Origin of the sequence: Gordonia aichiensis (assembly GCF_039946255.1) — a bacterium.
In the GTDB taxonomy this organism is placed as follows: Bacteria; Actinomycetota; Actinomycetes; order Mycobacteriales; family Mycobacteriaceae; genus Gordonia; species Gordonia aichiensis_A.
Genome location: NZ_JBCDWL010000001.1, coordinates 343,498 through 400,329, shown reverse-complemented (window position 1 = coordinate 400,329; position 56,832 = coordinate 343,498). Strand labels below are relative to the sequence as shown.

General features: G+C 70.4%; 54 protein-coding genes (1 of these 54 only partly in view). 40 read left to right on the top strand and 14 right to left on the bottom strand.

Annotated elements, in window-relative coordinates; translation table 11 throughout:
• The first annotated feature begins 18 nt into the window (after positions 1-18).
• The 9 genes from AAFO60_RS01875 to AAFO60_RS01835 all read left to right on the top strand — a co-directional run bounded on the left by AAFO60_RS01875 (position 19) and on the right by AAFO60_RS01835 (position 8,350).
• Entirely contained in the window at positions 19-846 is an 828-nt protein-coding gene (locus AAFO60_RS01875) for a hydrolase (protein ID WP_347954440.1), read from the top strand.
• A 62-nt stretch (positions 847-908) separates the two neighbouring features.
• Positions 909-2,171 carry a zinc-dependent alcohol dehydrogenase gene (locus tag AAFO60_RS01870; RefSeq protein ID WP_347954439.1) on the top strand — a complete coding sequence of 421 codons (1,263 nt, stop codon included), beginning with the start codon at positions 909-911 and terminating at the stop codon, positions 2,169-2,171.
• A 69-nt stretch (positions 2,172-2,240) separates the two neighbouring features.
• A complete protein-coding gene (lepB, locus tag AAFO60_RS01865) occupies positions 2,241-3,143 on the top strand; it encodes a signal peptidase I (protein ID WP_347954438.1) in 903 nt (300 codons plus the stop codon).
• Positions 3,140-3,799, top strand: coding sequence for a ribonuclease HII (locus tag AAFO60_RS01860; RefSeq protein WP_347954437.1), 660 nt, complete (start codon positions 3,140-3,142; stop codon positions 3,797-3,799). Before lepB ends, AAFO60_RS01860 begins: the two co-directional genes overlap by 4 nt.
• Positions 3,799-4,110 carry a DUF2469 domain-containing protein gene (locus tag AAFO60_RS01855; RefSeq protein ID WP_347954436.1) on the top strand — a complete coding sequence of 104 codons (312 nt, stop codon included), beginning with the start codon at positions 3,799-3,801 and terminating at the stop codon, positions 4,108-4,110. Before AAFO60_RS01860 ends, AAFO60_RS01855 begins: the two co-directional genes overlap by 1 nt.
• A gap of 117 nt (positions 4,111-4,227) precedes the next feature.
• Entirely contained in the window at positions 4,228-4,629 is a 402-nt protein-coding gene (locus AAFO60_RS01850) for a YraN family protein (protein ID WP_347954435.1), read from the top strand.
• Between the two features lie 7 nt (positions 4,630-4,636).
• Positions 4,637-6,151, top strand: a complete 1,515-nt coding sequence (locus AAFO60_RS01845; RefSeq protein ID WP_347954434.1) for a YifB family Mg chelatase-like AAA ATPase — start codon at positions 4,637-4,639, stop codon at positions 6,149-6,151.
• Positions 6,152-6,218: 67 nt separating this feature from the next.
• Entirely contained in the window at positions 6,219-7,343 is a 1,125-nt protein-coding gene (gene dprA, locus AAFO60_RS01840) for a DNA-processing protein DprA (protein WP_347954433.1), read from the top strand.
• 140 nt (positions 7,344-7,483) lie between these two features.
• On the top strand, positions 7,484-8,350 hold the full coding sequence (locus AAFO60_RS01835; protein ID WP_347954432.1) for a siderophore-interacting protein: 867 nt from the start codon (positions 7,484-7,486) through the stop codon (positions 8,348-8,350).
• Positions 8,351-8,372: 22 nt separating this feature from the next.
• Here the strand turns inward: AAFO60_RS01835 and AAFO60_RS01830 are convergent, their stop codons facing one another.
• Positions 8,373-9,893 carry an MFS transporter gene (locus AAFO60_RS01830; protein ID WP_424326314.1) on the bottom strand — a complete coding sequence of 507 codons (1,521 nt, stop codon included), beginning with the start codon at positions 9,891-9,893 and terminating at the stop codon, positions 8,373-8,375.
• A 140-nt stretch (positions 9,894-10,033) separates the two neighbouring features.
• On the opposite strand from AAFO60_RS01830, the gene AAFO60_RS01825 reads away from it, so the two are divergent.
• Positions 10,034-10,927 (top strand): tyrosine recombinase XerC, encoded by an 894-nt coding sequence (locus AAFO60_RS01825; RefSeq protein WP_347954431.1) that lies wholly within the window; start codon positions 10,034-10,036, stop codon positions 10,925-10,927.
• On the opposite strand, the gene AAFO60_RS01820 is transcribed toward AAFO60_RS01825, so the two are convergent.
• On the bottom strand, positions 10,900-11,466 hold the full coding sequence (locus tag AAFO60_RS01820; RefSeq protein WP_347954430.1) for a M23 family metallopeptidase: 567 nt from the start codon (positions 11,464-11,466) through the stop codon (positions 10,900-10,902). The two genes, AAFO60_RS01825 and AAFO60_RS01820, sit on opposite strands and share 28 nt — an antisense overlap.
• Positions 11,467-11,540: 74 nt before the next feature.
• The gene (locus AAFO60_RS01815) at positions 11,541-12,257 is read right to left on the bottom strand and encodes a DUF169 domain-containing protein (protein WP_347954429.1); all 717 of its coding nucleotides are present in this window, start codon (positions 12,255-12,257) and stop codon (positions 11,541-11,543) included.
• 300 nt (positions 12,258-12,557) lie between these two features.
• Between AAFO60_RS01815 and rpsB the strand changes: the two genes are divergently transcribed.
• The 5 genes from rpsB to AAFO60_RS01790 all read left to right on the top strand — a co-directional run bounded on the left by rpsB (position 12,558) and on the right by AAFO60_RS01790 (position 16,726).
• Positions 12,558-13,403: a 30S ribosomal protein S2 gene (gene rpsB, locus AAFO60_RS01810; protein WP_347954428.1), complete on the top strand. Its 846-nt coding sequence runs from the start codon at positions 12,558-12,560 to the stop codon at positions 13,401-13,403.
• 95 nt (positions 13,404-13,498) lie between these two features.
• A complete protein-coding gene (gene tsf / locus AAFO60_RS01805; RefSeq protein ID WP_347954427.1) occupies positions 13,499-14,323 on the top strand; it encodes a translation elongation factor Ts in 825 nt (274 codons plus the stop codon).
• Positions 14,324-14,474: 151 nt separating this feature from the next.
• Positions 14,475-15,227, top strand: a complete 753-nt coding sequence (gene pyrH / locus AAFO60_RS01800) for a UMP kinase (RefSeq protein ID WP_347954426.1) — start codon at positions 14,475-14,477, stop codon at positions 15,225-15,227.
• 66 nt (positions 15,228-15,293) lie between these two features.
• The gene (gene frr, locus AAFO60_RS01795; protein ID WP_347954425.1) at positions 15,294-15,851 is read left to right on the top strand and encodes a ribosome recycling factor; all 558 of its coding nucleotides are present in this window, start codon (positions 15,294-15,296) and stop codon (positions 15,849-15,851) included.
• A complete protein-coding gene (locus tag AAFO60_RS01790; protein ID WP_347954424.1) occupies positions 15,848-16,726 on the top strand; it encodes a phosphatidate cytidylyltransferase in 879 nt (292 codons plus the stop codon). The genes frr and AAFO60_RS01790 overlap by 4 nt, the downstream gene beginning before the upstream one ends.
• Positions 16,727-16,789: 63 nt before the next feature.
• Here AAFO60_RS01790 and AAFO60_RS01785 read toward each other — a convergent pair whose 3' ends face one another.
• Positions 16,790-17,185 carry a LapA family protein gene (locus AAFO60_RS01785; protein ID WP_347954423.1) on the bottom strand — a complete coding sequence of 132 codons (396 nt, stop codon included), beginning with the start codon at positions 17,183-17,185 and terminating at the stop codon, positions 16,790-16,792.
• A gap of 31 nt (positions 17,186-17,216) precedes the next feature.
• Between AAFO60_RS01785 and rlmN the strand changes: the two genes are divergently transcribed.
• Complete coding sequence (rlmN, locus tag AAFO60_RS01780; RefSeq protein ID WP_347954422.1) at positions 17,217-18,323, top strand: 23S rRNA (adenine(2503)-C(2))-methyltransferase RlmN; 1,107 nt, start codon at positions 17,217-17,219, stop codon at positions 18,321-18,323.
• Between the two features lie 110 nt (positions 18,324-18,433).
• On the opposite strand, the gene AAFO60_RS01775 is transcribed toward rlmN, so the two are convergent.
• On the bottom strand, positions 18,434-18,697 hold the full coding sequence (locus AAFO60_RS01775) for a DUF2631 domain-containing protein (RefSeq protein ID WP_347954421.1): 264 nt from the start codon (positions 18,695-18,697) through the stop codon (positions 18,434-18,436).
• 65 nt (positions 18,698-18,762) lie between these two features.
• On the opposite strand from AAFO60_RS01775, the gene dxr reads away from it, so the two are divergent.
• The 6 genes from dxr (at position 18,763) to AAFO60_RS01745 (ending at position 25,899) form a co-directional block, all read left to right on the top strand.
• Positions 18,763-19,935 carry a 1-deoxy-D-xylulose-5-phosphate reductoisomerase gene (gene dxr, locus AAFO60_RS01770; protein ID WP_347954420.1) on the top strand — a complete coding sequence of 391 codons (1,173 nt, stop codon included), beginning with the start codon at positions 18,763-18,765 and terminating at the stop codon, positions 19,933-19,935.
• Positions 19,936-20,010: 75 nt separating this feature from the next.
• Positions 20,011-21,219, top strand: a complete 1,209-nt coding sequence (locus AAFO60_RS01765) for a M50 family metallopeptidase (RefSeq protein WP_347954419.1) — start codon at positions 20,011-20,013, stop codon at positions 21,217-21,219.
• A gap of 100 nt (positions 21,220-21,319) precedes the next feature.
• Entirely contained in the window at positions 21,320-22,489 is a 1,170-nt protein-coding gene (gene ispG, locus AAFO60_RS01760; RefSeq protein WP_347954418.1) for a flavodoxin-dependent (E)-4-hydroxy-3-methylbut-2-enyl-diphosphate synthase, read from the top strand.
• Between the two features lie 77 nt (positions 22,490-22,566).
• A complete protein-coding gene (locus AAFO60_RS01755; protein WP_347954417.1) occupies positions 22,567-23,403 on the top strand; it encodes a GNAT family N-acetyltransferase in 837 nt (278 codons plus the stop codon).
• 31 nt (positions 23,404-23,434) lie between these two features.
• On the top strand, positions 23,435-25,252 hold the full coding sequence (locus AAFO60_RS01750) for a penicillin-binding transpeptidase domain-containing protein (protein WP_347954416.1): 1,818 nt from the start codon (positions 23,435-23,437) through the stop codon (positions 25,250-25,252).
• Positions 25,253-25,395: 143 nt separating this feature from the next.
• The gene (locus tag AAFO60_RS01745) at positions 25,396-25,899 is read left to right on the top strand and encodes a hypothetical protein (RefSeq protein WP_347954415.1); all 504 of its coding nucleotides are present in this window, start codon (positions 25,396-25,398) and stop codon (positions 25,897-25,899) included.
• 36 nt (positions 25,900-25,935) lie between these two features.
• Here the strand turns inward: AAFO60_RS01745 and AAFO60_RS01740 are convergent, their stop codons facing one another.
• The 3 genes from AAFO60_RS01740 to AAFO60_RS01730 are packed head-to-tail and all read right to left on the bottom strand — an operon-like array spanning position 25,936 to position 28,800.
• A complete protein-coding gene (locus AAFO60_RS01740; RefSeq protein WP_347954414.1) occupies positions 25,936-26,697 on the bottom strand; it encodes a heme ABC transporter ATP-binding protein in 762 nt (253 codons plus the stop codon).
• Between the two features lie 29 nt (positions 26,698-26,726).
• The gene (locus tag AAFO60_RS01735) at positions 26,727-27,824 is read right to left on the bottom strand and encodes a FecCD family ABC transporter permease (protein ID WP_424327366.1); all 1,098 of its coding nucleotides are present in this window, start codon (positions 27,822-27,824) and stop codon (positions 26,727-26,729) included.
• Positions 27,802-28,800, bottom strand: coding sequence for a heme/hemin ABC transporter substrate-binding protein (locus tag AAFO60_RS01730; protein WP_347954413.1), 999 nt, complete (start codon positions 28,798-28,800; stop codon positions 27,802-27,804). Before AAFO60_RS01730 ends, AAFO60_RS01735 begins: the two co-directional genes overlap by 23 nt.
• Before the next feature lie 108 nt (positions 28,801-28,908).
• Here AAFO60_RS01730 and map point away from each other — a divergent pair, with 108 nt between their 5' ends.
• From map to AAFO60_RS01715, 3 genes are read left to right on the top strand one after another with little or no spacing between them, the layout of a single operon-like run.
• Entirely contained in the window at positions 28,909-29,775 is an 867-nt protein-coding gene (gene map, locus AAFO60_RS01725; protein WP_347954412.1) for a type I methionyl aminopeptidase, read from the top strand.
• Entirely contained in the window at positions 29,772-31,343 is a 1,572-nt protein-coding gene (locus AAFO60_RS01720; protein ID WP_347954652.1) for a cobyric acid synthase, read from the top strand. The genes map and AAFO60_RS01720 overlap by 4 nt, the downstream gene beginning before the upstream one ends.
• Positions 31,312-32,139, top strand: a complete 828-nt coding sequence (locus AAFO60_RS01715; RefSeq protein WP_432211682.1) for an alpha/beta fold hydrolase — start codon at positions 31,312-31,314, stop codon at positions 32,137-32,139. The genes AAFO60_RS01720 and AAFO60_RS01715 overlap by 32 nt, the downstream gene beginning before the upstream one ends.
• A 22-nt stretch (positions 32,140-32,161) precedes the next feature.
• Here the strand turns inward: AAFO60_RS01715 and AAFO60_RS01710 are convergent, their stop codons facing one another.
• Complete coding sequence (locus tag AAFO60_RS01710) at positions 32,162-33,562, bottom strand: mycothione reductase (RefSeq protein WP_347954411.1); 1,401 nt, start codon at positions 33,560-33,562, stop codon at positions 32,162-32,164.
• Positions 33,559-34,644, bottom strand: a complete 1,086-nt coding sequence (locus AAFO60_RS01705; protein ID WP_347954650.1) for an alpha/beta hydrolase — start codon at positions 34,642-34,644, stop codon at positions 33,559-33,561. Before AAFO60_RS01705 ends, AAFO60_RS01710 begins: the two co-directional genes overlap by 4 nt.
• Positions 34,645-34,811: 167 nt before the next feature.
• Between AAFO60_RS01705 and mqo the strand changes: the two genes are divergently transcribed.
• From mqo to AAFO60_RS01680, 5 genes are read left to right on the top strand one after another with little or no spacing between them, the layout of a single operon-like run.
• Positions 34,812-36,284, top strand: coding sequence for a malate dehydrogenase (quinone) (gene mqo / locus AAFO60_RS01700; protein WP_424308992.1), 1,473 nt, complete (start codon positions 34,812-34,814; stop codon positions 36,282-36,284).
• A 19-nt stretch (positions 36,285-36,303) separates the two neighbouring features.
• Positions 36,304-38,220, top strand: coding sequence for an AAA family ATPase (locus tag AAFO60_RS01695; RefSeq protein WP_347954409.1), 1,917 nt, complete (start codon positions 36,304-36,306; stop codon positions 38,218-38,220).
• A 27-nt stretch (positions 38,221-38,247) separates the two neighbouring features.
• Positions 38,248-38,865, top strand: coding sequence for a cob(I)yrinic acid a,c-diamide adenosyltransferase (gene cobO / locus AAFO60_RS01690; RefSeq protein WP_347954408.1), 618 nt, complete (start codon positions 38,248-38,250; stop codon positions 38,863-38,865).
• Complete coding sequence (locus AAFO60_RS01685) at positions 38,859-40,265, top strand: cobyrinate a,c-diamide synthase (protein ID WP_347954407.1); 1,407 nt, start codon at positions 38,859-38,861, stop codon at positions 40,263-40,265. Before cobO ends, AAFO60_RS01685 begins: the two co-directional genes overlap by 7 nt.
• Positions 40,262-41,887, top strand: coding sequence for a GAF domain-containing sensor histidine kinase (locus AAFO60_RS01680; RefSeq protein WP_347954406.1), 1,626 nt, complete (start codon positions 40,262-40,264; stop codon positions 41,885-41,887). The genes AAFO60_RS01685 and AAFO60_RS01680 overlap by 4 nt, the downstream gene beginning before the upstream one ends.
• 1,306 nt (positions 41,888-43,193) lie before the next feature.
• On the opposite strand, the gene AAFO60_RS01675 is transcribed toward AAFO60_RS01680, so the two are convergent.
• Positions 43,194-43,847 (bottom strand): response regulator transcription factor, encoded by a 654-nt coding sequence (locus AAFO60_RS01675; protein ID WP_347954405.1) that lies wholly within the window; start codon positions 43,845-43,847, stop codon positions 43,194-43,196.
• 117 nt (positions 43,848-43,964) lie between these two features.
• Between AAFO60_RS01675 and AAFO60_RS01670 the strand changes: the two genes are divergently transcribed.
• Genes AAFO60_RS01670 through AAFO60_RS01660 form a run of 3 tightly spaced genes read left to right on the top strand, consistent with a single transcriptional unit; the run spans position 43,965 to position 46,652 of the window.
• Positions 43,965-44,945 carry an acyl-ACP desaturase gene (locus tag AAFO60_RS01670; protein WP_347954404.1) on the top strand — a complete coding sequence of 327 codons (981 nt, stop codon included), beginning with the start codon at positions 43,965-43,967 and terminating at the stop codon, positions 44,943-44,945.
• Positions 44,946-44,976: 31 nt separating this feature from the next.
• A complete protein-coding gene (cobA, locus tag AAFO60_RS01665; protein ID WP_347954403.1) occupies positions 44,977-46,200 on the top strand; it encodes a uroporphyrinogen-III C-methyltransferase in 1,224 nt (407 codons plus the stop codon).
• Positions 46,197-46,652, top strand: coding sequence for a hypothetical protein (locus AAFO60_RS01660; RefSeq protein ID WP_347954402.1), 456 nt, complete (start codon positions 46,197-46,199; stop codon positions 46,650-46,652). The genes cobA and AAFO60_RS01660 overlap by 4 nt, the downstream gene beginning before the upstream one ends.
• A gap of 438 nt (positions 46,653-47,090) precedes the next feature.
• Here AAFO60_RS01660 and yaaA read toward each other — a convergent pair whose 3' ends face one another.
• Positions 47,091-47,831, bottom strand: a complete 741-nt coding sequence (gene yaaA / locus AAFO60_RS01655) for a peroxide stress protein YaaA (protein ID WP_347954401.1) — start codon at positions 47,829-47,831, stop codon at positions 47,091-47,093.
• A gap of 76 nt (positions 47,832-47,907) precedes the next feature.
• Between yaaA and AAFO60_RS01650 the strand changes: the two genes are divergently transcribed.
• Positions 47,908-49,638, top strand: a complete 1,731-nt coding sequence (locus AAFO60_RS01650) for a proline--tRNA ligase (RefSeq protein ID WP_347954649.1) — start codon at positions 47,908-47,910, stop codon at positions 49,636-49,638.
• Positions 49,639-49,718: 80 nt separating this feature from the next.
• Here AAFO60_RS01650 and AAFO60_RS01645 read toward each other — a convergent pair whose 3' ends face one another.
• Together AAFO60_RS01645 and AAFO60_RS01640 are read right to left on the bottom strand one after the other, a co-directional pair.
• Positions 49,719-50,144, bottom strand: coding sequence for a ferritin-like domain-containing protein (locus tag AAFO60_RS01645; RefSeq protein ID WP_347954400.1), 426 nt, complete (start codon positions 50,142-50,144; stop codon positions 49,719-49,721).
• Positions 50,141-50,659 (bottom strand): hypothetical protein, encoded by a 519-nt coding sequence (locus tag AAFO60_RS01640; RefSeq protein WP_347954399.1) that lies wholly within the window; start codon positions 50,657-50,659, stop codon positions 50,141-50,143. The genes AAFO60_RS01645 and AAFO60_RS01640 overlap by 4 nt, the downstream gene beginning before the upstream one ends.
• Positions 50,660-50,790: 131 nt before the next feature.
• Here AAFO60_RS01640 and rimP point away from each other — a divergent pair, with 131 nt between their 5' ends.
• The 6 genes from rimP to AAFO60_RS01610 all read left to right on the top strand — a co-directional run.
• Positions 50,791-51,342: a ribosome maturation factor RimP gene (rimP, locus tag AAFO60_RS01635; protein WP_347954398.1), complete on the top strand. Its 552-nt coding sequence runs from the start codon at positions 50,791-50,793 to the stop codon at positions 51,340-51,342.
• Between the two features lie 75 nt (positions 51,343-51,417).
• Positions 51,418-52,515 (top strand): transcription termination factor NusA, encoded by a 1,098-nt coding sequence (gene nusA / locus AAFO60_RS01630; protein ID WP_347954397.1) that lies wholly within the window; start codon positions 51,418-51,420, stop codon positions 52,513-52,515.
• Between the two features lie 3 nt (positions 52,516-52,518).
• Positions 52,519-52,836 (top strand): YlxR family protein, encoded by a 318-nt coding sequence (locus AAFO60_RS01625; protein WP_347954396.1) that lies wholly within the window; start codon positions 52,519-52,521, stop codon positions 52,834-52,836.
• A 102-nt stretch (positions 52,837-52,938) separates the two neighbouring features.
• A complete protein-coding gene (gene infB, locus AAFO60_RS01620; protein ID WP_347954395.1) occupies positions 52,939-55,785 on the top strand; it encodes a translation initiation factor IF-2 in 2,847 nt (948 codons plus the stop codon).
• A gap of 3 nt (positions 55,786-55,788) precedes the next feature.
• The gene (rbfA, locus tag AAFO60_RS01615; RefSeq protein ID WP_347954394.1) at positions 55,789-56,247 is read left to right on the top strand and encodes a 30S ribosome-binding factor RbfA; all 459 of its coding nucleotides are present in this window, start codon (positions 55,789-55,791) and stop codon (positions 56,245-56,247) included.
• Positions 56,244-56,832, top strand: the 5' portion of a protein-coding gene (locus tag AAFO60_RS01610) for a DHH family phosphoesterase (protein WP_347954393.1). 374 nt of this gene lie beyond the right edge of the window; only the first 589 of its 963 coding nucleotides appear in the window; it begins with the start codon at positions 56,244-56,246; its stop codon lies off the right edge, out of view. Before rbfA ends, AAFO60_RS01610 begins: the two co-directional genes overlap by 4 nt.

Here is a 56,832-nt window from a genome sequence, read left to right as displayed (position 1 = left end):
TCGGAAGGAGGGGATGACATGAGGACCGACGTCGAATTCTGGATCTGCGCCACGTGCGGAGTCGAGCATGCGGAGCGCGTCGACGTGTGCGCGATCTGTGCCGACGAGAGACAGTGGGTGCCTGCTGCCGGGCAGCGCTGGACCGGGCTCGCCGAGCTCGCCGCATCGGGGACGACCGTCGAGGTGGTCGAACTCGAGCCCGACCTCTACGGCGTACGACCTCGACCACTCGTCGGCATCGGCCAGCAGAGCATGCTCGTGCGCACGTCGTCGGGCAACCTGCTGTGGGATCCCGCCGGCTACCTCGACGATGCGGCCGTCGAACGCCTCGCAGCACTCGGCGGAGTGGCCTGCATCGCAGCGTCGCATCCGCACCTGTTCGGCGTGCAGGTGGAATGGAGCCGCGCGTTCGACGGGGCCCCGGTGCTGGTCGCCGAGGCCGACCTTGGCTGGATCGCCCGACCAGATCCCTGCATCAGGTCGTGGTCCGACGACATCGAGGTCCTGCCGGGTGTCACGCTGACCCAACCCGGCGGGCACTTCCCGGGCAGTGCCGTCGCGCACTGGGCGGCAGGCGCCGACGGGCGCGGCGTTCTGTTGGCCGGCGACACCGTCTACGCCAACCCGGACCGGCACTCGGTGAGCTTCATGCGCAGCTATCCGAACCACCTCCCGCTCTCCGGCGCCGTGGCCGAACGGATCGCCGCGCACGTGGCCCGGTTCCCGTTCGAGCGTTTGCGCAGCCATCGCGGCGGCGTGATCTCGCACGACGCCCGGCGCGTGGTCCTGGATTCGGCCGCCCGACACGCCGCGTGGGTCCGCGGCGACTTCGACCATCTCACCTGACACGGGGGTGACGAACATGTCCACCGCACTGACGGGGCGTCGAGCGAAGGAGGAATCGAATCATGACCATGTTGGAGACGGCTCACGACTGCGGTTACCCGATCGGTCGGCGACACCGCCCGCGGAGCACCGTCGGCCACCTGCTCGGAGCCCTCTGTTCCAGTACGGCGATCCCGGCGGCGAGCATCCTGCTGGACCGATCGTCTCGGGAGCGACTCGACCGGTTCAAGGCGGCCGCCGCGCAGCGTCGTCGTCGAGGTCCTCGGATGAGGGCGTTGTCGGTCGGGCCGGGCGGCCGCATCGAATGGTGCGACGCCCCGGTGCCGCTCGCGCCGGGGCCGCGCGGAGCGACGGTGCATCCGATCGCCGCGGCCACCTGCGATCTCGATCGCGCGATGGCCCTGGGACGAACACCCTTCCTGCTGCCCTTCCACTTCGGGCACGAGTGCGTCGCCGAAGTCGTCGAGGTGGGCGATGACGTCACCACCGTGCGACCCGGTGACCGTGTGGTCGTGCCGTTCCAGATCAGCTGCGGCACCTGCGCGCGGTGCGTGGCGGGGCTCACCTCCAACTGCCTGAGCGTGCCGCCGATCTCCATGTACGGCTTCGGCCTGATGGGCGGCCACTGGGGCGGTGCGTACTCGGAACTGCTTGGCGTGCCCTTCGCGGACGGGATGCTGGTGCCGTTGCCCGAAGGCATCGACCCCGTCGCCGCCGCCTCGGTCGCCGACAACGTCACCGACGCCTACCGGACGGTGGCTCCGTACATCGACGACCTCCTCGGCTTCGACCGAGCAGCGGACGTGGTGATTCTCGCCGAGGTCGGTCGTCGAATCCCGCTGAGCTCGAGCGTTCCCCTGTACGCGGGCCAGATCGCGAAGGCCCTCGGCGTCGAGAACGTGCATCTGGTCGACAGGCGACCGCACGTACGGCGTCACGCCGAAGCCCTGGGCATCGAGGCCCACAGCCCGGATGCGATGAAGCGCGTTCCCCGCGCCGGGCTGGTCATCGACGACACGGGTTCTCCCGCCGGACTCGGGCTCGCGATCAAACAGACCGCCCCGGACGGCACCTGTGTCTCCGGAGTGTCGCTCGTGCGGAGCACCGCGCTGCCGACCGCGTTGATGTACGGCCGCAACATCACCTTCCGCCTGGGGAGGTCGAATGCGCGCGCCAACATCCCCGCCGTTCTCGAACTGATGCGGACCGGCGCGCTGAAACCGGAGCTCGTCACCACGCATCGAGGTGAGATGCGGCACGCGGATCGAGCGGTCGACGAACACGTGCGCGGCGAGGCGACCAAGACCATCGTCGTCGAGGACTGACGCGCTCCTCCCCGGCCCGACACCGCGGTGGGAGCACGTGCCGTCGACGGCGGGGGACGCGGCGAACGGATGTACAGACCGGCCGTCACCGAGGAGATCGCTACCCTGTTCTACGTGGACCACAACTCCGGCAGCAGCGACGACGAGCCGCGCGTCGACGACGAACCGACCGGCGATCAGCCGACCAGCACCGATGACGCGAAGTCGAAACGGTCGTTCAGCTTCGACAAGCACGACGCCGACGAGGAGCCGAAGGGGCGCAGTCGCTGGCTGCGCGAGCTGGCGATCATCGTCGCCATCGTGCTGGCGCTGATGTTCGTGTTCACGCAGTTCCTGTTCCGGCAGTACGTGGTCCCGTCCGAGTCGATGGAACCCACCCTGCACGGCTGCTACGGCTGCACCAACGACCGGATCGTCATCGACAAGCTCGCGTACCGCTTCGGCGATCCGCAGCCCGGCGACGTGGTCGTCTTCAAGGCCCCCACCTCGTCGTGGGACAGCGGATGGTCGTCGCCGCGGTCGTCGAATCCGGTCCTGCACAAGGTGCAGGACGTCCTGTCGATCTTCGCCCTCGCGCCGCCGGACGAGAACGATCTCGTCAAGCGGGTGATCGCGGTCGGCGGTCAGACCGTGCAGTGCCGAGAGGCCGACGGCAAGGGCGTGACCGTCGACGGCCGTTCGCTGAACGAGCCGTACGTCGACAAGGGACTCCAGACGCAGATGTACCAGGACTCGGCGGGCGTGCTGGGCAAGGGCACCTGCTACGGCAGCGACTTCGGCCCGGTGAAGGTCCCGGACGGGAACGTCTGGGTGATGGGGGACAACCGTAGCAATTCGGCCGACTCCCGCGCGCACATCGACGACGAGCTGCGCGGCACCGTGCCGGTCTCCGACATCCGCGGCAAGGTCCGCTTCATCATCTACCCGTTCTCCCGAATCGGCGGCGTCGGCTCGGTGAATCCGCAGCAGTGACCGGCTCGACCCGGTGGCCGCCGCGGTCGCCGGTCCGCAAGGCCGCCGGACTTCGGACCCTCGAATTCACTCTCGCCCGGCAGGGACTCGGTCCGGTGGCCGGCGTCGACGAGGCCGGCCGCGGCGCGTGCGCGGGCCCGCTGGTGGTCGCCGCGTGCGTGCTCGGGAACTCGCAGCTCAAGTCGCTGGCCGACCTCGACGATTCGAAGAAGCTCACCGAGAGCACACGGGAGAAGCTGTACACGGCAGTCACCCGCCATGCGGTGAGCTGGCATGTGGTGGCGATCGAGGCCGCCGAGGTCGATCGGCTCGGCGTGCACGTGGCCAACATCGAGGGCATGCGCCGGGCGGTGGCCGGGCTGTCGGTGCGGCCCGGCTACGTCCTGTCCGATGGCTTCCAGGTCCCCGGGCTGGCCGCGCCGTCGTTGCCGGTGATCGGCGGCGACGCGAACGCCGCCTGCATCGCGGCCGCCTCGGTGCTGGCGAAGGTGACTCGGGACCGGATCATGGTGGCGCTCGACGAGCGCGTGCCGGGATACGAGTTCGCGGTGCACAAGGGCTACAGCACGGCACTGCACATGTCGTGCCTGGATGCCCGCGGACCATCGGCGGAGCACCGTATGTCGTACCGGAACGTCCGCGATAGGCTGGCCTGATGAGCGCTGAAGATCTCGAGAAGTACGAAGCCGAGATGGAGTTGTCCCTGTACCGGGAGTACAAGGACATCGTCGGCCAGTTCACCTACGTGGTGGAGACCGAGCGCCGCTTCTACCTTGCGAACGGCGTGAACCTGGTGCCGCGGAACTCCGACGGGGAGGTGTACTTCGAAATCCACATGACCGATGCGTGGGTCTGGGACATGTACCGTCCGGCACGGTTCGTCAAACAGGTGCGCGTGGTGACCTTCAAGGACGTCAACATCGAGGAATTGGAACGCTCGGAGCTGCGGCTGCCCGACGAGCCGTGAGCGGCACCGGTGCATCGGTGCAGGAGCAGATGTTGATCGTTTGAGAGTTCTCCACACTCGCCGTCGGAGGGGCTCGCGGCGCTGGCGGTGCGCTCTCGCGCCGCCCATCCTTGCTGCATGGGGGAACACAAGGCAGGCACGCGTCCGGACCGGCGGCGGCTGGTCGGTCAGCTCGGGGAGGACCTCGCAGCACAGTATCTGGAGAAGCTCGGCTGGCGGGTGCTGGCGCGCAACTGGCGCACCCGGTACGGCGAACTCGATCTGATCGGTGCCGACGGGGCCACCCTGGTCATCGTCGAGGTGAAGACTCGGGCCAGCCGCACCTACGTCGATCCGCTGGGCGCGGTCACCCCGCAGAAGCTGCGACGCATGCGGCTGCTGGCACGACAGTGGCTGGCGCAGCAGGACGCGTTCTGGGAGCAGGTCCGGTTCGACGTCGTGTCCGTGCAGCTGGACATCGCCGATCCGGAGGACCTCCAGCGTGCCACCTGGTGGCACCACGTCGGCGTCAGCGAGTAGGTGCGTCGTGGGCGGACTGGGACGAGTGCACTCGGTGGGGCTCAACGCCTTCGCCGCCGACCTGATCGAGATCCAGGCCCACATCTCCTCGGGCCTGCCCGGAGTGACGATCAGCGGCAGCGTGGACGGCTCCCTGCGCGAGGCCAAGGAGCGGGTGCGTGCGGCGATCGGGAACAGCGAACTGGAGTTCCCGTCCACCAAGGTGACGATCGCGCTCGCGCCGGCGAGCCTGCCCAAGCAGGGCCCCGGGTACGACTTGGCGATGGCGGTCGCCGTGCTCATCGCCGCGCGGAAGGCCTCGACCGACCGGCTCGACGGCACCGTCATGCTCGGTGAGCTCGCGCTCGACGGCCGGCTGCGCCCGGTGCGCGGGGTGCTGCCCCGACTGCTCGCGGCGCGTGATGCGGGCTTCGCCCGCGCGGTGGTCCCCATCGGAAACGTCGCCGAGGCGACGCTGGTGTCCGGCCTGGAGGTGGGCGGGGCGCAGTCGCTGTCGGACGTGGTGCGCTGGATGGCCGGCGATCTGGTGCTCGACACGGTCGACGACCAGGCCCGTGAACCGGCGCCGGTGGTGATCCCCGACATGGCCGACGTCGCCGGGCAGGCCGCCGCGCGGCACGCGCTGGAGATCGCGGCGGCCGGGGCACACCACCTGCTGATGACGGGACCGCCGGGAATCGGGAAGACGATGCTCGCCAGCCGGCTGCCCGGGATCCTGCCCCCGCTGGGGCCGGAGGAGTCGCTCGAGGTGACCGCGATCCACTCGATCGCGGGCACGCTGCCCGAGCACCGCCCGCTGATCGTCGCACCGCCCTTCGTCGCCCCTCACCACAGTGCCGGGATCACCGCGCTGCTCGGCGGCGGCACCGGGATGGCCCGTCCCGGGTCGGTCTCGCGCGCCCACCGCGGTGTGCTGTTCCTGGACGAGTGCGCGGAGATGGGCGCCAAAGTCCTCGACTCGCTGCGCCAACCGCTCGAGGAGGGCCAGGTGCGGATCTCACGGCGCGACGGCACCGCCGTGTATCCGGCCAGATTCCAGCTCGTGCTGGCCGCGAACCCGTGTCCGTGCGCGCCGGCGCACGACGTGGACTGCGTCTGCACCTCGGTGCAGCGACGCCGCTACCTGGGGAAGCTGTCGGGGCCGTTGATGGATCGGATCGACATCCGCGTCCGGATGGAGCCGCCCGCGAACAGCGCCCTGCTCACCGAGGCGGGCGAGTCGAGCGCCGCGGTGGCGGCGCGAGTGGCGCAGGCGCGGGCGGCGGCGCGGCAACGGTGGGGCGAGGAGGGCTGGCTGACCAACGCAGAGGTGCCGGGAAGTGCACTGCGCCAACGCTATCGACCGTCGGCGGCGGCGTTGGCGCCGATCGAGCAGGCCCTGCGGCACGGTCGGATCACCGCTCGCGGAGCCGATCGGGCGCTGCGTCTGGCGTGGACGCTGGCCGATCTGCGGGGCGCCGACCTGCCCGGTCCCGACGACGTGCTCTCGGCCCTGATGTACCGGGATCGAGGCGGGCTGTGACCGGCACGCTCGGTGAGATGACCAACCCCGGACCCGGTCCGGGGACAGCAGGAGGCGGGGAGAGGTAATGACCGATCGGGAACTGCGGGCGTGGGCCTATCTGGCGGCGGTGGCCGAACCGCCGTGCGCGTCGCTGGTCGCGCTGGTGGACGATCTCGGCGCCGTCGAGGCTGCGGCGGCGGTGCGCGACCGGAAGGTGCCCGCGGCCCACCGGTCGGTGCTGGCCGCCACGCAGGCGCGGGCGAGCACCGACACGGCGGCCCGCGACCTGGAGACCTGCCACCGGCTGGGCGCTCGGCTGCTGACGCGGGAGGATCCCGACTGGCCCGCCTGGCAACTGCTCGCGCTCGATCAGGCGGAGACCGCGGCGCGCGGCGGAGCGCCCTTGGCGCTGTGGGTGCGCGGCCCGCTGGCCTGCGCCGACCTCACCGAGCGGGCGGTGGCCCTGGTCGGGTCGCGGGCATCGTCGTCGTACGGCGACCACGTGACCGGTCTGCTGGCGGCGGACGTGGGCGCGGCCGGATGGGCGGTGGTCTCCGGTGGCGCCTACGGGATCGACGGCGCCGCCCACCGCGCTGCGCTCGCGGCGGGCGCGCCGACCGCCGCCGTGCTCGCCTGCGGAATCGACCGCGACTATCCGACCGGGCACGCCAGGCTGCTGCGGGAGATCGCCGAGCACGGTGCGGTGATCACCGAGTATCCACCGGGCAGCGGCGCGGCCAAGCACCGCTTCCTGACCCGTAACCGCCTGGTCGCCGCGCTGTCGTCGGCGGTGATCGTGGTGGAGGCGGGTCGGCGCTCCGGTGCGGCGAACACGGCCGCCTGGGCGAAGCGGATCGGGCGGCCGCTGGGGGCGGTCCCCGGGCCGGTCACCAGCGCCACCTCCGTCGGCGCCAATGCGATGATCGCCGACGGCGACGCGGTCCTGGTCGCCGACGGTGCCGCAGCCCTCGCGCTCGCCGCCCCCGATGGACACGACGTGAAGCCGCCGGGGGAGACTCGGCGCACCGACGGCCTGCCCGGCGAGCACCTGCGGGTGCTCGAGGCGCTGCCCGCGCACGGCGGACTGTCGGTCGACGAGATCTCCTTCACCAGCGGCGTCGGGGTCAGCGCGGTGCTGCGGGCGCTGTCGGCGCTCGACCTGGCGGGGCTGGTCGACGGAGCCGACGGGACGTGGCGGCTGGTGCGCTGAACGACGCTCGCGGCGATCGGCCGGCCCGCCCCCATCCTGTTAGGCTGGCCTAAACACCATCGGCGGGATCTGCAGCGGTCGCCCGACATCGGGGCCGATCAGCCGAGCCGATGCCTCGAGCAGTGGACGAAGGAGTTCGCGTGGCGAAGCGACTGAACACGATGACGGTGCTGCGTACCGAGCAGTTGACCCCCCACATGGTGCGGGTGTGGCTCGGCGGCGACGGATTCGACGACTTCCTGCCGGTCGGGCCCGGCGCCCCCGACGCCGCCGACACCGACATGTACGTAAAGTTCGTCTTCACCCCCGACGGCGGGGCGTTCCCGCAGCCGGTCGACGTCGAAGCGCTGCGGGCGAGTCTGCCGCCGGAACGCCGACCCGTGCTCCGGACCTACACGGTGCGCCGGTACGACCCGCTCGCGCGCGAGCTGGCCGTCGACTTCGTCGTGCACGGCGACGAGGGACTGGCCGGACCGTGGGCGCGACGCGTCCGGCCGGGCGAGGTCATCAGTTTTCAGGGGCCGGGCAGCGGCTACCGACCCGATCCCGACGCGCCCTGGCACCTGCTCGTCTCCGACGAGGCCGGACTGCCGGCGCTCGCCGCGGCCTTGGAGGCACTGCCCGCCGACGCCGTCGCGAAAGTGTTCATCGAGGTCGCCGGGCCCGCGGACGAGTTGGCTCTGACCGCGCCGGTCGGCGCCGAGATCACCTGGATCCATCGCGGATCGAGCTCGGGCGAGGCTCCGGAGGACCGGGCGGGCGACAACGCGCCGATCGTCGCGGCCGTCCGCGCCGCCCAATGGCTCGACGGTGAACCGCAGGTCTTCATCCACGGGGAGGCGCAGGCGGTGATGAAGAACCTGCGCGGCTACGTGCGCAAGGAGCGCGGCGTCAGCGCGCAGCGCGCCTCGTCGATCTCCGGGTACTGGCGACGCGGGCGCACCGAGGAGGGCTTCCGCCAGTGGAAGGCCGATGAGCGCAAGGCCGAGGCCGAGTCCGTCGGCTGACCGGCCCAGGCCGGCCACCGGGTCAGACGACGGGTTCGTCGACGAGTCGCCCGCGCGGAACCGCGAAGGCGGCGATCGCCGACACCGCACACACGACCAGCGAGATCACCGAGGCCGACACGTAGGCGCCGACGGTGGGAACCGGGATCGGCCCGGTGGCGCCGTCGACGACGGCGAACGACGACGCCAGGATCATCCCGACCACCGCGGTCGCCAACGATGTGCCGACCGCACGCATCGTCGCATTGACGCCGTTGGCCTCGCCGGTCTGCGTCACCGGCACCCACTCCATGATCAGAGCGGGCATCGCGGAGTAGGCGATGCCCAGACCGGCGCCGACGAGGCAGTTCACGACCAGCAGCCAGCCCCAGGTGGGCGGCCACGGGCCGAGCAGCATGGCCAGGAAGGTCAGGTATCCGACGCCGATCCCGAGGCTGCCGACGCCCAGCGCCACCCGCGCGCCGCGCCGCCGCGACAGCCAGGCGCTCACATACGAGAAGGCGAACATCACCAGGCCACCGGGCATCAGCACCAGGCTGGCCTGCACCATCGGCAAGCCGATCCCCGAGGGCGCCGCCTGCGGCGCCATCAGCACCTGGATCGGCATCATCTGCATCGCGTAGAACACGAAGCCCGCGGCGATCGACGCGATGTTGGTCAGCAGAATCGGCTTGGTGCCGTTGACGCGGAGGTCGATCAGGGCCCCGGGACGTCCCCGCTCGTATCGGAACCACAGGGCGAGTGAGACGAGGAAACCCGCCAGCAGACCCAGCACGGCCGGGCTCGTCCAACCCCATTCGTAGCCCTTCGAGACGGCCAGCAGCAGACAGCTCAGGAAGACGCTCAGGCCGAGGGCGCCGACGGCGTCGAACCGGCCGCCCGTCGCGATCGCGCTGACCTGGACGGCGATCCGGACGGCGACCGCGGCGACGACCGCGACCGCGGCGCTGACCCAGAACAGGGCGTGCCAGCTGACGTGCTGGGCGATCACCGCGGCGAAGGGCAGACCGAGCGCTCCGCCGACGCCGAGCGAGGCGCTCATCGCGCCGATCGAGGACCCCAGTCGCTGCGGTGGCACGATGTCGCGGATCAGGCTGATCCCGACGGCGACGGTGCCCATCCCGATGCCCTGCAGACCGCGCCCGATCAGGAACGGGACGAGGCTGGTCGACAGCGCGCACACCGTCGAGCCGGCGGCGACCGCGCTGAGACAGACCAGCAGGACACGTCGCTTCCCGACCATGTCGCCCAGGCGTCCCGAGATCGGCGTGCCGACGGCGCCGACGAGCAAGGTGATGGTCAGCGCCCACGCGGCGTTCGACGGCGACGTGCCGAGCAGCAGCGGCAGCTCGGGGATCAGCGGCACGATGATCGTCTGCATCAGCGAGACCACGATGCCCGCCGCGCACAGGACGGCGACGGCCAGGCCGGAACCCGGCCGGAGACCGTCCGCGCCGACCGCGGGTGCGGGTCCGGCGGACTCGGACTGTGATGACGCGGGGGACTGGGACGACGCGGGCGGCTGGGCGGACTCGGGGCGCACTCGATGGTCTGTCAGGGCAACTGCTTTCTATCCGAAAAAGGCAAGTGTGATCGGGTCACATTGTCTCGTGCCCGGCCCGTACGGGCCAGTCCGGGTCGGTGTCACGGTATCGGCGCCGGTCACCGGGGTACGGTGCGAGGATGACCGATGTGCTCGCCGATTTCGCCGACCACCTGCGCTTCGAGAAGGGCCACAGCGGCCACACCGTGCGCGCCTACGTGGGTGATCTGCGGAGTCTGGTGTCGTTCGCCGGAGCGCGCGGGGTGCCGGTGGACGCCATCGATCTCACCCTGCTGCGTGCCTGGCTGGCCGAGCACGCGCGCCGCGGAGCCGCTCGGACCACCCTCGCCCGCCAGGTGTCGTCGGCGAAGACGTTCTGCGCGTGGGCGGTGCGAGAACAGATCATGGCGACCGATCCGGCTCAGCGATTGCAGGCGCCGAAGGCGCACCGCGTCCTGCCCGAGGTGCTGGCACCCGAACGAGCCGCCGCCGCGATCGACCGCGTCGGTGAAGCCGAGGAGGACGCGGACGAGCCGGTCGCCCTGCGCGACAGGTTGATCCTGGAACTGCTGTACGCCTGTGGCATCCGCGTCGGGGAGCTCTGCGGACTGGATCTGGCCGACGTGGACGCCGATCGGCGGATCGTGCGGGTGGTCGGCAAGGGCGACAAGGAGCGGTCGGTGCCCTACGGGCGGCCCGCCGCCACCGCGATCGAGAGGTGGCTGACGCGCGGTCGGCCCGCGCTGGCGACCGCGTCGTCGGGACAGGCGCTGCTGCTCGGCGTCAAGGGCGGACGGCTCGACCAGCGGATGGCGCGCACCGTCGTCCATCGCGCGACCGCGGCCGCCGGGCAGTCCGTGGGACCGCACGCCCTGCGGCACAGCGCCGCGACGCACCTGCTGGAAGGCGGCGCCGACCTGCGCGTGGTGCAGGAGCTGCTCGGCCATTCGTCGCTGGCCACCACCCAGCTCTACACGCACGTCAGCGTCGAACGACTGCGTGCGGTTCACTCCCAGGCCCACCCGCGGGCGTGATCGAGCGGAACCGGTTTGAGACGCACCCGCAGCAGCCCGAGCAGGCCGAGCGGATTGCGGTAGCGCGCGGTGCGGCCGGCCCCCGTGCGGGCGCCCCAGTGCAGGCAGGCGCGCGCGGTGCATCCGGGATGACCGCCGCGCAGGTATCCGATCACCTGTCCGGTCCGTACGTGCTGGCCGCGGCGCACCGCGGGGGTGAGCGGCTCATAGGTGGTCGTCACCCCGTCGGGGTGGGTCACCGAGACCACGGGACGGTCGACCACGATCCCGGCGAACACCACGGTGCCCGCCCGGGCGGCCAGCACCGCCGCGTCCGGCGCGGCGGCCAGGTCGACGCCCCGATGGCCCGACAACCAGGGCTGCGGCGGCGGATCGTATCCGCGGGCGATCGCCGGCTGCAGCGGCCACTCGTAGGCGGGCCGGGCCTCAGTGGGCGCCGCAGCGATCGTCAGTGTCAGTGCCAGTGCCAGTGCCAGTGCCATCGCCAGTGCCGGCGACGCCGCGCCCGCCGATTCCCGTACTCCGCCAGTTCTCCGCATACTCCTTAGACGCACGCCGACGCGTTCCGGCTCCCTCGGCGTGTCGGTAGAGAGCGCAACGCCCGGCGGGTCGGTCAGGAACCGGCGTTCGCGCAGACCGCCTCGCGATGCGCTTCGTAGAATGCGCGCATCGACTCGTTGGCGCGCGCAGTCCGTGCCAACGCACCGATGAACGCAGCCAGTTCACCGCCGGGAATCGCGGCGAGGCCGAGGCCGTCCTCGATGCCGGTGAAGGTGCGCATCCCCACGCAGCCGAACGAGAGGCTCGGTCCGTTTCGCGCGATGGCTCGGGGCAGGGCCGCGCACCCGGGTCGACCGGTCACGTCGGCGGCTGCCGTCGTCCACCGCGCGTCGCCCGAAGCCTCGTTGAAGATCATTGCGTGCGCGAGGTCGACCCATGCCAGGACCAGGTCGGGAGTCGAGGTCGCCTCCGCGAGCGGACCGTAGACGATGCCCGCGGCCGTTCTCGGCATGCGCGGAATCGCCGCCGCTTCGGACGATTCGATGTACTGCGCGTCGCACATCGACTGCACGAGGCCGCCGAGCCGGTCGCTGGCGGGCGCAGGCAGATCGAAGCCCATCACGAACGATCCGATGGGGCAGTTGTGGTGATCGGCCGCCGTGGCGAAGAAGCTCTCGGTCTCCGCTCGTCGCCAGAACGTGCAGGCCGATGGCGCCGCCCCGGTGACTCGAGGCGACTCGGTCGGGGCCCGATCGACGAAGGTCAGCGCGACCGGAGGATGTCGTAGGGCCAACAACTCGGACAATCGGTGGGACAGCTGCTCAACCATGGTGACCTCTCGCGACGGGGCAGACCCGTCTGATGATGACGAATTTTAAGGACCCAGTCTGAGGTAAATGAAAATCATTGTCAATAAAGAGATGGTTCGCCCTCGGATGATGTTGCCGGCCCCTCCCTGGCGGAGTAGTCTGGCGACGCGCCCGGGTATGTCCTGGGCGACTTCGCGCACCCGCGAGAAGGCAGCGCAGCACGCAGTCCCGGAATGGTCCGGGTGTGCGGCGCGGTGGTGGGTGCCAGGGCCGGAAACCGACTCGGGGACCGGCGACAAACTGCGAGAGAGGACACATTCATGGCTGTCGTGACCATGAAGCAGCTGCTGGACAGCGGCGCACACTTCGGGCATCAGACCCGCCGTTGGAACCCGAAGATGAAGCGTTTCATCTTCACCGACCGCAACGGCATCTACATCATCGACCTGCAGCAGACGCTGTCGTACATCGACCGCGCCTACGAGTTCGTCAAGGAGACCGTCGCCCACGGCGGCACGGTCCTGTTCGTCGGCACCAAGAAGCAGGCGCAGGAGTCGATCGCCGCAGAGGCGACGCGCGTCGGCATGCCCTACGTCAACCAGCGTTGGCTCGGCGGCATGCTCACCAACTTCAACACCGTGCACAAGCGCCTTCAGCGGATGAAGGAGCTGGAGGCCATGGAGCAGACCGGTGGCTTCGAGGGTCGCACCAAGAAGGAAATCCTCATGCTCACGCGTGAGAAGAACAAGCTGGAGCGCACCCTGGGCGGCATCCGCGACATGGCCAAGGTTCCCTCGGCCGTGTGGATCGTCGACACCAACAAGGAGCACATCGCCGTCGGTGAGGCTCGCAAGCTGAACATCCCGGTCATTGCGATCCTGGACACCAACTGCGATCCCGACGTCGTCGACTACCCGATCCCGGCGAACGACGACGCCATCCGCAGTGCTGCGCTGCTGACCCGCGTCATCGCCTCGGCGGTCGCCGAGGGTGTGCAGGCACGCGCGGGCCAGGCTGCCGGCGACGCCAAGCCGGAGGCCGGCGAGGGCGAGCCGCTCGCCGAGTGGGAGCAGGAGCTGCTGGCCGAGGCCACCGCTCCGGCCGCAGAGGCTGCTTCGGAGGCACCGGCCGCCGACGCCGCTGCGCAGGCGCCGACCGCAGAATAGGCTAGAACGGGCCAAGACCCTTCTCCGGCGGGGTGATCACCCCGCCGGAGACTCTTGTCTCTGGATCATAAATCGAAGAAGGAGGGTCGCCACACATGGCGAACTACACCGCTGCGGACGTGAAGCGTCTGCGCGAAATGACCGGTTCGGGCATGCTCGACTGCAAGAACGCCCTCGCGAACAACGACGGCGACTTCGACAAGGCTGTCGAGGAACTGCGCATCAAGGGCGCCAAGGACGTCGGCAAGCGCGCCGAGCGGTCGACCGCCGAGGGCCTCGTCGCCGCTCGTGACGGCGTCATGATCGAGCTGAACAGCGAGACCGACTTCGTCGCCAAGAACGACGAGTTCCAGAAGCTCGCCGACGACATCCTGGGTGCGGCCATCGAGCTGCGTTCGAACGACGTCGACGCGCTGCTGGCCGCCAAGCTGGGCGAGGGCACCGTCGCCGACGCCGTCGAGGCGCTGTCGGCCAAGATCGGCGAGAAGCTGGTCCTGCGCCGCGTCGCCGCCTACGATGGCCCGGTCGCGGTCTACCTGCACAAGCGTGCCTCGGACCTGCCGCCGGCCGTCGGCGTCCTGGTCTCGTACACCGGCGACAGCGATGCGGCCGCCGAGGCCGCCCGCGGCGCCGCGATGCAGGTCGCCGCGCTCAAGGCCAAGTACGCCAGCCGCGAAGAGGTGCCCGCCGAGATCGTCGCGCAGGAGCGCCACGTCGCGGAGGAGACCGCCAAGGCCGAGGGCAAGCCGGAGCAGGCGCTGCCGAAGATCGTCGAAGGCCGCGTCACCGGCTTCTACAAGGACGTCGTCCTGGTCGACCAGCCGTCGGTCACCGACTCGAAGAAGACCGTCAAGGCGATCCTGGACGAGGCCGGCGCCGCCGTCGTCGCGTTCACTCGCTTCGAGGTCGGCCAGTCCTAGTCGACTGACCGCCGCCCGGTGATCCGGGCAAGCACTTTCCGGCCCCGGAATCAGCCCGCAAGGGACGACTCCGGGGCCGGAGTGCGTGCAAGGGGTGCCCGGCACCCTAAGATGGAGAGAGTTTGTGTCGATACCCGAGTTGAAGGAAGAGATGAGCGAATCGCAGTCGACCGTGCCGTCAGGTAGGGCGGGTTTCTCCCGAGTTCTGTTGAAGCTCGGCGGCGAGATGTTCGGTGGCGGCTCGGTGGGATTGGATCCCGATGTGGTCGGCGCTGTCGCAGACCAGATCGCGGAGGTCGTCTCGTCGGGCGTCCAGATGGGAATCGTGATCGGCGGCGGAAACTTCTTCCGCGGCGCCGAACTGCAGCAGCGGGGTCTGGACCGCGCGCGGTCCGACTACATGGGCATGCTCGGAACTGTCATGAACTGCCTTGCCCTGCAAGACTTCCTGGAGAAGCGCGGGATCACCACCCGAGTCCAGACGGCGATCACGATGGGACAGGTCGCCGAACCGTACCTGCCCCTGCGCGCCGTGCGTCACCTGGAGAAGGGGCGCGTGGTGATCTTCGGTGCGGGCATGGGCATGCCGTACTTCTCCACCGACACGACCGCCGCGCAGCGCGCCTTGGAGATCAAGGCCGAGGTGGTCCTGATGGCCAAGGCCGTCGACGGTGTCTACTCCGACGACCCGCGGATCAACTCCGACGCCGAGATGTTCCAGCACATCAGCCACCGCGAGGTGATCGAGCGCGAACTCAAGGTGGCGGACGCGACCGCGTTCAGCCTCTGCATGGACAACAACATGCCGATGCTCGTGTTCAACCTGCTCGAGCGCGGCAACATTGCCCGTGCGGTCGCCGGGGAGCCGATCGGCACCCTGGTCCGCACCGACCACGGCGACTGACGGCCGCACCGGCATCCGTGCCCCGAGCACATTCCGCACCGCGAAACTAGAGGAACGAGAACCAGCATGATCGATGAAGCTCTGCTCGACGCCGAGGAGAAGATGGAGAAGGCCGTCGCCCACCTGCGTGACGACATGGCCTCCATCCGCACCGGTCGCGCCAACCCGGCGATGTTCAACAAGGTCATCGTCGACTACTACGGTGCGCCGACCCCGATCACCCAGGTCGCGGGGATCAACACCCCGGAGCCGCGGCTGGTCGTCATCAAGCCGTACGAGCAGTCGTTGATGAACGACATCGAGACCGCCATCCGCAACTCCGACCTCGGCGTCAACCCGACCAACGACGGCAACGTCATCCGAGTCGCGATCCCGCAGCTGACCGAGGAGCGTCGCAAGCAGCTCGGCAAGCAGGCGCGCGGCAAGGGCGAAGACGCCAAGGTCGCGATCCGCAACGTGCGGCGCAAGGCCGTCGACGAGCTCAAGCGCATCCAGAAGGACGGCGATGCGGGCGAGGACGAGGTGGTGCGCGCCGAGAAGGATCTCGACAAGACCACCCACTCGTACACCGAGATGGTGGACGAGCTGGTGAAGAACAAAGAAGCAGAACTGCTCGAGGTATGACGAGCAATCCGGGATCGCCCGGAACATCCCCCGCCCCGGGTGCGCCCGCATCCACGTCCCGTGCCGGCCGCAATCTGCCCGCGGCGATCGGTGTGGGCTGCGCCCTGGGCGCGGCGCTCATCGCAGTGCTGCTGCTGGCGCCGGACGGCTGGTACGGGGTGGTCTCGGTCGCGTTCGCCATCGCCACCTGGGAGGTCACCAAGCGGCTGCGCGACGGCGGCTACGCGGTTCCGGTGATCCCGCTGCTCGTGGGCGGTCAGGCGATGATCTGGCTGTCGTGGCCCTTCGGGCTCACGGGCACCTACGTGGCGATGGCGGCCACCGTCCTGGTGGTGATGGTCTGGAAGCTGTTCGCCCAGGGTCTCTCCAGCGCGCCGCGGAACTATCTGCAGGACGTGGCGGTGTCGACGCTGGTGCTGGCGTGGCTGCCGCTGCTCGCGACCTTCGGCGCCTATCTGGTGCGCCAGGATCAGGGGGCCTTCCGGGTCTTCACGCTCGTGATCGTCGTGGTGTGCTCGGACGTCGGCGGCTACGCGGCGGGCGTGCTGTTCGGCAAACACCCGATGGCGCCTGCGATCAGCCCGAAGAAGTCGTGGGAGGGCCTGGCCGGCTCGCTGCTGGTCGGCACCGTCGGCGCGGTGGCGTGCACCTACTGGCTGCTCGACACGCCGCACTGGTGGATCGGGTTCGTCCTCGGGCCGCTGCTCGTGGTGGTCGCGACGACCGGCGACCTGGTCGAGTCGCAGATCAAGCGCGACCTCGGCATCAAGGACATGGGCACGCTGCTGCCCGGGCACGGCGGCATCATGGACCGGCTCGACTCCCTGCTCCCGTCGGCGTTCATCACCTGGGCCGTGCTCACCTGGCTGCTGTGATCCCGGCTGCGGTGACCCCGGCTGCGGTGATCCCGGCTGCGGCGACCGCAGGGGGCGAATCGGTCACTTCCCGGTCTTGCCCGCCTTCTTCAGCACTCGGTTGAGCTGAAGGATCCGCGCCCCGCCGAGGGCTGCGGTGATGAGCGCACCGACGATGGCGGCGACCAGGACGGCGACGCCGATCGGCAGGTCGAGCTTGCCGAACAGCAGGTTGATCTCGACGTTGTCGAGGTTGGCGACGATGAAGACGAGCAGGACGATCAGTGCGACGACGCCGATGACCCACGCCACGTAGGTGGCGCGAGTGCGGGTGCGCGAGACGTCGGCGACCGCCTGATGGATCTTGTGTCGCTCGTCGGCGAGGCGGTCGGACAGATCGTCGGTCCCGCCGCCGGCGGGCGTCGCGGTGGGTTCCGGGGTGCTGCGGTTCTGGTCGTCACTGGGTTCTTGAGTCGTCATCTGCTCATGATTGCATGACACAATGGTCGGCGTGACTTCTCTGCCGCTCGTGTTCGACGCTCCCAAACGAGGCCTGCCGCCCACTCATTTCGCCGACCTCGACGCGCAGGCACGGATCGACGCGGTCGCCGAGCTCGGATTGCCCAAGTTTCGGGCGAACCAGCTGGCCAAGCACTATTTCGGACGGTTGACGGCCGACGTCGACGAGATGACCGATCTGCCTGCGGGCAAGCGGGACGCCGTCGCCGAGAAGCTCTTCCCGACGCTGATGACGCCGGTTCGGCACATCTCCTGCGACGATGACAGCACCCGCAAGACACTGTGGCGCCTGCATGATGGAACGCTGCTCGAATCGGTGCTGATGCGCTATCCCGAGCGCAATACGCTGTGCATCTCCTCACAGGCGGGCTGCGGAATGGCGTGCCCCTTCTGCGCCACCGGACAGGGCGGACTGGATCGCAATCTGTCGACCGCGGAGATCGTCGACCAGGTGCGCGCGGCGGCGCGCGCGCTGCGCGACGGCGAGGTCGGCGCGCCCGGCAGACTCTCGAACATCGTCTTCATGGGGATGGGGGAGCCGCTGGCGAACTACAAGCGCGTCGTCGACGCGGTCCGCAAGATCACCTCGCCGGCACCCGACGGATTCGGCATCTCGGCGCGGTCGGTGACGGTCTCGACGGTCGGCCTGGCTCCGGCGATCCGCAGGCTCGCCGACGAGGGACTGTCGGTGACGCTCGCGGTGTCGTTGCACACCCCCGACGACGAACTCCGCGACACGCTGGTCCCGGTCAACAACAGGTGGTCGGTGGACGAGGTGCTGTCGGCGGCTCGCTACTACGCGGACAGCACCGGGCGGCGGGTGTCGATCGAGTACGCGCTGATCCGCGACGTCAACGATCAGCCGTGGCGTGCGGACCTGCTCGGTCGTCGACTGCGGCAGGCGCTCGGCTCGCTGGTGCACGTCAACCTGATCCCGCTGAACCCCACGCCGGGGTCGGAGTGGGACGCCAGCCCGAAGCCGGTGGAGGCTGAGTTCGTCCGCCGGGTGCGCGAGCACGGCGTCTCGTGCACGGTCCGCGACACCCGCGGTCAGGAGATCGCCGCCGCGTGCGGGCAGCTGGCGGCAGAGGAGAAGTAGGCCCAGAAGAGAAACAAGCACAGACGAGAAGACCCGGACGACGTGGCGTCCGGGTCTTCTGCGTTGGCGGGTCGGCCGAGCGCGTCAGCGCTTCCAGGCTTCCCGGCGCGTCAGCGCTTCCAAGCTCCCTTGCGCGGGATCATCGCGTACACGGTGTAGCCGATGAGGGCGACGGCGATGACGATCAGGTAGATGTCCTCGACGTGACCGACGTGGTTGCCCTTGAGCATGCCGAGCAGGATGAGTGCGGTGATCAGCGATGCCGCGGCGATCGACTTGCGGGCCACGCCGTGCCAGCCGAACCGTGCCGACGGTGCGTCAGCGGGTTCGTGAACCCATCCGGTATCGATGGTTTCGACCTCAGTGCTTGCCACGTTCACTCCTTATGACGACCGGTAGTAGTCCGGCCTACAGCATAACCTGACGCCCATGCGCGACAATGGTGGGTGTGACGACGCGTGTGTTGATTCTGGGATCGACCGGATCCATCGGTACCCAAGCCCTTGAAGTGATCGCCGAACACCCGGATCGGTTTCGGGTGGTGGGCCTCGGTGCGGGCGGTGGGAACCTGGATCTGTTGGCGCAGCAGGTCTCGGCGACCGGGTTGTCGGCGGCGCAGGTCGCGGTCGCCGATCCCGGTGCGGCGGCGGCGCTCGGCGACCGTCTCGGTGCGCCGGTGCTGGGCGGCGCCGAGGCGATGGTGCGGTTGATCGAGTCGGTGGAGGCCGACGTCGTGCTGAACGGCGTCGTCGGCTCGATCGGCCTGGGCCCCAGCCTGGCGACCCTCGAGTCGGGTGCGCGGCTGGCGCTCGCCAACAAGGAGTCTCTCGTCGCAGGTGGTGCGTTGGTCCTGGATGCGGCCGCTCCCGGACAGATCGTGCCGGTCGATTCGGAGCATTCGGCGATCGCTCAGTGCCTGCGCGGCGGCACGGCCGAGGAGGTGGACCGGCTGGTCCTCACCGCCTCGGGCGGGCCCTTCCGCGGGTGGACCGCCGAGCAGGTCGCGGGGGTGACGCCGGAACAGGCGGGCAGGCACCCGACGTGGTCGATGGGACCGATGATCACCCTGAACTCGGCGACCCTGGTGAACAAGGCGCTCGAGGTGATCGAAGCGCATCTGCTGTTCGGCGTCGACTACGACCGCATCGACGTGACGGTGCACCCGCAGTCGATCGTCCACTCGATGGTGACCTTCGTCGACGGTGCAACCATCGCCAAGGCGTCGCCGCCGTCGATGAAGCTGCCGATCGCGCTCGCCCTGGGCTGGCCGGACCGGGTGCCGGGCTCGTCGGCGCCGTGCGACTGGAGCACCGCGGCGACCTGGACCTTCGAGCCCGTCGATGACGCCGTCTTCCCGGCCATCGAGCTGGCGCGGTCGGCCGGTAAGGGCGGCGGCAGTCTGACCGCGGTGTACAACGCGGCCAACGAGGTCGCCGCGCAGGGCTTCTTCGACGGGGCGGTGAGCTTTCCGCGGATCGTCGGGATCATCGGGGACGTGCTCGCGCAGGCCGATCAGTGGTCGTCGCGTCCGGGTACTGTGGACGAGGTGCTGGCGGCCGACCGGTGGGCGCGTTCGCGCGCCGCCGAGTTCGTCGCCGCGGCCCGGCGCTAGTCGTTCCAGCGCCGGTCGTCCAGCGCCAATCGTTCGACGGGGCCCGGCGCCCCACTGCCGGAAGAGAGACGGTCTGTGAGTCTGGTACTCGGCGTCGCACTGTTCGCCCTCGCCCTGCTGATCTCCATCGCCTGGCATGAGCTCGGCCACATGTGGGCGGCGCAGGCCACCGGGATGAAGGTGCGGCGGTACTTCGTCGGTTTCGGACCCACCCTGTGGTCCACGCGACGGGGGGAGACCGAGTACGGGATCAAGGCCTTGCCGCTGGGCGGCTTCTGCGACATCGCCGGGATGACGCCGCACGAGGAGCTCACCGACGACGAACGCGCCCGCGCCATGTACGCGCAGCCGACGTGGAAGCGGCTGGTGGTGCTGTTCGCCGGACCGTTGCAGAACTTCATCCTCGGCTTCGCGCTCGTGGTGGTGCTCGGCCTGGGCTGGGGCCTGCCGATCATCGGCGATCACCCGGTGTACGCCAAGACGGTGGAGTGCGTCTCGCCCGCCACCGACGCGAAGGGCGTGCCGGTCGAGTGCACCGGTCCGGCGCCCGCCGCGGCCGCCGGCGTCCGGGTGGGGGATCAGATCCTCGCGGTCGACGGGGACAAGGTCACCGGTCCGACCGATCTGGTGCAGAAGGTGCAGCACGCGACCGGCAGCGTCGTCCTGGCCGTGCAGCGGGGCGACGAGCGCCTCGATCTGACCGTCCCGGTGACCCGGGTGCAGCGGATGGTCGAGGGCACCGGCGGCACCGCCACGTCGGCGCAGGTGGGCGCGATCGGCGTCGGCCTGGACACGAAGTACGTCAACGAGTACAACGCCGCCACCGTCTGGGGCGGCGCGGTGAGCTTCACCGGCGACATGTTCGCCGAGACCTTCAAGGCGCTGCTGTCGCTGCCGTCGAAGGTGGTCGGCCTCTGGCACGCGGTGACCGGCGGCCAGCGCGCCGCCGACAGCCCGGTGAGCGTCGTCGGGGCGTCGGTGCTCGGCGGCCAGGCGGTCGAGCGCGGCTACTGGGACATGTTCCTGGGGCTGCTGCTCAGCGTCAACTTCTTCCTCGGCGCCTTCAACCTGGTGCCGCTGCTCCCGCTCGACGGCGGTCACATGGCGATCGCCGTGTTCGAGAAGATCCGCAACGCCGTGCGCCGCGCGAGGGGCAGGGTCGCCGCCGGGCCGATCGACTACTACAAGCTGCTGCCGGTCACCTATGCGGTGGTGGCGGTGATGGGCGGGTTCATGCTGTTGACGGTGACCGCCGACATCGTCAACCCGATCAAGGTGTTCTGAGAATCGCCGCCCGCCGCCCGGCGGTGAGTGTGCCGACCGGCAGATGCGCTGTCCGAACGCGCGCCGGTACTGTTGACGATGACTGCGAGGAGTGATGTCAATGACCGAAACGACCGGACCGCTGGCTGTGGGACTCGGGATGCCCGCCGGGCCGCCCCCCGTGCTCGCGCCGCGCCGGAAGACCCGCCAGATCCATGTGGGATCGGTCGGGGTGGGCAGCGACTTTCCGATCTCGGTGCAGTCCATGTGCACCACCAAGACTCATGACGTGAACGCGACGCTGCAGCAGATCGCGGCGCTCACCGCGTCGGGCTGCGACATCGTCCGGGTGGCGTGCCCGCGGCAGGAGGACGCCGATGCGCTGCCGATCATTGCGCGCAAGTCGCAGATCCCGGTGATCGCCGACATCCACTTCCAGCCGAAGTACATCTTCGCCGCCATCGACGCCGGCTGCGCCGCGGTCCGGGTGAACCCGGGCAACATCAAGGAGTTCGACGGCCGCGTCAAGGAGGTCGCCAAGGCGGCCGGTGACGCCGGCATCCCGATCCGCATCGGCGTCAACGCGGGCTCCCTCGACAAGCGCCTGATGCAGAAGTACGGCAAGGCCACCCCGGAGGCGCTCGTCGAATCGGCCCTCTGGGAGGCGAGCCTGTTCGAAGAGCACGGCTTCGGCGACATCAAGATCTCGGTCAAGCACAACGACCCGGTCATCATGGTCGAGGCGTACCGGCAGCTGGCCGCCCAGTGCGACTATCCGCTGCACCTGGGCGTCACCGAGGCCGGTCCGGCGTTTCAGGGCACCATCAAGTCGGCGGTGGCCTTCGGTGCACTGCTGAGCGAGGGCATCGGCGACACCATCCGGGTGTCCCTTTCCGCGCCGCCGGCCGAGGAGATCAAGGTCGGCGATGCGATCCTGCAGTCGCTCAACCTGCGCCCCCGCAAACTGGAGATCGTCTCGTGCCCGTCGTGCGGACGCGCGCAGGTCGACGTGTACAAGCTGGCCGACGAGGTCAGCGCGGGCCTGGAAGGCCTCGAGGTCCCGTTGCGGGTGGCGGTGATGGGCTGCGTCGTCAACGGGCCCGGCGAGGCCCGCGACGCCGATCTGGGCGTCGCGTCGGGCAACGGCAAGGGCCAGATCTTCGTCAAGGGCGAGGTCATCAAGACCGTGCCCGAGGCACAGATCGTCGAAACCTTGATCACCGAAGCGCTGCGTATCGCCGAAGAGGCGGGGGACACTGGTTCCGGTGCCCCCGTCGTGTCGGTGGGCTGAGACCGGCCGGCACAGACGCAGCCGGCACAGACGCAGCCGGCACAGACGCAGCGGGCAGACGGCGTAGGAGGTGAGCGGTGCTCGGGACCTTGGGCGATCGGCCCCTCGGGGCGAAGGACGCCGAGGCGGTGGCGCGGGCCCTCGACCTCGATCCGGTCGCCTCGTGCATGGTGTCGGCGCGGGTCGAGGCCTACGGTCTGTCGCCGCGGTTCCTCGGCGGCGAACTGTGGACAGCGGGCGAGCCGGTGACCTCCCTGGCCTTCTCGGGAGCCAACCTGATGCCGCTGATCGGCAGTGCGGGCGACCTCGACCTGTTCGCCGACCGGGCGCTGAGCACCCCGCGGATCTGCTCGTCGATCGTCGGACCCGCCGACCTGGCCCTGCCGCTGTGGGAGCGGCTCGCGACGGTGTGGGGACCGCCCCGCGAGATCCGTGACGACCAACCGCTCCTGGCACTGCACGGGTACCCGGTGATCGCGCCGGATCCGAACGTGCGGCTGGTGACGATGGCGGATCTGGACCGGTACTTCCCGGCGGCCGTCGAGATGTTCATCGGCGAGGTGGGCATCGACCCGTGCGCAGGCGACGAGGGCCGCTCGTACCGCAGGCGGCTGGCGGCGCTGATCTCGGCGCGGCGCGTGTTCGCGCGATTCGACGGCGACCGGGTGACCTTCAAGGCGGAGATCGGGTCGATGTCGCGGAAGGTCGGGCAGATCCAGGGCGTCTGGGTCGACCCCGAATCACGCGGTCGGGGCCTCGGCGCGGTCGGCACCGCGGCGGTCGCGGCGGCCATCGCCCGGCAGGGACGGATCTCGAGCCTGTACGTCAACAGCTTCAACGCGGCGGCCCGCCGGTCGTACTCGCAGGTGGGATTCGCCCAGGTCGGGACCTTCGCGACCGTCCTGGTGGACTGATCGCCGGTGGGCCTGCCCTAAGATGGGCCCGATGCCGTTCGGACCGTTCACCCGTCGGGCCCTGTGCCTGCTCAGCGTCGTCGTGCTCGCCCTCGGGATCAGCTCGTGCGCGACCAAGGACGACGGGCCGCGGGCGGCGGCGCAGGCCTTCCTCGACCGGTTCGCCGCCCGCGACTTCACCGGTGCGGCGGAATCGACGACCGACCCCGACCGTGCGCGCAAGCAGCTCGCCGACACCTGGGCGGGACTGTCGGCCACGTCGCTGGAGGCGGCGCCGGGCCGGGTGAGCATCGACCGCGACGTGGCCGAGGTCCCGGTCAGCTACACCTGGACGTTGCCGCGGGGCCGCACGTGGTCGTATCCGGCGACGATCGCGATGGGTCGCAGCGACACCGGCTGGTCGGTCCGCTGGAAGTCGTCGGTCATCCACCCCAAACTCGGTGCCGACCAACAGCTCTCGCTGTCCGAGTCGGCGCCGCCGCGCGCCGCGGTCAACGAGTCGGACGGCTCGGAGGTGATGGTCGACAGCACCGTGGTCGCCGTGTCCTTCGACGCCGCGGCCGCCGCCGCGCGGGGCGACGTCGCCGACTCGGTGCACCGGATGGTGGCCGTGCTCGGCCCCCTGATCCCCGGCCTCGACGCCCAGGCGATCGCGGAACGGTCGACGGCGCAGGAGGGGCCGCTGCCGATCGGGCGCCTTCAGAACGAGGACTTCGACCGCCTGCGCGACCAGCTCGCCATCCCCGGCGTCGTGACCGCCGACCAGGCGGTCCTGGTGCCGCGCGATCCGACCTTCGCGCCGTCGGTGCTGGCCCAGGTGCGACTGCAGGTCGCCGAGGGACTCACCGGCGTCAACGGCTGGCGGGTGTCGGTGGTCAACCCGAACGGCCTGGTCGCCGACGTCGTCGCCGACGAGGCGGGCACCCCGTCGCCAGCCGTGCTGCTGACGCTCTCGCGCACGGTCCAGGACGCCGCCCAACGGGCGGTGAACGCGGTGGCGGCCAAGCAGGCGATGCTGGTCGCGGTGCAGGCGTCGACCGGCAAGATCCTGGCGGTCGCCCAGAACCCAGACGCCGACCGCGACGGTCTGATCGCCGTCTCCGGCCTGTACCCGCCGGGTTCGACGTTCAAGATGGTGACCTCGGCGGCCGCATTCCACGAGGACATGTCGAACCCGGACGCGATCGTGCCGTGCCCCGGCGAGATCCAGATCGGGGAGCGGACCATCCCCAACTACGACGGGTTCGCGCTCGGCCCGGTGCCGCTGCGGACGGCGTTCGCCCAGTCGTGCAACACCACCTTCGCCGACCTCGCGAGCCGGATGGGACCGACCGACCTCACCCACGCGGCCGCGGCGATGGGCCTGGGACCGGACTACGACGTTCCCGGGCTGACCGTCGAATCGGGATCGGTGCCGGTGGAGCCGGAGCTGGTGGCCCGCAGCGAAGACGGCTTCGGCCAGGGCAAGGTCTTGGCCAGCCCGCTGGGGATGGCGTTGGTCGCGGCGGCCGCGCAGTCCGGTCACGCGCAGACGCCGTCGTTGATCGTGGGCCGCGAGACGAAGGTCACCGGGCCGGCGGCGTCGCTGTCCGACGACGTCTACCAGCGGCTGCGACCGATGATGCGGGCCGTGGTCACCGAGGGCACCGGCACCGCGATCGCCGACGCGGGCGAGGTGTACGGCAAGACCGGCGAGGCGGAGGTCGCCGGCGGCTCGCACGCCTGGTTCGCCGGCTACCGCGGCGACATCGCCTTCGCCACCCTCATCGTGCTGGGCGGGGACTCGACGAACTCGGTGCGGGTGACCCGCGACTTCTTCGACGCCATCCCGGAGGGGTACCGGCCGTAGGCCGGCCGTCGACCGAACGATTCAGGTCCCGGCATCCTGAGGGCCGGGTTGTGCACACCCTTCGTTCCATTAGCCCGATTTCGAGCAAATGTGACATCCGATATGACATCCTTGCGGCAATATCGCGAGAAAGGTGATCTGTGATGAATGCTTCGAATGCCGAGAGTGGACGACCGGGCCGGCAAGCCTCCTACGTGGAGGCTCCGGCGACCCAGACGGTGACGATGTTCCTGTGGGGGATCGTCGGGGCCGCCGTCCTCGCCTTCATCGCGGCATTCCTCCCCTGGGCGACGGCGGCGGGCCGGTCGGTGTCGGGGCTCAGCGACGGGCGCGACGGGGTGATCACCCTGGTCCTCGCGATCATCACGGCGGCTCTGGCGGCGGCGGCGATCTCCATGCCCGCAAGCTTGCGGGACCTGCCGCTGATCGCCGGGCTCACGGCGATCGTGACCGGGGTGGTGCTGATCGTGGTCTCGCTCGTGGACATCCTCGACGTCCAGGATCGGAACCGGGATCTCGGTGTCTTCGGTGAGATCACCGGCATCGATGTCAGCGTCGGCTACGGACTGTGGCTGACCCTGCTCACCGGCTTGCTGCTCATCGTGCTGGGGCTCATGGACTACATCGGGCGTCGTCGCACCGAGTAGGCCGACGGTGGGCCGAGGGTGGGCCGCCGCCCCCGATCACCGGACCGGCGTGATGATCCGCTCGCCGGTCTCGGGATGGTCCCAGATCAGGACTGGATGGTCGTAGGTCCGGCTCAGCAGGTCGGCCGTCATGACCTCGTCGACGGTGCCGGTCGCGAGCAGCCGACCGTCCTTCATCACCGCGACGCGGTCGGCGTAGGCGGCGGTCAACGACAGATCGTGGACCACCAGCACGACGGTCGCGCCCGCGGCGGCCCGGCGTCGCAGGATGGACAGGACCTGTTCGGTGTGGCCGATGTCGAGGGCGGCGGTCGGCTCGTCGAGCAGGATCACCGGGGTGTCCTGGGCGAGCGCGCGAGCCATGCTGACCCGTGCCTGCTGGCCCCCCGACAACTGGGAGAACGGTCGGTCGACGAGGTCGGTGAGATCGCATTCGACGACGGCCGCGTCGATGATCTCCTCCGAGCGGAGCGCCTGCGGAGTCCGGGTCCACGGGAAGCGGCCCATCTCGACGACCTCGCGGACCGGGAACGGCGTGTCGGTGCGGTTCTGCTGGGTCACCAGCGCCCGGGTGCGCGCCAGGGCGCGCGAATCGACACGGTGCACGTCGACGTCGCCGATGCGCACCCGTCCGGTCGCGGGGGCGCGGATGCCCGACAGCACCGACAGCAGCGTCGACTTGCCGCATCCGTTCGGTCCGACCAGCGCGAGGATCTCACCCGGTCGGGCATCGAGATCGATGTCGTGCAGGATCTCGCGACGGCCGATCCGGACGCCGACGCCCGTCGCCGTCAGCATGCCTGCGTCCGCCCGATCGCCGACCGCGCTCACCATCGGCCCGCCGCATTCCGCTGCCGCAGCAGGAAGAAGAACACCGGGCCTCCGATCAGCGAGGTGAGCATGCCGAGCGGGAGCTCCCCGCCGGTGAGCGTGCGCGCGCCCAGGTCGGCGGCGGCGATCACCAGGGCCCCGCCGACGGCGCTGGCCGGCAGCAGGAAGGCGTGCTTGGGGCCGACCAGCAGGCGCATCACGTGCGGCACGATGAGGCCCACGAACATCACGATGCCGGTGAAGGCGACGCCGGCGGCGGTGAGCAGCGCCACCAGGACGATGACCTGCCGTCGGACCACCTCGACGTCGACGCCGAGCGAGGCGGCCTGGACTTCGCCGAGCGCCAGCAGATCGAGCTTCTTGACCAGGGCGATGCCGCCGGCCAGTCCGGCCAGCGCCAGCGGCGCGACGATCTTGACCTGCGTCCACGACACGTTGCCCGCCAGCGAGCCCAGCTGCCAGAAGACGATCTGCTCGCGCGCGGCCGTCGAGGCGATGTAGGTCAGGTAGGCGATGATCCCGAGCGCGAAGGCGTTCACGGCGATGCCGGTGAGCACCAGCATGATGGTCGACGAGGCGCCGTCGCGGATGCTCAGCACGTAGACGGCCACGGTGGTCAGGAGGCCGAACACGGCCGCGGCGCCGGCGACCGCCCATCCGTTGGAGCCGGTGCCGCCGATGACGATCACCAGGCACGCGCCGACGGCGGCGCCCGAGGAGACGCCGATGATGCCGGGTTCGGCGAGGGGATTGGCGAGCACGCCCTGCAGCAGGCAGCCCGCGGTGCCCAGGGCCAGTCCCACCAGCAGCCCGAGGACGATCCGCGGGAACCGCGAGACCCACAGGGCGTTCTCGCCCTGCGGGTGCGAGGGCAGCGGACCGATGTCGAGATGCCAGTGGTGGGCGATGGACCCGAGCACTTCGGCGGGCGGGATGTGGACCTGGCCGGTTCCGGCCGAGATCACCACGACGACGCCGAGGAGCACCAGCGTGCCGACCATCACCCACAGGGCTCGGCCGCGGAACACCGACAGCCCGGCGGCCAGGCGCGCGGCGAGGCCGGGCGCGGCGTCAGAGGTAGATCGATTTCGCAAGAGCACTCAGCACCAGGCCTGTATCGGGTCCGAACATGAGGATCTGGGTCTCGTCCATCTCGACGATCCGGCGGTGTCTGCCCGCGGTGGTCTCGGCGACCGCGGGCAGCGCCAGCACCTTGTCCATGCCGCCGACCGAGTCGGCGCCCTGCGTCATCACCAGCAGGACGTCGGGGTCGGCCCGGATCATGGACTCGGCGCTCACCTGAGTGAACGGGGCGGTGAGCCCGGCCGCGGTCCCCGCATCCCGGCCGCCGAGCGCGGTGATCAGGTCGTCGGCGCCCGATCCGGGGCCGGCGAGCAGGATGAGGTGTTCGCCGCGGATGTAGAGGAAGCCGATGGTCGGGTCGCCGGACGGCCGCGGGACCAGGCGCCGCGCCGCGTCGATCTGCGACTCGGTGCGCGCGACGAGCTTCTCGCCGGCCGCGGCGACGCCCAGCGCCCGCGCGACGTCGCGGATCAGCGCCGGCGTGCCCGCGATGGAGCGATGACCGGTGAACACTGCGACGGGAATGCCCGCGGCGCGCAGTTGATCGACCGCGCCCGCCGGGTTCGCGTCATCGGTCACCAGGACGATCGACGGATTCTGCGCCAGCACCCGCTCGGGGTTGATCGCATGCCCGGTCTCGGTCACGTAGGGGAGCGAGGTCGCCGAGGGGAACGTCGTGGAGCGGTCGCGTCCGACGACGTGCGGGCCCAGCCCCAGGGCGAAGACGGTCGCGCCGAGGGTGCCGTTGCGGTCGATGGCGATGATCCGCTGCGCCTGCGGTCCGGGCTGCAGGTCGGTGACGACGGGCACGACGTCCGGGTCGGGCAGGGACGCGGTGGTCGGACCCGACCGCAGTTGCGCGCTGGTCGGCGCGGCGGCGGCGCCGGTGTCGATCGGCTCGGTGGTGCAGCCGGACAAGACCAGACCGACCGTCAGCACGATCGCGGCGACGGCAGCCGACACCGCGGATCGGGAGGGAGTCGTCACCTGAATCCGCCTTGTCTTCGTCGTGGGTCGTCGGAGAGTTCGATTAGGCACACCTTACTGCCAGATCGGATGCCGGTGCACGCGGGCACGGTCCGTAGAATCGGCGCCATGACAGTTCGTGCCCCGCTGGTCCCCGGCGTCGTCTCGCCGACGCTGCCCGTCCCCGACTCCATCGCGCGCCCCGAATACGCGTGGAAAGACACGGTGAACGAGGGGCACGAGCCCTGGGTGCAGACACCCGAGACGATCGAGAAGATGCGGGTCGCGGGCAAGATCGCCGCCAACGCGCTCGCCGAAGCGGGCAAAGCCGTCCGACCCGGTGTCACCACCGACGAACTCGACCGGATCGCCCACGAGTACATGATCGATCACGGGGCGTACCCGTCGACGCTGGGCTACAAGGGGTTCCCGAAGTCGTGTTGCACATCACTGAACGAGGTGATCTGCCACGGCATTCCGGACTCGACCGTGATCGAGGACGGCGACATCGTCAACATCGACGTGACCGCCTACATCGACGGGGTGCACGGCGACACCAACGCCACCTTCCTGGCGGGCGAGGTGTCGCCGGAGGCGCGCGATCTGGTGGAGCGCACCCGCATCGCCACCGAGCGCGCCATCAAGGCGGTCAAGCCGGGTCGCGAACTGAACGTGGTCGGCCGAGTCATCGAGGCGTACGCCAACCGGTTCGGCTACACGGTGGTCCGCGACTTCACCGGCCACGGCATCGGCGAGACCTTCCACAACGGCCTGGTGGTCCTGCACTACGACCAGCCCACGGTCGACACGGTCCTCGAGCCCGGCATGGTCTTCACCATCGAGCCGATGATCAACCTGGGCGGGCTGCCGTGGGAGATGTGGGACGACGGCTGGACGGTGGTGACCGTCGACCGGCGCTGGACCGCGCAGTTCGAGCACACCCTGGTCGTCACCGACACCGGTGCCGAGATCTTGACGCTCCCCGACGCGGACTGACCGGAGTGGGCGGGGCACTGCTGATCGGCGGCACCAGCAGCGACGCCGGAAAGAGCCTGATCGTCGCGGGCCTGTGCCGGGCACTGGCGCGCGACGGGGTGCGGGTGGCGCCCTTCAAGGCGCAGAACATGTCGAACAACTCCGCGGTCACCCTCGACGGGGGTGAGATCGGACGTGCGCAGGCGCTGCAGGCCCAGGCGTGCGGTCTGCTCCCGGACACCCGGTTCAATCCGGTCCTGCTCAAGCCCGGCAGCGATCGCCGCTCGCACGTGGTGGTCCGCGGGCGCACCGTCGGCGAGGTCGGAGCCGCCGACTACCAGCGGTGGCGCCGCGGGCTCGCCGACGTGGTGGCCGACGAGCTCGCCGCGCTGCGCCGCGACTTCGACGTGGTGATCTGCGAGGGCGCCGGATCGGTCGCCGAGATCAACTTGCGCGCGAGCGACATCGCGAACATGGGGCTGGCCCGCGCGGCCGAGATGCCGGTGCTGCTGGTCACCGACATCGACCGCGGCGGCTCGCTGGCCCACCTGTTCGGGACGACGGCGATTCTGGAGCCCGCCGATCAAGCCCTGATCGGCGGCTACGTGATCAACAAGTTCCGCGGCGATCCGGCGATCCTCCAGCCCGGCCTGGACATGCTCGCCGATCGCACCGGCCGACCGACCCTGGGCGTCGTGCCGTACGCGGAGGGGCTGTGGATCGACGCCGAGGACTCGCTCGCCGCGCCCGTCGGTCGGCGGGTCGGGGGACCGCGAAGCGCGCCGACGCCCGGCCGCCCGCGACTGACCGTGGCCGCGATCCGGCTGCCGCGGATCTCCAACAGCACCGATGTGGAGGCGCTGGCGTGCGAGCCCGACCTCGACGTCACCTGGGTCGACGACCCCGCCTCCGTGCGCGGCGCCGACCTGGTGGTCCTGCCCGGCACCCGGGCCACCGTCAGCGACCTGCGGTGGCTGCGCGCCGCCGGCCTGGCCGAGGCGCTGACCGAACGTGCCGCCGCCGGTCGGCCGGTGCTCGGTGTGTGCGGCGGCTTCCAGATGCTGTGCCGCCGGATCGTCGACGACGTCGAATCGTCCGCCGGCGCGATCGACGGGCTCGGTCTGCTCGACGTCGACATCGAGTTCGCGGCCGCCAAGACGCTGCGTGAGTTCGACGGCGCACTGGTGACGGGGGATCGTCGAATCCCGGTGCGCGGCTATGAGATTCATCACGGGACGGTGGTGCGCAGTGGCGTGCGGCCCTGGCTGCACGAGCACCGGACGGGTCCGGAGGGGGCGCGCGAGGGGGCGGTCTTCGGCACCCACTGCCACGGCGCGCTCGAGAGCGACGAGTTCCGCCGCGAGTTCCTGCGGGAGGTCGCGGCACTGGTCGGACGCCGCGGCTTCGCCCCCGATCCGTCGACGAGCCACGCCGCGGCGCGGACCGCGCAGTTGGATCTGATGGCCGATCTGGTCACCGAGCACCTCGACATGCCCGGGATCGCCCGGTTGATCGCGGACGGCCCCGGCACGCTCCCGTCCGTCCTATCCTGGCTGAGTGACGACCTCGCGCCTGACGGTAGAACATGACGGACTGACCTTCGACGTCGAGGAGAGCGGCCCGGCTCGCGGACCCTGGGTCGTGCTTCTCCACGGTTTCCCGGTGAACTCGCAGTGCTACGACGACGTGATTCCGCGCGTGCACGAAGCGGGCCTGCGAACCCTGCGCATCGATCAGCGCGGATACAGCCCCGGCGCCCGCCCCGACGGAGTGGACGCCTACCGGCTCGACAAGCTGGTCGGCGACGTCATCGGCATCCTGACGCACCTGAACATCTCGTACTCGATGATCGTCGGGCACGACTGGGGCGGAATCGTGGCCTGGCATCTGGCGGCCAAGCATCCCGACCGGTTCACCGGTCTCGTCGCGGTGAGCACCGGGCACCCGTCCGCGATGCGCGATGCGCTGGCCGTCAGCGACGACCAGCGCATCCGGTCGGCGTACATCAAGGACTTCCTCGCCGACGACGCCGAGGACAAGCTCGGCGCGCGCGACGGAATCCTGTTGCGCCGCGCCGGAGTCAGCGCCGAGGAACTGGCGCCGATCCTGGAACCGGGAGCCCTCACCGGACCGCTCAACTGGTATCGCGCCAACTTCGGCGGCGACATCGCCGCGAATCTGGCGTGCCCGCCGGTGGAGATCCCGACCACGATGCTGTGGAGCGACGCCGACACCGCGCTCGGCCGCGAGCAGGCCGAGTTCAGCGGCCGCTACGTGTACTCCGAGTACCGGTTCTCCGAACTCGCCGGCGTCGACCACTGGATCCCGGAGAACGCCGCCGCCGCGTTGGCGACCGAGATCTCGCTGCGCTCGTCGCGCTTCTGACCGGCCGGACGCGGCTGCGAGCTCACTTCAGGTCGAGCCCCAGCAGAGCGTTCTCGAGCACCTCGGGCATCGCCGGGTGGATCCAGTACTGGCCGCGGGCCATCGCCCGGGCGGTGAGGCCGAAGCTCATCGCCTGGATCACCGGCTGGATCACCGTGGAGGCCTGCGGGCCGATCAGGTGGGCGCCGAGGATCTCGCCGGTGTCGCGGTCGGCGATCAGCTTGCAGAAGCCGGTGGTGTCCTCCATGGCCCAGCCGTACGCGACGTCGCCGTAGTTCTGCACCTTGACCGTGATGTCCCGGCCCGTCGCGCGGGCCTGCGCCTCGGTCAGTCCGACCGCCGCGATCTGCGGGCGGGTGAACACCGCTGCGGGCACGTACCGGTGGTCGAAGGACTCCAGGTCGGCCGCGTGCCAGCCGCGCAGCAGGTTCTCGGTGACGATCCGCTGCTCGTGGTTGGCCACGTGCTTGAGCTGGTACGGCGAGCTGACGTCGCCGAGCGCCCACACCTCGGTGGCGCGGGTCCGGCCGTGCTCGTCGACCGGGATCCGGCCGTCGGCGAGGAGGTCGACGCCGATGGTCTCCAGGCCCAGGCGGTCGCCGTTGGGCAGCCGGCCGACCGCGATCAACAGCACGTCGGCGTCGACGTGGGTGTCGTCGGCGAACGAGAGCCGCACCCCGTCGTCTGGTCCCTGCGCGACCTCGACCAGGGTGCCGTTCAACTTGACGTCCCACTGCTGGGCGGCGACCTCGGTGAAGCGGTCGCTGACCTCGTCGTCGGCCTTGCTCATCAGCCGGCCGCTGCGCGCGATCATCGTCACCCGGGTGCCGAGGGCGGAGAAGACGTGCGCGAACTCGGCGGCGATGTATCCGCTGCCCAGGATCGCCATCCGCTCGGGCAGCGAGGGCAGGCGCATCACGTCGCTGTTGGTGTAGTACCGGACTCCGGAGTCGGCCACGACCTGCGGGATGTCGGGCCGCGAGCCCGCGGCGATCACCACCCGAGTGGCCAGCACGCGATCGCCGGCGTCGGTGACCAGCACGTAGCGGCCGTCGGCCTCGTCGCGCCCGGCGAACCGGACGTGGTCGCTGTAGACGGTCACGTTGTCGCAGCGGTCGACGCGGTACTCCTTGCCGCCCGCGGAGATGGGATCGATGCGCCCGAAGACCCGGTCGACGACGGCGGGCCAGTCGACGTCGTCGACGTGCGCGTGCACCCCGTACCGGGCCGCGGTGCGCGCGGTCTCGGCGACCTCCGCGGCGTAGACGAACATCTTGGTCGGGATGCAGCCGACGTTGAGGCAGGTGCCGCCGTAGACGTCCTCCTCGAAGATCGCGATGCTGGTCGCGTCGAAGCGTTCGTCGGGGATCGAGTTGCCGCTGCCGGAACCGATGATCGCCAGATCGACCTGCTGGGTACTCACTGCTGTTGCGCTCCTTCGCCCACTGCCGGGGCCTCGTCGAACACCGTGGTCATCCACGTGCGGACCTCGTCGTATGCGATGCGACGAGGTGTTGCCAGGGACAGGAAGACGTCGTGTCGGGCGTCCGGCACGGCCACCGCCCAGACCCGCGAACCGAGCACGCCCGACCACTGCGCGATCTGGCGGACGTCCAGGACGCAGTCGGCCGTGTCGACCTCGGGGCGGTAGGCGCCGACGAACCGCGACTTGTCCGACCGCAGGACCAGCGCGGGCACCCCGACCTCCAGCCCGCGGTGCAGCCGGAGCTGCCCGGCCCGCACCGCCGCCATCCATCCGAACGTGACGGGGAAGCCGGTCAGCGGCTTGCGGTGCAGGTCGTAGGCCCATTCGCCGTGCGCATGCGCCGACAGGCTCTCGCCGTAGGCGCTCGAGAGCTCCCGCGGAATGACGCGTTTGGGAGCGAACCTGCCGATTCCGGCGACGAGCAGGCGGGCGGCGTCGGTGCGCAGCAGGGCCTCGCCCTGCAGGTCGAGCCACGGGCTGTTCAAGACGAGTCCGGTCAGCAGGCGATGCCGCGCCGGGTCGGTGCGGCGGAGCCGGTCGATCCACAGCGGGGTGATCAGTCCGCCGGTCGAGTGCGCCACCACCAGCACCCGCGTCGGTGCTCCGGCGTCGCGGCTCGCCGCCGCGACGACGTCGAGGGCGGCGTTCAGCTCGCGGTCGTACTGCACCAGATCGGTGGTGAAGTGCGGCTGCTGGCCCTCGCGCAGGGAGCGGCCGCACTTGCGCAGGTCGAGTGCGTAGAAGTCGTACCCGGCGTCGGTGAAGAAGTCGGCCAGCTCGGTTTGAAAGAAGTAGTCGGTGAAACCGTGGACGTACAGCACGGCTCCGTGGCGGTCGGGCTCGGATCCGGCGCCGGGGGCTCGCACGAGCGTCGCGTCGATCGCGCCCTCGCCGTCGGGATCGGTGCCCAGATCGATGGTGAGAGCCTGGAATCCGTCGAGGAACTCGTCGGGGCGCCACTGGGGGCTTTCGGCGGTGGTCACGTGCACCAGCTTAGGGGCTGACGGCGAGTGCGCCATCGGGCGAGGCCGGGTGGCACCGCGTGCCGCCGGTGCCGTCGAGTCGGTGTCGCCCACCCCACACTTGCCCGCACCGATGCGGCTTCTGACAACGTGATGGGGGACAATGATCCGCGAGACAGGTCGTGAATGCCCTATCGGTGGAGGAGTTGCGCAGCGTGGCCAAGGTGATTAAGACAGATGTGGCGCTGGTCGGCGCGGGGATCATGAGTGCCACGCTGGGCGCGCTGCTGCGCCAGCTGGAACCCAACTGGTCGATCAGCCTGTTCGAACGGCTGGAGGCGGCCGCGGCCGAGAGCAGCGACCCGTGGAACAACGCGGGCACCGGGCACTCGGCGCTGTGCGAGCTCAACTACACCCCGGCGGGACCGAACGGTGACATCGACATCACCAAGGCGCTCAACATCAACGAGCAGTTCCAGATGTCGCGCCAGTTCTGGGCGCACGGCGTCGACAAGGGCCTGCTGGGCGCGCCCGACGAGTTCATCAACCCGATCCCGCACGTGGGCTTCTGCCACGGGGCCGACGGCGTCGAGTTCCTGCGCAAGCGTCACGCGGCGCTGTCGAGCCAGACCCTGTTCGAGGGCATGGAGTTCATCGACGACGACGCCGAGTTCGGCGAGCGTCTGCCGCTGATGGGCGCCGGCCGCGACTACTCGGATCCGGTGGCGCTGAACTGGTACACCGAGGGAACCGACGTCGACTTCGGCGCGCTGACCCAGCAGCTCCTCAACTACGTCGGCCGCGACGCCGACCTGTACTTCGGCCATGACGTCCGCAACCTCACCAAGCAGTCCGACGGCAGCTGGGTGCTCAAGATCCGCAACAACCGCAGCGGTGAGAAGATCCGCGTCGAGGCGAAGTTTGTCTTCGTCGGCGCAGGCGGCGGCGCGCTGCACCTGCTGCAAAAGTCGGGCATCCCGGAGGCCAAGGGCTTCGGCGGTTTCCCGGTCAGCGGCGAGTTCTTCCGCTGCACCAACCCCGATGTGATCGCCAAGCACGCGGCGAAGGTCTACGGCCAGGCCGCCGTCGGCGCGCCGCCGATGTCGGTGCCGCACCTGGACACCCGCGTCATCAACCACGACCGCGGACTGCTCTTCGGCCCCTACGCCGGCTGGTCGCCCAAGTTCCTCAAGTCCGGCGGCATGATGGACCTGCCCAAGTCGGTCAAGCCCGGCAATCTTCTGCCGATGATGTCGATCGCGCCGCAGGAGTTCGGCCTGCTCAAGTACCTGATCTCCGAGCTCGCCGCGAGCCCGGCCGATCGTCTCCGCACCCTGCAGGACTTCGTGCCGCGCGCCCTCGGCGAGGACTGGGAGCTCATCACCGCCGGACAGCGCGTGCAGGTCATCCGCAAGACCGGCGTCGGCGGCAGCCTCGAGTTCGGCACCGCCGTCGTCGCCGCGGGCGACGGGACCCTGGCGGGTCTGCTGGGCGCTTCGCCCGGCGCCTCGACCGCCGTGCCCGCGATGATCTCGGTGCTCGAGCAGTGCTTCAGCGGCCGCTTCGACGGCTGGAAGCCCGCGCTCACCGACATGATCCCGTCGTTCGGGCAGAAGCTCAACGACAACCCGACCCTGTTCCGTGAGCTGTGGGACTGGACCAACCGGAGCCTGCAGCTCACCGGAACCGACGACTGACGGGAACAGCTGAGACGACGTGGCTGAAGCTAGTGCTGCTGGGGCGGGAACGACCCGGGAGGGCCTGCGATATCCGTTCAGCGCGGTCGTCGGACAGGATCGGCTCAAGCTCGCGCTGATCCTGTCGGCGATCTCGCCCGGAATCGGCGGAGTGCTGATCCGCGGCGAGAAGGGCACCGCGAAGTCGACCATCGTGCGCGGCCTGGCGCCGCTGCTCGGCGGCGACTCCCGGGTCGTCGACCTGCCGATCGGAGCCACCGAGGACCGGGTCATCGGGTCCTTGGACCTGACCCGCGTGCTGCGCGACGGGCAGGCCCACTTCACGCCCGGTCTGCTGGCCCGCGCCGACGGCGGGGTGCTCTACATCGACGAGGTCAACCTGCTGTCGGACCATCTCGTCGACGTCCTGCTCGATGCCGCGGCCAGCGGTCGGGTGACGGTCGAACGCGACGGCGTCTCCCACACGCAGGCGGCAGCCTTCGTCCTGGTCGGGACGATGAACCCCGAGGAGGGCGAGCTGCGTCCGCAGCTGCTGGACCGGTTCGGCCTCGTCGTCGACGTGGCCGGCGCCCGCGATGTCGACGAGCGCGTGCAGATCGTCACCTCTCGGCTCGCCTTCGACGCCGACCCGGTCGGCTTCTGCGCCGACTACGCGGCGGCCGAGGACGACCTCGCGACGCGCATCGCGGCGGCACGTGAAGCGGTCGGATCGGTGGTCGTACCGGTCCGTGAACTGCGCCGGATCGCAGGCATCTGTGCACAACTGGACGTCGACGGACTGCGCGGCGACATCGTCGTCGCGCGCACCGCGGCCGCCCACGCGGCATGGCGCGGCGCCGCGGAGATCGACGCCGACGACGTGCGGGTGGCGGTCGAACTGGCGCTGCCGCACCGTCGTCGCCGCAACCCGTTCGACGAGTCGAGCATGACCGAGGAGCAACTCGACGAGGCGCTCGAGGCGGGCGAGGAGGCTGCGGGCCCGGAACCCGACCCGGAGCGCCCAGATCAGGACGGTCCCGACCAGGACGGTCCCGACGACGAGGGTCCCAGCGACGGCGGCCCCGACGACGACGGTCCCGACGACGACGGTCCCGACTCCGATCCGCCCGGCGGCGGGGGAGCGCCGACCGGCCCGAACTTCGGCTCCGGAGCCGGCGGCGTCAGTCGGATCCGGACCTTTCGTGCCGCGGGCATCGGCGACGGCGAGGTCGGTCGACGGTCGCGGGCCCGCAGCCACCGCGGGATGACGGCGCGCGCCGTCGACTTCGGTCCGCGGACCGGCGTGCACCTGTTCGGCACCGTGCTCGCCGCCGCCGGCCGCAGCCGCGGCGACGGCCTGCCGCCGCTGATCGCCGACGACCTGCGCGGCGCCGAACGGATCGGCACCGAGGCGAACCTGGTGGTCTTCGTCGTCGACCTGTCGGGATCGATGACGGCCCGGACCCGGCTGACCGCGGTCCGCACCGCGTGCGTCGACCTGCTGCGCGACTCCTACACCCGGCGCGACCGGGTCGCCGTCGTCGTCGCCTGCGGGAAGAACGCGTACGTCGCGGTGCCGCCGACCCGATCGGTCGACATCGCCGTGGCCCGCCTCGCCCAGGTCCGCACCGGCGGGCGCACCCCGCTCGCCGAGGGCATGCACCGCGCGCTGGAGGTCATCGACCGCGCCGCACGCACCGATCCGACGCGTCGGCCGCTGCTGGTCCTGCTGACCGACGGTCGCGCGACGGCGGGTGAGCACGCCCGGCGGCGCGCCGACGTCGCGGCCGACGAGGTCGCCCGGCGCGGCGTGTCGTCGGTTGTGGTGGACTGTGAGCAGGGCCTGGTCCGGCTCGGACTGGCGACGGAGTTGGCGCACCGCCTCGGCGCGGAGTACGCCACCATGGAGTCGCTGACCGCGACCGGACTGGCCGAGCATGTTCGCGGCGTCGCCTGACGCCGCAGCCCGAGTAGAGGAGATCGCGTGCCGAAGGGCGTACCAGAGACCGTTCCCGATGACGGACTGACCACCCGTCAACGCCGCCAGCTGCCGGTGCTCGCCGTGCACACCGGACCGGGCAAGGGCAAGTCGACCGCCGCCTTCGGAATGGCGATGCGCGCGTGGAACGCGGGGATGAACATTGCGGTCTTCCAGTTCGTCAAGAGCGCCAAGTGGAAGGTCGGCGAGGAGAACACGATGCTCGCCCTCGGCGACCTGCACGCGCAGACCGGTGCGGGCGGTCCCGTGCAGTGGCACAAGATGGGCCAGGGCTGGTCGTGGATCCGGAAGAACGACGACACCGAGGCCGACCACGCCGAATCGGCCCGCGCCGGATGGGCGGAGATCGCGCGGCGGATGGCGGCGCAGAAGCACGACTTCTACGTCCTCGACGAGTTCACCTACCCGCTGCACTGGGGGTGGATCGACACCGACGAGGTGGTCCAGACCCTGCGCGAGCGGCCTGGCAGGCAGCACGTGATCATCACCGGCCGCTACGCGCCGGAGGCGCTGATGGACGCCGCCGACCTGGTCACCGAGATGACCAAGATCAAGCATCCGATGGATGCCGGTCGCAAGGGCCAGAAGGGCATCGAGTGGTAGCAGCCGGGACCGTGCCGACCGTCGTCATCGCCGCCCCCTCCTCGGGCAGCGGCAAGACGACGGTCACCACGGGCCTGATCGGGGCACTGGTGGCCGCGGGCCACCGCGTGGCGCCGTTCAAGGTCGGACCCGACTACATCGACCCCGGCTACCACGGGGTCGCCGCCGGACGACTCGGTCGCAACCTGGACCCGAACCTGGTCGGCACCGATCGGATCGTGCCGCTGCTGCGCGCCGGATCCGCCGACGCCGACGTCGCCGTCGTCGAAGGGGTGATGGGCCTGTTCGACGGCCGGATCACCGGCGACGACTCCGATGCGCTCGGCACCGGCTCCACCGCGCACGTCGCCGCGATCATCGGTGCACCGGTGATCCTCGTCGTCGACGCGGCCGGGCACAGCCAGTCGTTGGCGGCGCTGCTGCACGGCTTCCTGACCTACGAGTCCCGCGTCCGCGTCGCCGGGGTGATCCTGAACCGGGTCGGTTCGCCGCGTCACGAGCAGGTGCTGCGGCAGGCCTGCGGGCGGATCGGATTGCCGGTGCTCGGCGTAGTCGCGCGCGATCGTGCGCTGGAGGTGCCCTCACGTCACCTCGGCCTCATCCCGGCGGCGGAACGGCAGTCCGAGGCGGTCGACTCGGTGGCCGCGATCGTCGCGAAACTCAGCGCCTCCCTGGACGTGCCGGCGATCATGCGGATCGCGCAGGCCGCGCGCACGCCGGCGGCGGCGCCGTGGTCGCCCGTCGACGAGGTGGCCGGCCCCGAGCCGGAACCGGCCGGGCGTCCGGTGATCGCGATCGCGCAGGGTGCGGCGTTCACCTTCGGCTACGCCGAACACGCGGAACTGCTGCGAGCGGCGGGAGCCGACGTGGTCGGCTTCGATCCGCTGCACGAGCGACTGCCCGAGGGCGTCACCGGCGTGGTGATCGGCGGCGGCTTCCCCGAAGCACACGCGGACGAGCTCGCCGCGAACCGGCTGTTGCGCGCCGACCTGCGCGCCCAGGTCGACGCGGGGCGACCGGTGCACGCCGAATGCGCGGGACTGCTGTACCTGCTGCAGACGCTCGACGAGGTCGAGATGGTCGGGGCGATCCCCGGAACCGGGCACTTCGGGCCGCGCCTGACGCTCGGCTATCGGGATGCGGTGGCCCTGACCGACTCGCCGCTGTACCGGGCCGGCGATCGCGTCACCGGGCACGAGTTCCACCGCAGCACCGTGCGGTTGGATCCCGAGCTGCCGTCCGCGTGGGGGTGGCGCGGCGGCGACGGCGCGGCCGTGACCGACGGCGTCGCCCACCGCGGGATCCACGCCTCCTACCTGCACGTGCATCCGGCCGGACAGCCGCGCGCGGTCGCCCGGTTCGTCGCAGCGGCCCGACGCCCGCAGGAGGTCCTGCAGTGACTCGCCGGCGCGACCTCGCCGAGGTGCACGCCGCGCTCGACGCCCTCGCCCACGCCAGCGTCGAAGACCCGACCGCGCTGCGGGATCTGCTCGAGGCCGTCCTGCTGGTGGGGCGCGGCCTCGAACTCGACCAGGCGCTGCAGCGGATCGTGGAGGTCGCCGCCGACGTCCTCGATGCGCGCTACTGCGCACTGGGCGTCCGCGGACCCGAACTGAGCCTGCAGGCCTTCGTGCACACCGGCATCGCCCCGGAGATCCGTGCGACGATGGGGCCGCTGCCGGTCGGACGCGGCGTGCTCGGCGAACTGCTGCATCACCCCGAGGTGCTGCGCATCCGCAAACTGTCCGACCATCCGGCGTCGGTGGGCTTCCCGCCGAACCATCCGCCGATGGACACCTTCCTGGGCGCACCGATCATCGTGCGCGACGAACTGTTCGGCAGCATCTATCTGACCGAGAAGCAGGGGGCGCCGACCTTTACGCCGCTGGACGAGAAGATCGTCGCGGTGCTGGCGGTCGCGGCCGGGATCGCCGTCGACAACGCCCGCGCCTTCGAACGCGCGCAGGCCCGCCTCCGCTGGATCCAGGTCATCGCCGACCGCGGCTCCGAACCGCTGGCCGGCGCCGAGTTGAGGGGGACCCTCGACGGGTTGTGCCGCGACGTGTCGGCGCTGACCGGGGCGATCGACGTGTTCATCGTCGCGGGCAACCAGGTGGCCGGGCACACCGGGGCCGGCGTCTGCGTCGAAGACCTGATCGACGCCGTCGACCCCGACGGCGACAGCGCCAACGGCAACGTGCTGGTGCGGGAGATCGGCGCGAGATCGCTGCCGTGGCTGCGGCGCGGGGCGCGGTGGGTGACGCTGCAACCGCTGCAGGCCGGGCAGGGGGCCGGGGCGATCGTCGTGACCCACGTGGAGCGGCGTTTCTGGACCGGCGAGGAGGTCGCGGGTCTGCAGGGTTGCGCGCGGGTGGCGTCGCTGGCGCTGGCCTACGCCGACCAGCAGCAGTTGGCCCGCGACCTCCAACTGCTCGAGGACCGACACCGAATCGCCCGCGATCTGCACGACCTGGTGATCCAGCGGCTGTTCGCGATCGGGATGTCGTTGCAGACCATGCAGGCCTCGACCGGCGGTCTCGGCGGTGACCGGATGGAGCAGGTGATCACCGACCTCGACGCCACGATCGGGCAGATCCGCACTTCGATCTTCGATCTGCAGGGCATGCCGGGTCACGGCGGCGCAGTGACGCTGCGGCGCCGCGTGCTCGACGTGGTCGCCGAACTCGCCGCGCACGCGCCGATCGTTCCGAGCGTGGCGTTCTTCGGTCCGGTCGACACGCTCGTCCCGGATGCGCTGGCCCCGCACATCGAGGCGGTGCTCCGGGAGGGCATCTCGAATGCGCTGCGGCACTCGGGGGCCGAGCGGATCGGCATCCGCATCGTCGCCGACGACGTCGTGACGGTCGAGGTGACGGACAACGGCTGCGGCATCCCGGCCAGTGCCGAGCAGTCCGGGCTGGCGAATCTGACGCGCCGCGCCGACGACTGCGACGGCAACTTCACCATCACCAGCTCGGCTGTCGCCGGCACCACCCTGACCTGGACCGCGCCCCTCGGCTGACGCGCCGTCAGGGTGGTCGTGCGGTGTCTCGATGCCCAACCTGGGGGGCGGTGCCGTCAGAGTGGTCGAGTAGCGACCGAGCGCAGCGAGGCCGCGTATCGAGACCGTCATGGGGTGTGTCGGGTGTCTTGTTGCGCAGGCTGGGGTCGCGGTGCCGTCAGGGTGGTCGAGTAGCCACTGAGCGCAGCGAAGGGGCGTATCGAGGCCTCGTACGGTGTCTCGATGCGCTCCGTCGCTGCGCTCCTGCGCTTACTCGACAAGCCTGGGGCGAGGCCGCGTATCGAGACCGTCGTGCGGTGTCTCGATGCGCTTCGTCGCTGCGCTCCTGCGCTTACTCGACAAGCCTGGGGCGAGGCCGCGTATCGAGACCGTCGTGCGGTGTCTCGATGCGCTTCGTCGCTGCGCTCCTGCGCTTACTCGACAAGCCTGGGGCGAGGCGGTGTGTCGAGGCCGTCGTGCGGTGTCTCGATGCGCTTCGTCGCTGCGCTCCTGCGCTTGCTCGACAAGCCTGGGGCGAGGCGGTGTGTCGAGGCCGTCGTGCGGTGTCTCGATGCGCTTCGTCGCTTCGCTCCTGCGCTTGCTCGACAAGCCTGGGGCGAGGCGGTGTGTCGAGGCCGTCGTGCGGTGTCTCGATGCGCTTCGTCGCTTCGCTCCTGCGCTTGCTCGACAAGCCTGGGGCGAGGCGGTGTGTCGAGGCCGTCGTGCGGTGTCTCGATGCGCTTCGTCGCTTCGCTCCTGCGCTTGCTCGACAAGCCTGGGGCGAGGCGGTGTGTCGAGGCCGTCGTGCGGTGTCTCGATGCGCTCCGTGGCTTCGCTCCTGCGCTTGCTCGACAAGCCTGGGGCGAGGCGGTGTGTCGAGGCCGTCGTGCGGTGTCTCGATGCGCTTCGTCGCTTCGCTCCTGCGCTTGCTCGACAAGCCTGGGGCGAGGCGGTGTGTCGAGGCCGTCGTGCGGTGTCTCGATGCGCTCCGTGGCTTCGCTCCTGCGCTTACTCGACAAGCCTGCGGCGAGGCCGTGTTTCGAGACCGTCGTGCGGTGTCTCGATGCGCTCTGTCGCTTCGCTCCTGCGCTTACTCGACAAGCCTGGGGCGAGCGGCGTATCTGTGGTCGGTGCCAGGGTGGTCGAGTAGCCACTGAGCGCAGCGAAGCGGCGTATCGAGGCCCGGTGCGAGGCTGCGTATCGAGACCGTCGTGCCGTGTCTCGATACGTTCCGTCGCTTCGCTCCTGCGCTTACTCGACAAGCCTGGGGCGAGGGCGCGTATCGAGACCTGGTGCGAGACGGCGTGTCGAGCCTCGAACGCTTCGGTCAGTGGTCGCGGGAGCGCAGTTCGGTGGCGAGCACGGCGACCTGGGTGCGACGCTGCATGTCGAGCTTCGCCAGGATCCGCGAGACGTAGTTCTTGATCGTCTTCTCGGCCAGGAACATGCGATCGGCGATCTGGCGGTTGGTCATGCCCTGGCCGATGAGCGCGAACACCTCGCGTTCCTGCCCGGTGAGGCGGGCGAGGGGATCGGAGGGCTCGCCGTCGCGCAGTCGGGCCAGCAGCGCGGCGGTGCTGCGATCGTCGAGAAGGGAGCCGCCGGCACCCACCGTGCGCACCGCGGCGATCAGATTGTGGCCGAGGATCTGCTTGAGGACGAAGCCGGAGGCGCCGGCGAGGACGGCGGCCAGGAGGGCGTCGTCGTCGGCGTAGCTGGTGAGCATCAGGCAGTGCACGGACGGCTGTCGGGCCCGCACCGAGCGGCACAGCTCGACGCCGTTGCCGTCGGGCAGCCGCACGTCGAGGACGGCCACATCGGGGGAGGTGGCGCCGATGCCGACCTCGGCTTCGGCGACGGTGGCGGCCTCGCCGACCACTTCGAGATCGTCTGAGGTGCTCAACAGATCACGCAGGCCTCGGCGGACCAGTTCGTGATCGTCGACGAGGAAGACGCGGTACTTGCGGGGCGAGTCGGCCATGCCTGTAGACGCTACCGCGTAGGGCTCCTGCACCGGCACAGGCGGCGACCCGCGGCCCACCGATGAGGGGACCTTCGCCCCGTGAAAACGCTGGTCGCGACGACCATCGTTGGTGATATGACCAGTTTGATCGGTAAACCCATGAGCGGCAGCGACCTGCTGCGTGAACTCCTGCCCGTCTGCGAGACGGAAGTGGAACGTCACATGAAGATGACCCGCGACTGGAATCCGCACGACTACGTGCCGTGGGACGACGGCCGCAACTTCGCCGCGCTCGGCGGCATCGACTGGGACCCGGAGCAGTCGCAGCTGTCGGAGACGGCGAAGGCCGCGATGATCACGAACCTGCTGACCGAGGACAACCTGCCCTCCTATCACCGGGTGATCGCCGACAACTTCAGCCTCGACGACGCCTGGGGCTACTGGGTGGGCCGGTGGACGGCCGAGGAGATGCGCCACTCGATCGTCATGCGCGACTACCTCGTCGTCACCCGCGGCGTGGATCCGGTCGAGTTGGAGCAGACCCGGATGGCGCACATGATCGGCGGCTTCAACCCGCTGCCCGACGACGACGGGCAGCGCGACCACAGCTTCGACATGCTGTACGCCGTCGCGTACGTGTCCTTCCAGGAGCTCGCCACCCGGGTCAGCCACCGCAACACCGGCAAGGCGTGCGGCGACCCGATCGCCGATCGGATGCTCCAGCGGGTGGCCGCCGACGAGAACCTGCACATGATCTTCTACCGGAACGTCGTGGCGGGCGCCCTCGATCTGGTGCCCGACGAGGCGATGGCGGCCATCTACACGATCGTCGCGAACTTCCAGATGCCGGGCGCGACGATGCCGAACTTCCGGCGCAACGCCGTCCTGATCGCCAAGGGCGGCATCTACGACCTGCCGCAGCACCTGACCGATGTGGTGCTGCCGGTGCTGCGGAAGTGGCGGATCTTCGAGCGCGACGACTTCGGTCCGCTCGGACAGATGTACCGCGACAAGCTCGCCGAGTACCTGGCGGAGTTGGACGTGAAGGTCGCGCGGTTCGAGGCCTCCCGCGAGCGGGCGCTGGATCGGCAGCGGCGGGCAGGAGTGGCGAGCTGACCGCGGAGAGCGGCCGGTAGGCTGGTTGCTCATGCAAGCGCATTACCTGGCCGGACTGAACCTGCACGGCCGCAAGGTCGTCGTCGTGGGCGGCGGCAGCGTCGCTCAGCGGCGCCTCCCGAATCTGATCGCCGCCGGCGCCGACGTCCACGTGATCGCCGTCGATCCGACGCCCGCCGTCGAATCGGAGGTGGCCGTCACCGTGCACCGCCGCGCCTACGCCGACGGCGACCTCGACGGCGCCTGGTATGCGATGGCCTGCACCGACGATCCGACGGTCAACGCCGCGGTCGTCGCCGAAGCGGACCGTCGTCGGGTGTTCTGTGTCCGGGCCGACGACGCCAAGCAGGGATCGGCGGTCACGCCGGCGTCGGGCGTGCACCGCGACCTGCAGTTCGGTGTCCTCGCCGGCGGTGAGCACCGCCGCTCGGCCGCGGTCCGCGCGGCGATCAGCGAGGCGCTCGCCGACGGCACGTCGCTGCGCATCGACGACGAGCACCGCCACGAGCCGGGCGTGGCCCTGGTCGGCGGCGGTCCCGGCGACGCCGACCTCATCACCGTCCGCGGCCGCAAACTCCTCGCGGAGGCCGACGTCGTGGTCGCCGACCGGCTCGCGCCGATCGCACTGCTCGACGAGCTCGGCCCGCAGGTGGAGGTCATCGACGCAGCCAAGGTCCCCTACGGGCGGGCGATGCGGCAGGAGCAGATCAACGAGATCCTCGTCCACCGTGCCAAGGCGGGCAAGTTCGTCGTCCGGCTCAAGGGCGGCGACCCGTACGTCTACGGACGCGGCTTCGAGGAACTGCAGGCGTGCGTGGCCGCGGGCGTGCCGGTCACGGTGGTGCCCGGCATCAGCAGCCCGATCGCCGGTCCGGGCCTGGCGGGCATCCCGGTCACCCATCGGGGCGTGACGCACGAGGTCGTCATCGTCTCCGGGCACGTGGCGCCCGGCCACCCCGACTCGCTGACGGACTGGGCGGCGCTGGCTCGGCTGCGGGGGACCATCGTCTTGATGATGGCGGTCAAGCGGATCGACGAGTTCGCCGCCGCACTGCTCGACGGCGGTCGGGCCGCCGACACCCCCGTCGCATTCATCGAGAACGCCTCGCGCGCGGACCAGCGGCTCCTGCGCACCGACCTCGCACACGCGGCGCAGACCGCGATCGAGGAGAAGCTGATCGCTCCGGCCATCGCCGTGATCGGGCCGGTCGCGGGATTCACCGACGCCGACGACGCGCTGGGCTTCGGCCGATGACCGCACGGCTGGCGGCCGGCGTGTCCGGCGCACTGTTGACGGTCGCCGCCGTCGTCGCCTGGTGGGTGTCGCCGGCGATCACCGCGACCCTGGTGGGGGTGGCGGTCGTCGTCATGTCCGCCTGGCAGTTGTATCGGCGCCGGGCGGGCATCGAACCGCAGACCGCCGACGTGTGGAACACCTACGTCTGGCCGCTCACCTTCGGCGGGTTGGCCGTCGTCGCGCTCAACGGGTGGATCTATCGGATCTCCTCCGACGCGGGCGGGGAGTCGGGCCACATGCAGATGGTGGTCGGACTCGTCACCGGCGTGATCGGCATGGCGAGCGCCTACGGGTACGGCCGGCTGCGGGCACAGAAGGCGCAGCTCGGCGAGGTGGTCCAGGTCCGGATCGCCGACGACGCGCGCGAAGAGGTCGACCAGGAGCAGTGGTTCTTTCCACAGTCGAAGTAGATCGGGCGGGTGCGGGGGTCTCGATACGCCGCCTCGCTGCGCTCGGTGGCTACTCGACCAGCCTAGGAATCTCGCGTCTGGCGGGGCCTGGGAAGCTCGCATGTGGCCTGGCCTGGGAAGTTCGTGTGTGGCCGAGCCTAGGAATCTCGCGTCTGGCGGGGCCTGGGAAGCTCGCGTCTGGCGGGGCCTGGGAAGTTCGTGTGTGGCCTGGCCTGGGAAGTTCGTGTGTGGCCGAGCCTAGGAATCTCGCGTCTGGCGGGGCCTGGGAAGCTCGCGTCTGGCGGGGCCTGGGAAGTTCGTGTGTGGCCCGGCCTGAACTGAGCTCGTGTCTGGCCGGTTTGAGAACCTGCGACTCCACCCTCGGAACGCTGCATTCCAGGCTGGTCGAGTAGGCCGAGGCGCTAGCCGAGGACGTATCGAGACCCCGCGCGGGCCCGCCTACTCGGTGACGACGGTGATCTCGGTCGGCGAGGTGATCTCGACCCGCTGCCCCGCGTCCGACAGGACCGCAGCCAGCGCGTTCACGTCGCGGACCCGGCGGCGGGTGCGCACCAGCTCGCGCGCCATCAGACCCTTGTAATGCTTGTTGAAGTGGCTGACGACCTTCCGTGAGCCGTCCGGCGCCTCGGTGACGACCGTCGCCGTCACCGCACCGGCGACCGGACCCGTCTTCTGGTAGACGCCCGACCGCAGGTCGACGACGAAGTCGTCGAGTGCGTCGAGCGCGGGGGACAGGACCGGTCGCCACAGCGAGCCCAGCGTGCCGAAGCCGGGCAGCTTCGATCCGCCCGACAGCCGGTACGCGGGAATCCGATCCTCGGCGCCGAGCACCCCGAACAGAGCCGAGCCGATCATCAGCCGGTCGCCCGCCTTGGTCTTGGTGGCCCGCGTCATTCCCGGGTAGTCGAGCGCGTCGTACAGGACCCCGGTGTAGCGGGTGATGGCGGTGCGCGTCGGGGACTCCCACAGGTCGGCATTGCGTTCCACCTCGGCGACGGCCGACGCGCTCAGGCCCAGTGCGGCGCGGGAGGCGTCGAGGTCGGCGGCCAGTTCGACGATCGCGTCGGCGAGCTTGCGCCGCACCGGATTGAGTTCGGGCAGCACCAAGGCGTCCAGGTCCAGGGGTGCGGACTCGCCGCCGTCGGATTTGGTCTCGGAGGGAGGCAGGATCACACGCACGCGATCACCCTAACGAATCGCCCCGCGCTCGCCTCCGGGCGCGACCCCATTAAGCTGGTACATCGTGATCACACGGATGTCGAACCTGTTCCTGCGCACCCTCCGCGACGACCCCGCCGATGCCGAGGTGCCGAGTCATAAACTGCTGGTGCGTGCGGGCTACATCCGGCGTGCGGCACCCGGTGTCTACGAGTGGCTCCCGCTGGGCCTGAAGGTCTACCGGGCGATCGAGCGACTGGTCCGCGAGGAGATGGACGCGATGGGCGCGCAGGAGATCCTGCTGCCCGCGCTGCTGCCGCGCGAACCGTACGAGGCCACCGGCCGATGGACCGAATACGGCCCCACCCTGTTCCGGATGAAGGATCGCAAGGGCGCCGACATGATGCTCGGCCCCACCCACGAGGAGATCTTCACTCAGCTCGTCAAGGGCGAGTACTCCTCGTACAAGGACCTCCCGGTGACGCTGTACCAGATCCAGACCAAGTACCGCGACGAGGAGCGCCCGCGCGCCGGACTGCTGCGCGGACGCGAGTTCGTGATGAAGGACTCCTACTCCTTCGACCTCGACGACGACGGCCTCCAGGCCTCCTACGACGCGCACCGTGCCGCCTACCAGCGGATCTTCGACCGCCTCGGGGTCGAGTACGTCATCGTCGCCGCGACCGCGGGTGCGATGGGCGGCAGCCGCTCCGAAGAGTTCCTGGCCGTGTGCGAGGTCGGCGAGGACACCTTCGTCCGCAGTACCGAGTCCGGCTACGCGGCCAACGTCGAAGCCGTCGTCACCCCGGTGCCCGCCGACATCCCGCTCGACGGGCTGCCCGCCGCCGCGGTCCACGACACCGGTGACACCCCGACCATCGACACCCTCGTCGACTGGGCCAACACCGCGCTCGACGGCGAGTACACTGCTGCCGACACCCTCAAGAACGTGATGGTCAAGATCCGCAAGCCGGGTGGCGACTGGGAGATCACCGCGGTGGCCGTTCCGGGCGACCGCGAGGTCGACTTCAAGCGTCTGGAGGCCTCGGTCGAGCCGTCGGAGGTCGAACTGCTCGCCGACGCGGACTTCGAACGCAACCCCGGCCTGGTCAAGGGCTACATCGGTCCCAAGGGCGTGCAGGCCGCCGGCTTCACCTACCTCGTCGATCCGCGCGTGGTCAGCGGCACCGCGTGGATCACCGGTGCCGACGAATCGGGCAAGCACTACGTCGACCTGGTCTGCGGACGCGACTTCACCCCCGACGGCGTCATCGAGGCCGCCGAAGTCCGGGCCGGTGATCCCTCACCGGACCATGCGGGCGTGCTGGAGGCCGCCAAGGGCATCGAGATCGGCCACATCTTCCAGCTGGGACGCAAGTACACCGACGCCTTCGGCTTCGACGTCCTCGGCGAGAACGGCAAGCCGGTCCGACCGACCATGGGTTCCTACGGTCTCGGCGTCTCGCGGATGGTCGCGGTGCTGGCCGAGCAGATGCACGACGACAAGGGACTGCGCTGGCCGCGCGAGGTGGCGCCCTTCAACGTCCACCTGGTCATCGCCAACAAGGACGAGGCGGCCGTCGCCGGCGCGCACCAGCTCGCCGCCGACCTGGACGCGGCCGGTCTGTCGGTCCTGTTCGACGACCGCAAGGCCTCGCCCGGCGTCAAGTTCAAGGACGCCGAACTGCTGGGCATGCCGGTCGTCGTGGTCGTGGGCCGCGGCTGGGCCGACGGCACCATCGAGATCCGGGACCGTTTCACCGGTGAGACCGCGCAAGCCCCGATCGACGGGGCGATCGACGCCGTCATCGCCGCCGCCCGCGCCTGACCGCCCGCGCCTGAACAGCTGCGCCCGGCCGTCACCGCCGTGTTCCCCGATCACCGAACGGGGAGCACGGCGGTGCGCCGCTACTGGCCGGGAAAGGCGACGGTCCGCGGGGAGAGGCCGGCCACGCCGCGCCACGCGGCGGCACGCAGGGCGCAGTCGGTGAGGCCTTCGACCGCGAGCCTGCGCACCTCGGGCCGCTCGGCCTGTTCGAGCAGTGCCCGGTACGCCTTCGCGCAGTCGTCCTCGGCGGCCAACGCGGCCTTGGCAGCGGTCTGCTGATCGCTGACCTCGACCGGCAGCAGGTAGCCGGGAGCGGGCGTGCGCTCCGATTCTCCGGCGGCCAGCAGGACGCCGTTGAGCTGATCGCGCCGCACGCGGTGCGCGGCGATGTCCTCGGCGACCGTCGAGCGGACCGCGCCGGTGGTGAAGGCGGTGATCACCCCGTAGGTGAACACCGCCGTGTTCTCGGCGTCGACGGCGGCGTTGAGAGCGGTGACATGGGTCATGCGAGTTGCACTTTCGCGAGCGTCTGGCACGAGGCGCTGATCGAGCCGAGCAGCCCCGCCGGATAGCCGGCCAGATTCTGGCAGGAGGTCGCGGCCTGCTTCCCGGCCTGTTCGAGCGACGCACGCAACGCCTCGACGGAGGCGGTCGGCGTCGTCTGCGACGACTCGATCTCGCCGGCGATCGACGAGTGAAGGCGGTTGATCTCCTCGCGCAGGGCCTGCAGGTGCGCGCCCCGCTGATCGGCGACCGTGCGCAGCGCCTCGGCGTACTCGGTGGTCCGCGGTGCGAGCTGGGCCGCGAACTGCTGCTGCCGGTAGGCCGACTGGGCGTGCGGCAGCAGTGCGCGGGCGTCGATCTCGGCCTGCGTGGGTCCGGTGGCGCAGCCGGTCAGCGACCACGCTGCGACGGCCGCCGTCCCGACGGCCGCACCGCGAAGCACGGTTCGCCGCGAGAGTGCGGCGGGCCGCGTCGTCGTCGGCGGGGGAGTCTGGTGGGGATCGGGCGCTCGAGTCACGATCGTCGATTCTGCCAGCCGCGGTATTCGACTACACTCGAAGCCCGGTCCGGCGCCCGCCGTCAGCCGACTCGGGGGCCGCGGAGTCGGCGCCGGAGCATCAACACACATCGGTATGGAGGATCGCGGACATGGCGGGCGAAGCCCTGGTCGGAGCAATCGAAGCGCTGGTGGCACCCGCGCTCGCGCAACTCGGGTTCGACCTCGAGGAGGTCGCGGTCCTGACCCCGCCGGGACGACGGGAGATCCGGATCGTCGTCGACCGCGACGGCGGCGCCGATCTCGACGCACTGGCCGAGGTGAGCCGCGCGCTCGAGTCGACGCTCGACGATTCCGATGCGCTGGGGACCGCACCGTATGATCTGGAGGTGACGACCCCCGGCATCGGTCGTCCGCTGACCTCGCCGCGGCATTGGCTGCGCAACCGCGGGCGCGCGGTCACCGTCGAGTACTCGGCCGACGGATCCGACCGGAAGCTGGCGGCTCGCATCGGCGACAGCGACGCCGACGGCGTCACCCTGGTCACCGCAGACAAGGGCCGACTCGGGACCGTCCAGGTGCCGTACGCCGCGATCGCTCGGGCGGTCGTCGACGTCGACTTCACCCGCCCGAGCGAGGCGGTCCTGCGCGCCTGCGGTCTCGACGACGCCGAGATCGTCCGACGGCGCACCCCGGCGTCCTGACCGCCCGCCGCCCGTCCCACCTGCACCCGTACCCTCCCGACAACTCAATCAGACAAGCGAATAGGAGTCGCCACCATGCACATCGACATCAGCGCGCTGAGACTGCTCGAAGCCGACAAGGGCGTGCCCGCCGAGACGATCCTCGCGGCGATCGAGACCGCTCTGCTCACCGCGTACCGGCACACCGACGGGGCCTCGCCGAACGCCCGCATCGACGTCGACCGCAAGTCCGGGCAGGTGCGCGTGATGGCGCAGGAACTCGACGAGAACCGTGATGTGGTCCACGAGTGGGACGACACCCCGGAGGGCTTCGGCCGGATCGCGGCGACCACCGCGCGCCAGGTGATCCTGCAGCGCCTGCGGGACGCGGAGAACGAGAAGAACTACGGCGAGCTCGTCGCCCACGAGGGGGAGGTGGTCGGCGGCGTCGTGCAGGCCGACGCCCGCGCCAACGCCCGCGGCATGGTGATCGTGCAGATCGGCAGCGACTCGAACGCCACCGAGGGCGTCATCCCGTCGGCCGAGCAGGTGCCGGGCGAGCGTTACAAGCACGGCGACCGCATCAAGTGCTACGTGGTCGGCGTCGCTCGCGGTGCCCGCGGGCCGCAGATCACCCTCTCGCGCACCCACCCGAACCTGGTGCGCAAGCTGTTCGCCCTCGAGGTGCCGGAGATCGCCGACGGCTCCGTGGAGATCGTCGCGGTGGCCCGCGAGGCAGGCCACCGGTCGAAGATCGCCGTCCACACCGGCGTCGCCGGCCTGAACGCGAAGGGCGCCTGCATCGGCCCGATGGGTCAGCGCGTCCGCAACGTGATGAGCGAGCTGTCCGGCGAGAAGATCGACATCATCGACTACGCCGCCGACCCGGCCGCTTTCGTCGGCAATGCGCTCTCGCCCGCCAAGGTGGTCTCGGTGACGGTGGTCGACCAGGAGACGAAGGCCGCGCGCGTCATCGTGCCCGACTACCAGCTGTCGCTGGCGATCGGCAAGGAGGGGCAGAACGCCCGACTGGCGGCACGGCTGACCGGGTGGCGCATCGACATCCGGTCCGACTCCGGCGACGGCGGTCCCCGCGAAGCCGGTGCGGCCGAGCACGAGGGCGAGCGCGGCGGCGACAGTGGCGGGGACGACACCGGTGGTGTCACCGAGACCTCCGCGGATACGCTAAACTGACCTGTGGCCCTTCGAAAGTCGACATCCCCGACGCGTACCTGCATCGGTTGTCGTCGCCGCGATCAAGCTTCTTCGCTGATCAGGTTGGTTGCCGTGTGCGGCACAGACAATGCGGCGCACGTGACTGTCGACCGACGGGGGAGACTGCCGGGACGCGGCGCCTGGCTTCATCGCGACCAGACCTGTCTGGAGAACGCGGTGCGGCGCAAGGCGTTCGGAACGGCACTACGGGATCGCGGCGTCGTCGTGAGACCGGACGATCTCGCCGATCAACTCGGCGCGGTCACGAATGAGGACTCCGCAGGGAGTCAGGACAGGTAGCAGATGACATGAGCACACCGTGAAGTCTCCACGATGAGCACGTTTACTGAATAAACCGAGGTCGACGCGGGCAGCCCGCTCGACCTCCAAGTGAGGAGAGCAGTGGCAGGCAAAGCCCGCGTTCACGAATTGGCCAAGGAATTGGGCGTCGCCAGCAAGGTAGTGCTGGAGCGGCTCAAGGAGCAGGGCGAGTTCGTCAAGTCCGCATCGTCGACGGTCGAAGCCCCTGTGGCACGTCGACTGCGCGAATCTTTCACGTCCGGAGGCGCATCCGCCCCGGCGAAGCCGGCGGCCAAGCCGTCCGGCGCAAAGCCCGGTCCCAAGCCGGGCCCCAAGCCCGCACCCGCGAAGGCGGCTCCGGTCGCCGAGTCGGCACCGGCGGCTCCCGCCAAGTCTGCGGGCAGCGGTCCCAAGCCCGGCCCGAAGCCGGCGCCCAAGGCGCCCGCACCGGCACCCGCACCCGCCCCGGCGGCGAAGCCCGCCGCCCCCGCGGCGGCTGCAGATCAGGGATCGCCCGCTCAGAGCTCGGCTGCTCAGCCCTCGGCTGCGCCCAAGCCTGCGACCCCGGGCCCCCGTCCGGGACCGCGCCCCGGCCCGCGCGCTCCGCGCGTCGGCAACAACCCGTATTCGTCGGCTCCCACGCCGGCCCCTCGTCCGATGGGCCCGCGTCCGGGTGCGGCGGGTCCGCGTCCGGGCGGTCGTCCCGGTCAGGGCGGTCCGCGCCCCGGCGGCCAGGGCGGACCTCGTCCCGGCGCGCAGGGTGCACGTCCCGGCGCCGGCGGGCCTCGTCCCGGCGGTTCGGGCGGTCCCCGTCCCAACCCCGGCAACATGCCGCCTCGCCCGAGCCCGGGCGCGATGCCGCAGCGTGCGGCACGCCCCGATGCGCGTCCGGGTGGTCGCGGCGGGCCCGGCGGTCGTACCGGTGGTCCCGGCGGCGGCTTCCGTAACGGCGGTGGCGGCGGCGGCGCAGCACCCGCGGGCGGCGGCTTCCGCGGTCGTCCCGGTGGCGGCGGCGGTCGTGGTCGCGGCGGCACGGCGGGCGCCTTCGGTCGTCCCGGCGGCGCTCCGCGTCGTGGTCGCAAGTCGAAGCGGCAGAAGCGTCAAGAGTATGACTCGATGCGCGCACCAGAGGTCGGCGGCGTCCGGTTGCCGCACGGCAACGGCGAGGTCATCCGCCTCGCCCGCGGCGCCTCGCTGTCGGACTTCGCCGACAAGATCAACGCCAACCCGGCTTCGCTGGTCCAGGCGCTGTTCAACCTCGGCGAGATGGTCACGGCGACCGAGTCGGTCAACGACGAGACGCTGGAGCTGCTCGGCGGCGAGATGAACTACGTCGTCCAGGTCGTCAGCCCGGAGGACGAGGACCGTGAGCTCCTCGCGAACTTCGATCTCACCTTCGGCGAGGACGAGGGCGGCGAAGAGGATCTCGCCCAGCGTCCGCCGGTGGTCACCGTCATGGGTCACGTCGACCACGGCAAGACCCGCCTGCTCGACACGATCCGCAAGGAGAACGTGGGCGGCGGCGAGGCCGGCGGCATCACGCAGCACATCGGCGCGTACCAGGTCAACACGCACCTGAACGACGAAGACCGGCTGATCACGTTCATCGACACCCCGGGTCACGAGGCGTTCACCGCCATGCGTGCCCGCGGTGCGAAGTCGACGGACATCGCGATCCTCGTGGTCGCCGCCGACGACGGCGTCATGCCGCAGACGGTGGAGGCGCTGAACCACGCTCAGGCGGCCGACGTGCCGATCGTCGTGGCGGTCAACAAGATCGACAAGGAAGGCGCCGATCCGACCAAGATCCGCGGCCAGCTGACCGAGTACGGTCTGGTGCCCGAGGAGTACGGCGGCGACACCATGTTCGTCGACATCTCGGCGAAGCAGGGCACCAACATCGATGCGCTGCTCGAGGCCGTGCTGCTCACCGCGGACGCATCGCTCGACCTGCGCGCCAACCCCGACATGGACGCACAGGGTGTGGCCATCGAAGCTCACCTGGACCGCGGTCGCGGCCCGGTGGCGACGGTGCTCATCCAGCGCGGCACCCTGCGGGTCGGCGACTCGATCGTCGCGGGCGACGCCTACGGGCGTGTCCGGCGCATGGTCGACGAGCACGGCGACGACGTCGAAGAGGCGTACCCGTCGCGTCCGGTCGAGGTCATCGGCTTCACGTCGGTGCCGGGAGCGGGCGACACGCTGCTCGTCGTCGAGGAGGACCGCATTGCGCGGCAGATCGCGGACCGTCGCAATGCGCGCAAGCGCAATGCGCTGGCCGCACGCAGCCGCAAGCGGATCAGCCTCGAGGACCTGGACAAGGCGCTCAAGGAGACCAGCCAGCTGAACCTGATCCTGAAGGGCGACAACTCGGGCACCGTCGAGGCGCTCGAAGAGGCGCTGCTTCAGATCGAGATCGACGACGAGGTCTCGCTGCGCGTCATCGACCGCGGTGTCGGTGGCATCACCGAGACCAACGTCAACCTGGCAGCCGCGTCGGATGCGATCATCATCGGCTTCAACGTCCGCGCGGAGGGCAAGGCCACCGAGCTCGCCAACCGCGAGGGCGTCGAGATCCGCTACTACTCGATCATCTACAAGGCGATCGAGGAGATCGAGGCAGCGCTCAAGGGCATGCTCAAGCCGATCTACGAGGAGTCCGAGCTCGGTCGTGCCGAGATCCGTGCGATCTTCAAGTCGTCCAAGGTCGGCAACATCGCAGGCTGCCTGGTCCAGTCGGGCATCATGCGTCGCAACGCCAAGGCTCGTCTGCTGCGTGACAACGCGGTCGTCGCCGACAACCTCACGATCAGTTCGCTGAAGCGGGAGAAGGACGACGCGACCGAGGTCCGCGAAGGCTACGAGTGCGGTCTCACGCTGACCTACAGCGACATCAAGGTCGGCGATGTGATCGAGGCGTTCGAGATGGTCGAGAAGGCGCGGGACTAGGCCATGGCAGATCCCGCACGGGCCGCCCGGCTCGCGAAACGGATCACCACCATCGTCGCCTCGGCGATCGGTGGGGAGATCAAGGATCCGCGGCTGGCCCACGTCACGATCACGGATTGCCGGGTGACCGGCGATCTGCACGACGCGACCGTGTTCTACACCGTGATGGGCGATTCGGTGGACTCCGAACCCGATGTGGCGGAAGCGGCGGCCGGTCTGGCCGCCGCGACCGGCGCGCTCCGATCGATGGTCGGCGCGGGGACGGGCGTCCGGTTCACCCCGACGCTCCGGTTCGAACTCGACACCGTGCCCGACGCGACTCGGGCGATGGACGAGCTGCTGGCTCGGGCTCGCGCCCAGGACGAGTCGGTCGCTCGGGCGGCACGCGATGCGAAGCCCGCGGGCGACGACGATCCGTACCGCCGCAACGACGTCGACGAAGCAGAGGACACCCGCGGGTGAACCTCGCCTCGAGCGAATCGGTGGCCGCGGCCCTGCGCGCCGCCGACTCGGTCGCGATCATCAGCCACATGCGGCCCGACGCCGACACCATCGGCAGCGCGTTGGGGCTGGGACTGGCGCTCGTGGAGCTGGGCAAACGCGTGCACTGCGCGTTCTCCGGCCCCGAGCCGCTGCCCGGCCCCCTGCGGGGGCTGCCCGGGGTGGAGCTGATGGTCGGTGCCGACGAGCTGCCGGTCGCCGACGTCACCGTCTCGGTGGACGCGGCGACCGTTGGTCGGCTGGGGGACCTCGAAGAGTTCTTCCGCGCCGGCGCGGTCACCGTGTGCATCGATCACCACATCTCCAACGCCGGGTTCGCCGACCTGGATCTGATCGACCCGGCGGCCGACTGCACGGCGTCGATCGTGTTGGAGGTGACCGATGCGCTGGGCGTCGCCTTGAACGCCGACATCGCGACCTGCCTGTACGCGGGGCTGGTGACCGACACGGGCTCCTTCAAGTGGGCTCGCCCGGCGTCGTTCGGCATCGCCGCCAGGCTGCTCGAGGCCGGCGTCGACGGTCGGCGCTGGAGTCGACTGCTTCTCG

Bases quoted from the DNA above. Each gene is read 5' to 3' on its own strand.
- AAFO60_RS01875 (WP_347954440.1), top strand. From the start codon at position 19: ATGAGGACCGACGTCGAATTCTGGATCTGCGCCACGTGCGGAGTCGAG.
- AAFO60_RS01870 (WP_347954439.1), top strand. From the start codon at position 909: ATGACCATGTTGGAGACGGCTCACGACTGCGGTTACCCGATCGGTCGG.
- lepB (WP_347954438.1), top strand. From the start codon at position 2,241: ATGTACAGACCGGCCGTCACCGAGGAGATCGCTACCCTGTTCTACGTG.
- AAFO60_RS01855 (WP_347954436.1), top strand. From the start codon at position 3,799: ATGAGCGCTGAAGATCTCGAGAAGTACGAAGCCGAGATGGAGTTGTCC.
- AAFO60_RS01850 (WP_347954435.1), top strand. From the start codon at position 4,228: ATGGGGGAACACAAGGCAGGCACGCGTCCGGACCGGCGGCGGCTGGTC.
- dprA (WP_347954433.1), top strand. From the start codon at position 6,219: ATGACCGATCGGGAACTGCGGGCGTGGGCCTATCTGGCGGCGGTGGCC.
- AAFO60_RS01825 (WP_347954431.1), top strand. From the start codon at position 10,034: ATGACCGATGTGCTCGCCGATTTCGCCGACCACCTGCGCTTCGAGAAG.
- AAFO60_RS01820 (WP_347954430.1), bottom strand. From the start codon at position 11,466: ATGCGGAGAACTGGCGGAGTACGGGAATCGGCGGGCGCGGCGTCGCCG.
- AAFO60_RS01815 (WP_347954429.1), bottom strand. From the start codon at position 12,257: ATGGTTGAGCAGCTGTCCCACCGATTGTCCGAGTTGTTGGCCCTACGA.
- rpsB (WP_347954428.1), top strand. From the start codon at position 12,558: ATGGCTGTCGTGACCATGAAGCAGCTGCTGGACAGCGGCGCACACTTC.
- tsf (WP_347954427.1), top strand. From the start codon at position 13,499: ATGGCGAACTACACCGCTGCGGACGTGAAGCGTCTGCGCGAAATGACC.
- pyrH (WP_347954426.1), top strand. From the start codon at position 14,475: ATGAGCGAATCGCAGTCGACCGTGCCGTCAGGTAGGGCGGGTTTCTCC.
- frr (WP_347954425.1), top strand. From the start codon at position 15,294: ATGATCGATGAAGCTCTGCTCGACGCCGAGGAGAAGATGGAGAAGGCC.
- AAFO60_RS01790 (WP_347954424.1), top strand. From the start codon at position 15,848: ATGACGAGCAATCCGGGATCGCCCGGAACATCCCCCGCCCCGGGTGCG.
- AAFO60_RS01785 (WP_347954423.1), bottom strand. From the start codon at position 17,185: ATGACGACTCAAGAACCCAGTGACGACCAGAACCGCAGCACCCCGGAA.
- dxr (WP_347954420.1), top strand. From the start codon at position 18,763: ATGGTGGGTGTGACGACGCGTGTGTTGATTCTGGGATCGACCGGATCC.
- ispG (WP_347954418.1), top strand. From the start codon at position 21,320: ATGACCGAAACGACCGGACCGCTGGCTGTGGGACTCGGGATGCCCGCC.
- AAFO60_RS01750 (WP_347954416.1), top strand. From the start codon at position 23,435: ATGCCGTTCGGACCGTTCACCCGTCGGGCCCTGTGCCTGCTCAGCGTC.
- AAFO60_RS01745 (WP_347954415.1), top strand. From the start codon at position 25,396: ATGAATGCTTCGAATGCCGAGAGTGGACGACCGGGCCGGCAAGCCTCC.
- AAFO60_RS01740 (WP_347954414.1), bottom strand. From the start codon at position 26,697: ATGCTGACGGCGACGGGCGTCGGCGTCCGGATCGGCCGTCGCGAGATC.
- map (WP_347954412.1), top strand. From the start codon at position 28,909: ATGACAGTTCGTGCCCCGCTGGTCCCCGGCGTCGTCTCGCCGACGCTG.
- AAFO60_RS01705 (WP_347954650.1), bottom strand. From the start codon at position 34,644: ATGGCGCACTCGCCGTCAGCCCCTAAGCTGGTGCACGTGACCACCGCC.
- AAFO60_RS01675 (WP_347954405.1), bottom strand. From the start codon at position 43,847: ATGGCCGACTCGCCCCGCAAGTACCGCGTCTTCCTCGTCGACGATCAC.
- AAFO60_RS01670 (WP_347954404.1), top strand. From the start codon at position 43,965: ATGACCAGTTTGATCGGTAAACCCATGAGCGGCAGCGACCTGCTGCGT.
- cobA (WP_347954403.1), top strand. From the start codon at position 44,977: ATGCAAGCGCATTACCTGGCCGGACTGAACCTGCACGGCCGCAAGGTC.
- AAFO60_RS01660 (WP_347954402.1), top strand. From the start codon at position 46,197: ATGACCGCACGGCTGGCGGCCGGCGTGTCCGGCGCACTGTTGACGGTC.
- AAFO60_RS01650 (WP_347954649.1), top strand. From the start codon at position 47,908: ATGTCGAACCTGTTCCTGCGCACCCTCCGCGACGACCCCGCCGATGCC.
- AAFO60_RS01645 (WP_347954400.1), bottom strand. From the start codon at position 50,144: ATGACCCATGTCACCGCTCTCAACGCCGCCGTCGACGCCGAGAACACG.
- rimP (WP_347954398.1), top strand. From the start codon at position 50,791: ATGGCGGGCGAAGCCCTGGTCGGAGCAATCGAAGCGCTGGTGGCACCC.
- nusA (WP_347954397.1), top strand. From the start codon at position 51,418: ATGCACATCGACATCAGCGCGCTGAGACTGCTCGAAGCCGACAAGGGC.
- rbfA (WP_347954394.1), top strand. From the start codon at position 55,789: ATGGCAGATCCCGCACGGGCCGCCCGGCTCGCGAAACGGATCACCACC.